The 57,671-nt window shown below is 70.6% G+C and carries 46 protein-coding genes (1 of these 46 running past the window's edge); 25 read left to right on the top strand and 21 right to left on the bottom strand.

Translation table 11 applies throughout. The features are described from left to right. The 6 genes from ACIA8K_RS38365 to ACIA8K_RS38340 all read right to left on the bottom strand — a co-directional run. On the bottom strand, positions 1–530 hold the start of the coding sequence (locus ACIA8K_RS38365; protein WP_396068407.1) for an iron-containing alcohol dehydrogenase. The gene continues 661 nt to the left of window position 1, outside the view; 530 of the gene's 1,191 nt are visible here — the first part of the coding sequence; its start codon is at positions 528–530; the stop codon falls past the left edge of the window. 103 nt (positions 531–633) lie between these two features. Beyond that, positions 634–1,398: an SDR family NAD(P)-dependent oxidoreductase gene (locus ACIA8K_RS38360; protein ID WP_396068406.1), complete on the bottom strand. Its 765-nt coding sequence runs from the start codon at positions 1,396–1,398 to the stop codon at positions 634–636. Continuing rightward, the gene (locus ACIA8K_RS38355; RefSeq protein ID WP_396068405.1) at positions 1,391–2,491 is read right to left on the bottom strand and encodes an HpcH/HpaI aldolase/citrate lyase family protein; all 1,101 of its coding nucleotides are present in this window, start codon (positions 2,489–2,491) and stop codon (positions 1,391–1,393) included. The genes ACIA8K_RS38360 and ACIA8K_RS38355 overlap by 8 nt, the downstream gene beginning before the upstream one ends. Further along, positions 2,488–3,474, bottom strand: coding sequence for a hypothetical protein (locus ACIA8K_RS38350; protein ID WP_396068404.1), 987 nt, complete (start codon positions 3,472–3,474; stop codon positions 2,488–2,490). Before ACIA8K_RS38350 ends, ACIA8K_RS38355 begins: the two co-directional genes overlap by 4 nt. Before the next feature lie 9 nt (positions 3,475–3,483). Continuing rightward, positions 3,484–4,401: a 3-keto-5-aminohexanoate cleavage protein gene (locus tag ACIA8K_RS38345; protein ID WP_396068403.1), complete on the bottom strand. Its 918-nt coding sequence runs from the start codon at positions 4,399–4,401 to the stop codon at positions 3,484–3,486. Then, entirely contained in the window at positions 4,398–5,291 is an 894-nt protein-coding gene (locus tag ACIA8K_RS38340; RefSeq protein WP_396068402.1) for a DUF6282 family protein, read from the bottom strand. The genes ACIA8K_RS38345 and ACIA8K_RS38340 overlap by 4 nt, the downstream gene beginning before the upstream one ends. A 200-nt stretch (positions 5,292–5,491) precedes the next feature. On the opposite strand from ACIA8K_RS38340, the gene ACIA8K_RS38335 reads away from it, so the two are divergent. The 8 genes from ACIA8K_RS38335 (at position 5,492) to ACIA8K_RS38300 (ending at position 15,010) form a co-directional block, all read left to right on the top strand. After that, on the top strand, positions 5,492–6,358 hold the full coding sequence (locus tag ACIA8K_RS38335; RefSeq protein ID WP_396068401.1) for an ABC transporter permease: 867 nt from the start codon (positions 5,492–5,494) through the stop codon (positions 6,356–6,358). Next, positions 6,355–7,185 carry an ABC transporter permease gene (locus ACIA8K_RS38330; protein ID WP_396068400.1) on the top strand — a complete coding sequence of 277 codons (831 nt, stop codon included), beginning with the start codon at positions 6,355–6,357 and terminating at the stop codon, positions 7,183–7,185. Before ACIA8K_RS38335 ends, ACIA8K_RS38330 begins: the two co-directional genes overlap by 4 nt. A 9-nt stretch (positions 7,186–7,194) precedes the next feature. Beyond that, complete coding sequence (locus ACIA8K_RS38325; protein WP_396068399.1) at positions 7,195–8,262, top strand: ABC transporter ATP-binding protein; 1,068 nt, start codon at positions 7,195–7,197, stop codon at positions 8,260–8,262. Positions 8,263–8,274: 12 nt separating this feature from the next. Next, positions 8,275–9,336 (top strand): extracellular solute-binding protein, encoded by a 1,062-nt coding sequence (locus ACIA8K_RS38320; protein ID WP_396068398.1) that lies wholly within the window; start codon positions 8,275–8,277, stop codon positions 9,334–9,336. Positions 9,337–9,367: 31 nt separating this feature from the next. Continuing rightward, positions 9,368–10,123, top strand: coding sequence for an IclR family transcriptional regulator (locus ACIA8K_RS38315; RefSeq protein WP_396068397.1), 756 nt, complete (start codon positions 9,368–9,370; stop codon positions 10,121–10,123). A 68-nt stretch (positions 10,124–10,191) separates the two neighbouring features. Then, complete coding sequence (locus ACIA8K_RS38310) at positions 10,192–11,175, top strand: ArsR/SmtB family transcription factor (protein WP_396068396.1); 984 nt, start codon at positions 10,192–10,194, stop codon at positions 11,173–11,175. Positions 11,176–11,281: 106 nt separating this feature from the next. Next, on the top strand, positions 11,282–11,800 hold the full coding sequence (locus tag ACIA8K_RS38305) for a hypothetical protein (protein WP_396068395.1): 519 nt from the start codon (positions 11,282–11,284) through the stop codon (positions 11,798–11,800). A gap of 111 nt (positions 11,801–11,911) precedes the next feature. Then, positions 11,912–15,010, top strand: coding sequence for an ATP-binding protein (locus tag ACIA8K_RS38300; RefSeq protein WP_396068394.1), 3,099 nt, complete (start codon positions 11,912–11,914; stop codon positions 15,008–15,010). Here ACIA8K_RS38300 and ACIA8K_RS38295 read toward each other — a convergent pair. Both ACIA8K_RS38295 and ACIA8K_RS38290 read right to left on the bottom strand, forming a co-directional pair. Continuing rightward, positions 15,000–15,716 carry an alpha/beta fold hydrolase gene (locus tag ACIA8K_RS38295; RefSeq protein WP_396068393.1) on the bottom strand — a complete coding sequence of 239 codons (717 nt, stop codon included), beginning with the start codon at positions 15,714–15,716 and terminating at the stop codon, positions 15,000–15,002. The two genes, ACIA8K_RS38300 and ACIA8K_RS38295, sit on opposite strands and share 11 nt — an antisense overlap. A gap of 100 nt (positions 15,717–15,816) precedes the next feature. Beyond that, positions 15,817–16,428 (bottom strand): TetR/AcrR family transcriptional regulator, encoded by a 612-nt coding sequence (locus ACIA8K_RS38290; protein ID WP_396068392.1) that lies wholly within the window; start codon positions 16,426–16,428, stop codon positions 15,817–15,819. Positions 16,429–16,554: 126 nt separating this feature from the next. On the opposite strand from ACIA8K_RS38290, the gene ACIA8K_RS38285 reads away from it, so the two are divergent. Further along, on the top strand, positions 16,555–18,057 hold the full coding sequence (locus tag ACIA8K_RS38285; protein WP_396068391.1) for an MFS transporter: 1,503 nt from the start codon (positions 16,555–16,557) through the stop codon (positions 18,055–18,057). Between the two features lie 254 nt (positions 18,058–18,311). Here ACIA8K_RS38285 and ACIA8K_RS38280 read toward each other — a convergent pair whose 3' ends face one another. Genes ACIA8K_RS38280 through ACIA8K_RS38270 form a run of 3 tightly spaced genes read right to left on the bottom strand, consistent with a single transcriptional unit; the run spans position 18,312 to position 22,809 of the window. Beyond that, on the bottom strand, positions 18,312–20,372 hold the full coding sequence (locus ACIA8K_RS38280; RefSeq protein WP_396068390.1) for a glycosyl hydrolase: 2,061 nt from the start codon (positions 20,370–20,372) through the stop codon (positions 18,312–18,314). Further along, on the bottom strand, positions 20,369–21,139 hold the full coding sequence (locus tag ACIA8K_RS38275; protein ID WP_396068389.1) for an HlyD family efflux transporter periplasmic adaptor subunit: 771 nt from the start codon (positions 21,137–21,139) through the stop codon (positions 20,369–20,371). The genes ACIA8K_RS38280 and ACIA8K_RS38275 overlap by 4 nt, the downstream gene beginning before the upstream one ends. 59 nt (positions 21,140–21,198) lie before the next feature. After that, a complete protein-coding gene (locus tag ACIA8K_RS38270) occupies positions 21,199–22,809 on the bottom strand; it encodes a glycosyltransferase (protein WP_396068388.1) in 1,611 nt (536 codons plus the stop codon). 460 nt (positions 22,810–23,269) lie between these two features. Between ACIA8K_RS38270 and ACIA8K_RS38265 the strand changes: the two genes are divergently transcribed. Continuing rightward, positions 23,270–26,623 (top strand): family 16 glycoside hydrolase, encoded by a 3,354-nt coding sequence (locus ACIA8K_RS38265; RefSeq protein ID WP_396068387.1) that lies wholly within the window; start codon positions 23,270–23,272, stop codon positions 26,621–26,623. Positions 26,624–26,678: 55 nt separating this feature from the next. Here ACIA8K_RS38265 and ACIA8K_RS38260 read toward each other — a convergent pair whose 3' ends face one another. Then, on the bottom strand, positions 26,679–27,548 hold the full coding sequence (locus tag ACIA8K_RS38260) for a ketopantoate reductase family protein (protein ID WP_396068386.1): 870 nt from the start codon (positions 27,546–27,548) through the stop codon (positions 26,679–26,681). Further along, positions 27,545–29,914 (bottom strand): MMPL family transporter, encoded by a 2,370-nt coding sequence (locus ACIA8K_RS38255; RefSeq protein ID WP_396068385.1) that lies wholly within the window; start codon positions 29,912–29,914, stop codon positions 27,545–27,547. Before ACIA8K_RS38255 ends, ACIA8K_RS38260 begins: the two co-directional genes overlap by 4 nt. Positions 29,915–30,236: 322 nt before the next feature. On the opposite strand from ACIA8K_RS38255, the gene ACIA8K_RS38250 reads away from it, so the two are divergent. Beyond that, complete coding sequence (locus tag ACIA8K_RS38250; RefSeq protein WP_396068384.1) at positions 30,237–30,812, top strand: TetR/AcrR family transcriptional regulator; 576 nt, start codon at positions 30,237–30,239, stop codon at positions 30,810–30,812. A 344-nt stretch (positions 30,813–31,156) separates the two neighbouring features. On the opposite strand, the gene ACIA8K_RS38245 is transcribed toward ACIA8K_RS38250, so the two are convergent. Further along, positions 31,157–33,100 (bottom strand): DUF4832 domain-containing protein, encoded by a 1,944-nt coding sequence (locus tag ACIA8K_RS38245; protein ID WP_396068383.1) that lies wholly within the window; start codon positions 33,098–33,100, stop codon positions 31,157–31,159. 119 nt (positions 33,101–33,219) lie between these two features. On the opposite strand from ACIA8K_RS38245, the gene ACIA8K_RS38240 reads away from it, so the two are divergent. From ACIA8K_RS38240 to ACIA8K_RS38220, 5 genes are all read left to right on the top strand, one after another. Further along, positions 33,220–34,101 (top strand): carbohydrate ABC transporter permease, encoded by an 882-nt coding sequence (locus ACIA8K_RS38240; RefSeq protein ID WP_396068382.1) that lies wholly within the window; start codon positions 33,220–33,222, stop codon positions 34,099–34,101. Beyond that, positions 34,098–34,961 carry a carbohydrate ABC transporter permease gene (locus ACIA8K_RS38235; RefSeq protein ID WP_396068381.1) on the top strand — a complete coding sequence of 288 codons (864 nt, stop codon included), beginning with the start codon at positions 34,098–34,100 and terminating at the stop codon, positions 34,959–34,961. The genes ACIA8K_RS38240 and ACIA8K_RS38235 overlap by 4 nt, the downstream gene beginning before the upstream one ends. Before the next feature lie 14 nt (positions 34,962–34,975). Beyond that, positions 34,976–36,310 (top strand): ABC transporter substrate-binding protein, encoded by a 1,335-nt coding sequence (locus ACIA8K_RS38230; protein WP_396068380.1) that lies wholly within the window; start codon positions 34,976–34,978, stop codon positions 36,308–36,310. A gap of 21 nt (positions 36,311–36,331) precedes the next feature. Beyond that, positions 36,332–37,834, top strand: coding sequence for a glycoside hydrolase family 36 protein (locus ACIA8K_RS38225; RefSeq protein WP_396068379.1), 1,503 nt, complete (start codon positions 36,332–36,334; stop codon positions 37,832–37,834). 1,393 nt (positions 37,835–39,227) lie between these two features. After that, on the top strand, positions 39,228–40,397 hold the full coding sequence (locus tag ACIA8K_RS38220; protein ID WP_396068378.1) for an ROK family protein: 1,170 nt from the start codon (positions 39,228–39,230) through the stop codon (positions 40,395–40,397). A 23-nt stretch (positions 40,398–40,420) separates the two neighbouring features. On the opposite strand, the gene ACIA8K_RS38215 is transcribed toward ACIA8K_RS38220, so the two are convergent. After that, positions 40,421–41,227, bottom strand: a complete 807-nt coding sequence (locus tag ACIA8K_RS38215; RefSeq protein ID WP_396068377.1) for a hypothetical protein — start codon at positions 41,225–41,227, stop codon at positions 40,421–40,423. Between the two features lie 149 nt (positions 41,228–41,376). On the opposite strand from ACIA8K_RS38215, the gene ACIA8K_RS38210 reads away from it, so the two are divergent. Next, positions 41,377–42,582, top strand: a complete 1,206-nt coding sequence (locus tag ACIA8K_RS38210) for a helix-turn-helix domain-containing protein (RefSeq protein ID WP_396068376.1) — start codon at positions 41,377–41,379, stop codon at positions 42,580–42,582. Positions 42,583–42,628: 46 nt separating this feature from the next. On the opposite strand, the gene ACIA8K_RS38205 is transcribed toward ACIA8K_RS38210, so the two are convergent. From ACIA8K_RS38205 to ACIA8K_RS38185, 5 genes are all read right to left on the bottom strand, one after another. Then, the gene (locus tag ACIA8K_RS38205) at positions 42,629–44,290 is read right to left on the bottom strand and encodes a ThuA domain-containing protein (RefSeq protein ID WP_396068375.1); all 1,662 of its coding nucleotides are present in this window, start codon (positions 44,288–44,290) and stop codon (positions 42,629–42,631) included. A gap of 186 nt (positions 44,291–44,476) precedes the next feature. Continuing rightward, on the bottom strand, positions 44,477–45,112 hold the full coding sequence (locus tag ACIA8K_RS38200) for a GNAT family N-acetyltransferase (protein WP_396068374.1): 636 nt from the start codon (positions 45,110–45,112) through the stop codon (positions 44,477–44,479). Between the two features lie 75 nt (positions 45,113–45,187). After that, positions 45,188–46,000 (bottom strand): carbohydrate ABC transporter permease, encoded by an 813-nt coding sequence (locus ACIA8K_RS38195; protein WP_396068373.1) that lies wholly within the window; start codon positions 45,998–46,000, stop codon positions 45,188–45,190. After that, positions 45,997–46,872, bottom strand: coding sequence for a carbohydrate ABC transporter permease (locus ACIA8K_RS38190; RefSeq protein ID WP_396068372.1), 876 nt, complete (start codon positions 46,870–46,872; stop codon positions 45,997–45,999). Before ACIA8K_RS38190 ends, ACIA8K_RS38195 begins: the two co-directional genes overlap by 4 nt. Further along, the gene (locus ACIA8K_RS38185) at positions 46,869–48,125 is read right to left on the bottom strand and encodes an ABC transporter substrate-binding protein (protein WP_396068371.1); all 1,257 of its coding nucleotides are present in this window, start codon (positions 48,123–48,125) and stop codon (positions 46,869–46,871) included. The genes ACIA8K_RS38190 and ACIA8K_RS38185 overlap by 4 nt, the downstream gene beginning before the upstream one ends. 354 nt (positions 48,126–48,479) lie before the next feature. On the opposite strand from ACIA8K_RS38185, the gene ACIA8K_RS38180 reads away from it, so the two are divergent. After that, the gene (locus ACIA8K_RS38180) at positions 48,480–49,820 is read left to right on the top strand and encodes an amidohydrolase family protein (protein ID WP_396068370.1); all 1,341 of its coding nucleotides are present in this window, start codon (positions 48,480–48,482) and stop codon (positions 49,818–49,820) included. A 10-nt stretch (positions 49,821–49,830) separates the two neighbouring features. Then, positions 49,831–51,207: an FAD-binding oxidoreductase gene (locus ACIA8K_RS38175; protein WP_396068369.1), complete on the top strand. Its 1,377-nt coding sequence runs from the start codon at positions 49,831–49,833 to the stop codon at positions 51,205–51,207. Positions 51,208–51,309: 102 nt separating this feature from the next. Here the strand turns inward: ACIA8K_RS38175 and ACIA8K_RS38170 are convergent, their stop codons facing one another. Continuing rightward, complete coding sequence (locus tag ACIA8K_RS38170) at positions 51,310–52,269, bottom strand: LysR family transcriptional regulator (protein WP_396068368.1); 960 nt, start codon at positions 52,267–52,269, stop codon at positions 51,310–51,312. Between the two features lie 142 nt (positions 52,270–52,411). Between ACIA8K_RS38170 and ACIA8K_RS38165 the strand changes: the two genes are divergently transcribed. The 6 genes from ACIA8K_RS38165 to ACIA8K_RS38140 all read left to right on the top strand — a co-directional run bounded on the left by ACIA8K_RS38165 (position 52,412) and on the right by ACIA8K_RS38140 (position 57,519). After that, positions 52,412–53,671, top strand: coding sequence for a nucleotide disphospho-sugar-binding domain-containing protein (locus tag ACIA8K_RS38165; protein WP_396068367.1), 1,260 nt, complete (start codon positions 52,412–52,414; stop codon positions 53,669–53,671). A 63-nt stretch (positions 53,672–53,734) separates the two neighbouring features. Beyond that, positions 53,735–54,574, top strand: coding sequence for a helix-turn-helix domain-containing protein (locus ACIA8K_RS38160; RefSeq protein WP_396068366.1), 840 nt, complete (start codon positions 53,735–53,737; stop codon positions 54,572–54,574). 65 nt (positions 54,575–54,639) lie between these two features. Beyond that, positions 54,640–55,221 (top strand): dihydrofolate reductase family protein, encoded by a 582-nt coding sequence (locus ACIA8K_RS38155; RefSeq protein ID WP_396068365.1) that lies wholly within the window; start codon positions 54,640–54,642, stop codon positions 55,219–55,221. Between the two features lie 108 nt (positions 55,222–55,329). Beyond that, positions 55,330–55,659, top strand: coding sequence for a YciI family protein (locus tag ACIA8K_RS38150; RefSeq protein ID WP_396068364.1), 330 nt, complete (start codon positions 55,330–55,332; stop codon positions 55,657–55,659). Further along, complete coding sequence (locus ACIA8K_RS38145; protein ID WP_396068363.1) at positions 55,656–56,879, top strand: RNA polymerase sigma factor; 1,224 nt, start codon at positions 55,656–55,658, stop codon at positions 56,877–56,879. Before ACIA8K_RS38150 ends, ACIA8K_RS38145 begins: the two co-directional genes overlap by 4 nt. 43 nt (positions 56,880–56,922) lie before the next feature. Further along, complete coding sequence (locus tag ACIA8K_RS38140; protein ID WP_396068362.1) at positions 56,923–57,519, top strand: FAD-dependent monooxygenase; 597 nt, start codon at positions 56,923–56,925, stop codon at positions 57,517–57,519. Positions 57,520–57,671: the final 152 nt, after the last annotated feature.

The raw sequence follows: 57,671 nt of genomic DNA, 5'->3' as shown, positions 1-57,671 counted from the left end.
TCGACGATCGCGGCCGCCGGTACCAGGAACGGACTTGAGATGCCGACCTTCAGCTCCCGCCCCGGATCGGAGACGACAGCGACAGGCGTCACCTCGGACCCGGTCCCGGCCGTCGTCGGCAGCGCCACGATCGGCACCACCGGGCCCGGCACCAGGTTCTCGCCGTAGTACGCCGACAGCGGCCCCCCGTGCGCCGCAAGCAGCGCGATCAGCTTCGCCGCGTCGAGCGCGCTCCCGCCCCCGATCGCGACGATCACGTCCGGCCCGAAGTCGCGGGCGATCTCCCCCGCTGCGTCGAGCGTGCCGACCGGCAGCTCCGGCGTGACGTCCGAGTGGACCTTCACCTCGAGGCCCGCCGCGGTCATCCCCCCGACAAGATCATCAAAGAAGGGGGTACGCGTGAGAAACGGGTCGACGACCGCGAGCACCCTCCGCCCGTGCACGGCCGCGACCGCCGGGAGCTGCGCCCGGGTGCCGTAGCCGACGTGGATACGCGCGGGCAGCCGCAACGTGCCGATCCCCGGCATCATGCCGGTTTCCCGCGCACGGGCTGCTCCCCGATCCGGCCCGGGACCGGCGTGCGGCGCAGCACCGAGGGCCGGGGGCGGGGCCGGTGGGACGTTGATCGGCTGATCAGGCAAGGAAACCACCGTCCACCGGGAGGATGACGCCGCTGAGGTGGCCGGCCCGGTCGCTGAGCAGGAACGAGACTGTGGCGCCGACCTCGGCACCGGTGCCGGCCTTGCGCAGCGGCGTGGCCGCGATGCGCTTCTCGACGCCGCCTGGGACGTTGCGCCGGGTCTCGTCGAGCATCGGGGTCTCGGTCGGGCCGGGGGCGATCACGTTGACCCGCACGCCGAGCGGGCCGAAGTCGTGCGCGGCGGTGCGGGTCAGGCCGATGACCGCGTGTTTGCTTGCCTGGTAGGCGCCCATGCCGGAACTACCGCGCAGGCCACCGATGCTGCTGACGTTGACGATCGCGCCGGAGCCCTGCGCAAGCATCACGCGGGCCTGCTCTCGCAGGCAGAGCCAGGTGCCCTTCACGTTGACCGCCATGATCCGGTCGAAGTCCTCCTCCGGCACCTGGTCGAGGCGGCCGCCCTGGGTCATCGCCGCGTTGTTGAACGCGCCGTCCAGCCGGCCGTAGCGCGCCACGGTCTCGTCGACGAACCGGGCCACGTCGTCCGCGCGGGAGATGTCACCGCTGGTGAACGCGACCTGATGGCCGGCGTCCGACAACTCAGCGGTGATCGTGGCGAGCGGCTCCTCGCCGCGCGCGACTAGCATCAGCGACGCCCCGTCCGCGGCAAGCACCCTTGCGGTATCCGCACCGATTCCGGCGCTCGCACCGACGATCAGAATGACCTTGCCCGCCAGTGGCAGTGATTGTTCAGGCATGTGTTCCTCTTCCGATACGGTCCGCCTCTACGACGGTGGGGTACGACTCGCCGACTGCACCAGACGACTCGCCGCCGGCAACTGCCGCACCAGTCGAGTCGCCGCCCTCAGCGGTCGCACGAGCCGACCCGCCTCCGGCGGCGGTTGACCTCTCGGCCGCGGGAGCCGGGGCGTCAGTCTGATCGTCAATCGCATGCGCCGGGCCGCCGGTGGCGCCTGCGTCACCGCCCATTCCGGGTGATGGTTCGTCTGTAGCGCTGGCCCGGCCGCCAGCTCCGTAAGTGGCGTCACCGGTTCCCCGGGCCGTGGTACCGGCCCCCTGAGCGGAACCGCTGATGGTCACGGCCGCGCGGGCCGCCTCGACAGCGGTGCGGGCGGCGGCGCCGAGCAGGCTGGCGTCGTTGCTCAGCATCGTGAAGGTGAAACCGGCCTCGGCGGAAGCGCGGGCGGCCTCCGCGGTGGCGCCGCCCGCGTTGCCGATGGGTACACCTGCGGCGTGCGCCTGCCGGACCGTCTGCGCGATCAGCTCGCGGACGCGCGGGTCGCTCTCCGGCAGGCCGAGGCTGACCGAGAGGTCCGCGGTGCCGACAAGCAGGGCGTCGACTCCGTCCAGGGCGGCGATCGCGGCTGCGTTGCGTACCCCCTCGGCGCTCTCGATCTGGGTTATCAGCACCGGCGACTGGCTGAGGTAGACGTCGCGTGGGAGGGCGCCCCAGGCACCGGCGCGGCTTGTGGAGCCGACGCCGCGGGTGCCGAGGGGCGGGAAACGGACGGCGGAGGCGGCGGCGCGGGCCTCGGCGACCGTGTCGACGTGCGGGATCATCAGGCCCTCGGCGCCGGCGTCGAGCAGGCGCTGGGCGAGGCCGGGATCGAGGCCGGGGAGGCGGACGACCGGGGCCACGCCAGTGTGGAGTGCGGTGCCGATCAGGCGGTACGCGGTTTCGATGCCGATCGGCGCGTGTTCGAGGTCGATGACGGCGAAGTCGAAGCCGGCCAGCGCGATCAGCTCCATCACCTCCATCGCCGGGATCTTGACCCAGGTGCCGAGCGCGGGCGTACCGCGGGCCAGCGCGAGGCGGAGCAGGCCGTTCATGCGGCCGGGTAGTCGTCGGCGTTGAGGACCCAGCCGCTTGCGGAGAAGTCGGCCCGCGGCGGGGAGAAGATGTCGATGAGCTGCTGGTGGTCGCCGACGCCCTGGGTGGTGTGCACTGTCGGCGGCGGGATGACGCAGATCGACGGCGTGGCGATCTCCCGGTGCTCGTCGTCCTGCCAGCGGGCGGAGTCGGGGCCCCACGGGTAGCGGATGTGGTGGACGAACCGGCCCTTGACCGCGAGCGAGATCTGCTCGAAGTCGTCGTGGTGGTGCGGGGAGAGTTTGTGCGGGTCGCGCGGCTGCGGCTCCTCGGCCAGGAAGTTGACCATGAGGTTGGTGGTGCGGAAGATCCGGCCGAAACGGTCCGGGGCGATCGGCGTTTCGGCCAGGCGGTAGACGCGCAGCCGGAAGCCGCCGACCGGGTCCGGCCACGGGACCAGCGGGGCGGCGCGCGGGTCGGGTGCGGCGTAGACCGACGCGTTGAGCGCGGACGCGCACAGGTCCGGGGCGGTGGAGGAGAAGACGCGGATGAGGATGCCGTCGCCGTCCACGCGGATCTCGCTGTCGCCGGGCGGCACGACGACGAACGCCTCCTCAGCGATCGACTCCCGGAACCCGGCCACCCCGGACGCACCAGAGCCCGTCGCCTCGCCAGAGACCGCAGGCTCACCAGGGACCGCAGGCCCACCAGGGACGGGCCCGGAGACGACGGTGATCGGCGCGCTGCCGGAGTACATGAGGACCGCGTACTCGTCGGGCTGCCCGATGCGGGGGAACGTGTCCCCCTCCTTCGCGTCCGTGTACGCGATGACCAGGTTGGCCGCGCGGGCGATCCAGGTGCGGCTGCCGCCCGGCGCGGTCTCGGCCGCCGGATGCGACAGGAACTCGATCCACTGCGACGGCCGGATCGGTGTGCTGAGATCGGTCTGGCGCGCCGGGGCCGCGAGCCGGGAACGGATGTCGTCGGCGGCGTAGGTGCTCATCGTGTGCTCCTATTCTCGGCCGCGCAGCGCGAGCATCACGCGCGCGTCGGCCGGGGTGGCGATCTGCTTGCCGAGGTCGTCGAGGACCGCCCGGATCTTGGTGACCTGCTGCGCGTTTGACTCCGCGAGCCGCCCCTTGCCGATCCAGAGGCTGTCCTCGAGCCCGACCCGGACGTGCCCGCCGAGCCAGGCGCTGTGCGTGCCGAACTGCATCTGGTCGCGCCCGGCCGCGAACGCGGAGAACGCGTAGTCGTCGCCGAACAGCTTGTCCGCGATGCGCACCATGTGGGTGAGGTTCTCGTGGTCCGCGCCGATCCCGCCGAGGATCCCGAACACGCCCTGGATCAGGAGCGGCGCTTCGACAAGGCCCCGGTCCATGAAGTGCGCGAGCGTGTAGAGGTGCCCGATGTCGTAGCACTCGTACTCGAAGCGGGTGCCGTTCGCGCCGAGCGTGCGGAGCGTGTGCTCGATCCGGTCGAACGTGTTGATGAACGGCTGGCTGTACGTGTTGAGGACGTACGGCTTCTCCCAGTCATGCCGCCAATCGGTCACGCGAGAGGCGATCCCGGAGTAGACGAAGTTCATCGAGCCCATGTTGAGCGAGGCCAGCTCCGGCCGGAATTGCGTCGCCGCCGCGAGCCGCTGGTCCATGGTCATCGCGGACGAGCCGCCTGTGGAGATGTTGATGACCGCGTCGGTGCGCTCCTCGATCGCCGGGACGATCTCCGCGAACACCTCCGGCTCCCAGGCCGGCCGCCCGTCCGGGTGGCGCGCGTGCAGGTGGACGATCGCGGACCCGGCCTCGACCGCCTCGACCGCGGCCTCGACCACCTGCGCGGTGGTCAACGGCAGATAAGGGCTTTGCGAGGGTACGTTGACCGACCCGGTGACGGCCGTCGTGATGATCACTTTCGCGGCGTGCCTCATCGGTTGCTCTCCTCCAGCCCGAGCAGGTACGCCGTGTTCTTGCAGATCATCTGGCGCACGTCGGCCGCGGAGATCCCGCTGTCGAGCAGCTGCTGGATGATCAGGAGATAGGCGTCGACAGGCAGCGGGTTGCCCTGCTGCCCAAGGTCGGAGTCGAGCACGGTGCGCTCCGGCCCGACCTTCCGGATCCAGTCGACCAGGCGGGAGATCGGCCACTGCGGCGCGGAGACGCCCGGGTGGTACATGGCCAGCTCGTGCTCGATGAACGCGCCGTGGCCGAGCAGCTGGTCAAGCGCGGCCTCGGACACATTCACGATGAAGTCCGGATGGTGAACAAGAAGCCGTGTGACGCCGTTGGCACGGGCGGTCTTGAACAGCTCAGCCTGGATCTCGCCGGCCAGGTGCCCGCCGGTGAGCATGATCCCGGCGTCCGCGATCAGCCGCGTGACCAGGTCGGTGCTTGCGGAGACCGCCCCCGACGCGTCGAAGATCGAGACCTCTTCCTCGTACAGGTTGCCGGTGTTGTTCGGGAAGCCGTCGTCGTGGCTGTGCGCGTCGAGGTGCCGGCCTGCCGAGACGGTCGGGGCCCAGACGCACCTTCCGCCCATGGTGATCGCGACCGCGACCGCGGACGGGTTGATGCCGCCGACCTCGGAGTTGAGCGCGACGCCGCCGTACATCGCGGTCGGCGCGTCCTTGAGCTGCGTTTTCATGGCGAGCAGGTCCATCACGGTGTTGTGATGGTGGGACTTGACCAGGATCGCGCGCATGCCGATCCGGGCCCCGTCGTAGGAGGCCTCCACGTGGTCGAAGCGCCGCGGGAACGGGCTCGGGCCGCTGTGGCAGTGGAGGTCGACGGTGCCTTCGAGGACCTTGAGCAGCGTCTCCATGCGTGCCTCCTGATGTTCGGATGCCGTAATGGATGTTCACGATAGGTATGAACAACCCTGCCGTCTAGCCCTCGCCCCGTAGTCAGGGCACTATCGCGTCAATGTTGCGTTCGCGATACGGACTGGCTCATTGCATTATGAACATTCGCCTGCTCTACTGGGACCCCGGTCACACCCGGACCGTTCACGGAGGCGTGCCAATGGCTGACCCACCGAGGCGCCGGATCCCCAGCCCGCAATGGCTGCTGGTCCTGCCGGCGCTCGCTCTACTGGCCGTGATCCTGCTGGCACCGCTCGGCCGGAGCCTCACCTACAGCGTCGACGCGCCCGCCTTGACGCTCGACCACTACACGGCACTGTTCACCGACGGCGTCACGCTGAGGGTGCTGGCCCGCACCGCGCTGACCGCCACGATCGTCACGCTGATCGCGGTGCTGCTCGGTTACCCGTACGCATACCTGATGACCAGGGCCGGCCCCCGCCTGCGCGGGCTGCTCATGGTGATCGTCCTGGTCCCGTTCTGGACCTCGGTGATGGCCCGCAACTTCGCGTGGATCATCATCCTGCAGCGCGGCGGCCCGGTGAACTCGTTCTTCAGACTCTTCGGCTGGGACCTGGTGCTCTACGAGTCGGTGGCCGGCGTGACGATCGCGATGAGCCAGGTGCTGCTGCCGTTCATGGTGCTGCCGTTGTTCAGCGCGCTCAGCGGCATCGACCGCCGGCTGCTGCTCGCGGCCCGCGGTCTCGGCTCCCACCCGATCGCCGCGTTCTGGAAGATCTACTGGCCGCTGTCCCGGGGCGGCGTGGTGGCCGGGCTGGTCCTGGTCTTCACGCTCAGCCTCGGCTTCTACGTCACGCCAGCGCTGGTCGGCTCGCCGCAGAACTCACTCGTCGCCCAGCTGCTCGGCCAGCGCACCACCCAGCTGCTCGACTTCCCGGGCGCCAGCGCGCTCGGCATCCTCGTCCTGGTCGTCTCACTGGCGCTTGTCACCTGGGCGAACCGCTTCGGCGGCACGATCTCCGCGATCGGCGTCGCCGCCTCCGCACCCACGAAGGACCGGCCATGACTACTCAGATCTCCACCCCGCGCGCGCAACGGCGCGTGCGCGGGGTGGACCCGGTCCCCTGGTGGCTGAAGCTGATCGCGTTCGTCGTCGGGCTGTACTTCGTGCTGCCGACGCTCTTCGTCATCCCGATGAGCTTCAGCTCGGCGACCACGTTCCAGTTCCCGCCGCAGGGCTTCTCGCTCACGCTCTACCGGAACTTCTTCACCGACCCGGTGTGGCTGGACGCATTGCGCAACTCCGTCGTCGTGGCCACGCTCGCGGCGCTGCTCGCCACTGTGGCCGGCACGGCCGCCGCTGTCGGGCTGCACAACCTGCGCGGGCGGCTGGCACGGTTCGCCCGTACCGTGCTGATGATCTCGATGGTCACGCCCGCGATCGTCATCGCGGTCGCGATCTACATCTCGTTCCTGCAATGGCAGCTGGTCGGCACGCTCGCCGGATATGTCCTGGCGCACGCCGCGATCGGCGTCCCGTTCGTGCTGGTCTCGGTCAGCAGCGCGCTCGGCGGCTTCGACGCGAAGCTGCTGCGGGCCGCGTCCTCGCTCGGCGCCACCCCGCTGCGCACCTTCATCACAGTGACGATGCCGCTGATCAGCCGCGGCATCATCACCGGCGCGGTGTTCGCGTTCGTCACCTCGTTCGACGAGGTGGTCATCGCGCTGTTCCTGCGCTCGCCGGCGCTGCAGACGCTGCCCGTGCAGATGTACAACAGCGTCACCGTCGAGATCGACCCCACGATCGCCGCGTCCTCAAGCGTCGTCGTCACCGCGGTCACAGGTATCTGCCTCGTCCTGCAGTTCGTCGGCGGCCGCCGCAAGTCCTCCTAGGAGCCTCCCATGTCCACCCGGATCCGCCTCACACATGTCACGAAGGATTACGGGCTCGCCGTGCCCGCTGTCGACGACGTCTCGCTCACCATCGAGCCCGGCGAGTTCATGACGCTGCTCGGCCCGAGCGGCTCCGGCAAGACCACCACGCTCAACCTGATCGCCGGCTTCGAGACGCTCACCTCGGGCACCATCGCGTTCGACGACGCGGACGTCAGCACGCTCCCGCCGCACAAGCGCAACCTCGGCATGCTGTTCCAGAACTACGCGCTGTTCCCGCACATGACCGTCGCGCAGAACGTGGCGTACCCGCTGAAGGAACGGAAGGTCTCCAAGCCGGACATCGCCCGCCGCGTCGCCGACGTCCTGGACCTGGTGCAGCTGACCGGGCGGGACGGGCACTACCCGTCCCAGCTCTCCGGCGGCCAGCAGCAACGGGTGGCACTGGCCCGCGCGATCGTCTTCGGGCCGGCCGCGCTGCTGCTCGACGAGCCGCTCGGCGCACTCGACCGGAACCTGCGCGCGGTGCTCCAGGCCGAGATCCACCGCATTCACCAGGAGGTCGGCACGACGTTCGTCTTCGTCACGCACGACCAGGAGGAGGCGATGAACCTCTCCGACCGCATCGCGCTCTTCAACAACGGAAAGATCGAGCAGGTGGGTACGCCCGAGGCGCTCTACAGGCGGCCGGAGACGCTCTTCACCGCCCGGTTCCTGGGCGACTCGAACGTCTTCCCGCTCTCCCCGTCCGAGGGCAAGGCGGTGTGGGAGGACTCGGTCTGGGCGATCGACGCCGCCCCCACGGGCTCCCCCACCGCGCTCGTCGTGCGCCCCGAGGACCTGCGGCTCGCCGGCGAGGCGGCCCCCGGCAGCAACTCGGTCTCCGCGACAGTCACCGCGGTCGAGTACATGGGCTCCTACCGCACGGTCCTGCTCGCGTTCGGCCGCTCCGGACTCGCCGGGCGTGCGCGGCTCGGCCCCGAAGAGACCTCGATCGCCGCCGGTCAGACCGTGATCGCGTCCTGGCCCGTCGCCCGGCAGCGACTCGTCACCACCGCAATCCCCTCCTCTGTATAGGAAGTGACACAGATGTCCGCACCCCGCCGTGCGCTGACAGTCCTCAGCGCCACCCTGATGTCCGCAGTCCTCGCCGCATGCGGAGGGCAGGCCGCCACCGTCAACCCGGACGGCGACGTCACGCTGACCTTCACCGCGTACGGCGGCGCCGGCCAGGAAGCGATGATCAACGCTTACCAGAAGCCGTACACCGCCGCGCACCCGAACGTGACGTTCACAAACACCTCCCCGCCCGATCTCGCACAGGTCAAGGCGCAGGTGATGAGCAAGAACGTGAGCTGGGACGTGGTGGCGCTGGCCCCGGCCGCCGCGGAGCAGAACTGCGGCACGCTCTTCGAGGAGCTGGACTTCTCCGGCGTCGACAAGTCCACACTCGTCGACGGCGCGATCGGGAAGTGCTACATCGCCAACTGGATCAACGCGAATCCAATCGCGTACCGGACCTCCGCGTACCCCGCCGCAGCGGCCCCGAAGACGCCCGCGGACTTCTTCGACCTGCAGAAGTTCCCGGGCAAGCGCGGCCTGCTCACCAACGTGCAGAACGGCATCCTGGAGTACGCGCTGCTCGCGGACGGCGTCGCACCGGACGCGCTCTACCCGCTCGACGTGGACCGGGCGCTGAAGAAGCTGGACACCATCCGGTCCGCCACCACGTTCGCGCCGAACGTGGGCGCGCTGCAGCAGGCGGTCGGCGCGAACCAGGTCGACGTGTTCGTGCTCCCCGACTCCCGCCTGGTCCCGCTGCTGGACGCCGGCACCGACCTCACGATCTGCTGGGACACCACAGTCACCGCGCTCAACGGGTTCGGCGTGCCGAAGGGCTCCCCGAAGGCCGAGGCCGCGCGCCGGTTCCTCGAGACGCTCGTCAGCACGGCCGACGTGGAGGCGATCTCCGCGGCGCTCGGCACCGCGCCGGTCAACAAGGCGGCCAAGCCCGCGCTGTCCGCCAACGCGAAGAAGGTCGAGGTCTACGGGCCGGTCAACACCGGCAGGACCGTGCAGCAGGATGTCGGCTGGTACGCAGCCAACTTCGACGCGGTCACGACGAAGCTCAACAACTGGTTGGTCGGCTAACCGTCCGTACCCCCTATTTTAGGATTCTTCAATGGCGAACCTTGACCCGAGCGATGCCTCGACCTCCGACATCCGGGCGGTCGCCCGCGTCGGCCAGATCTGCGCGCTCTTCGGTCCCCGGGTGCCCGAGCTGTCCGCGGCCGACGTCGCGGAGCGCACCGGCCTCAACCGCACCACCGCCTACCGCTACTGCGCGTCGATGGTGGCGGCCGGCATCCTGGCACGGGGTTCGCGTCGCGGCACGTTCGCGCTCGGCCCGCTGATGCTCGAACTCGGCGCACTCGCGCTCGGGCGTCAGCGGGTCGTCGAGATCGCCCGCCCCCACCTGCAGAAGCTCTGCACCGCGGTACGGATGACAGCTGTGCTGAGCGTCCGCGGCACGCAGGGCCCGGTCGTCGCGCTCGTCGAGGAAGACACTAGCCGGATGGTGGTGGTCACCGTCCACGCCGGCACCAAGCTCACAGTGGACGCGGCGCAGACCCGGGTGTTCCTCGCCCACTCGGAACCGTCCCTGATGGAGCAGCTCGCGGCCGGAATATCGCCGGCCGAGCGGGCCCGCCTGGAGTCCGACGTGCAGACGGCCGGCGAGCGCGGGTTCAGCTTCGTGCGGCAGAGCGGCGGCTCGTTCGTGGTCGCGGCACCGGTCTTCGACGAGATAGGCCTGTGCGCCACGGTGGCCGTCCTGGGAGCGGGCGACCTGCCGGACCTGACGCCGGCGCTGGAGTCGCTCCTCACGTGCGCGAAGGCACTCAGCGAGGAGTTGGGCGCGCCGGCCCGCCCCCGGTAACAAGCTGGCGGTGCGACGGCCCCTCGTGGACACTCGGATGTCGAGATCGTTCGATGTCAGGGGGAGACATGGCGGGACGACTGCGCATCCACTTCGGCGTGGCGGATGTGGCCCGGCTGCGGGTGGCGTCCGGGCCGGACGTGTTGTGGGAGACCGCGAACAGCATGCACATGCTGCAGACGCGGCGCGGGGCGGTGCTGTTCGACGGGTGGCGGCAGGAGAGCCGGCGGCGGCTCGGCGCACCGGCCCGGATGCTGATCACGCTCAATCCGGCAATCGGGTCGTTTCCCGACTTCCTAACGCCGACCACCGGGCTGAGCGACTTCGAGGCCGGGCTCGACCTGATGCTGTCCACCCCGCGCGCACGACTGCGGATCGAGCTGGGCGAGCTGACCGTCCCCGCGCGGATGCGCCAGTGGGTGCGCGCGGTGGCCGACACCGAGCCCGGCGCGATCCGGGAGCTGGGGCGGCTGTACCGGGCGTACCACCGGACTGCAGTGCTGCCGGCCTGGAGCACTGTCGTCGCGGAGGTCTCGGCGGAGCGGCAACGGCTGGCGCAGGCATATCTGCGTGGCGGCTCCGAGGCGGTGCTGACCCAGCTGGCCGGGCCGGGCGGGTGGCGGCCACCGGTGCTTGAGCTGCCGTACCCCTGGGATCGGGATCTGTTCCTGGACGGCCGCGGGCTTGTCGTCCTGCCGTCGTATTTCTGCTGGAAGCACCCGTGCACGCTGCTCGACCCGGAGCTGCCGCCGGTGCTCGTCTACCCGCTGCGCCTGCGCCACCCGGTGCCGTTCGGCGCGGGCCGGGCGCACGGGGACGAGCCGCTCGGCGCGATGATCGGGCCCACCCGGGCCGCGGTGCTGCGCGCGCTCGAGGTGCCGTACTCGACGTCGGACCTCGCGCGGCGGGCCGGCACCTCGGTCCCGTCGGCCAGCCAGCACGCCACGGTGCTGCGCCGCGCCGGGCTGATCACCACCGAGCGGAAGCAGGGTACGGCCGTGCACAGCCTCACCCCGCTCGGCGCCGCCATGCTCGCCTCACAGACGCCCTGAGCTGCGGGTTTAACGTGAGACGCAAAGCCGTTGATGGATGTCCCGACCTGCGCTGAGGATGTCTCCAGGCGCACCGCAACGGTCGCCGAACACGGGAGGACATCACATGCTCAGGAAGCTAGCCACAGTGCTTGTCGCGGCGACCGCGCTGCTCGCCGCGTCGGCCGGGATCGCCAACGCCGCACCCGCGACGCCCGACTTCGGCGCGCAGGCGCAGCGGGCCGGGCTCTCCGCCGCCGAGGCGCAGGCCCTGCAGGATCGCGTCGACGCCGTGCGCGTCTCAGTCCCCGGCGGCAGGCAGGTCTCAGCGAACGAGGTCCGCTGGGACGGCCTCACCGCCACCGTCGACGCCGGACCGCACGCCGGCTCCGCGTTGACCACCGCGGCCATCAGCTGCAGCTACCTTTCCTTCTGCATCAACGTGGGCGGCACCGCGTTCAAGTTCACCGCGTGCCGGTACTGGGACCTCACCAACTGGGAGGGCGTCTCGCCGTACAACAACAACCAGTCCTCCGGCACGGTGTTCCGCGCCTACGACAACAACTACAACCAGGTGTGGAGCTCGACCGCGCCGGCCAGCGGCTCGGTCAACGTCACGCCGTGGTGGCACCTCAAGCCCTGCTGATCACACGGGGTACGACCCGGGCCGTCCCGCGCACCTGCGGGGCGGCCCGGCCGTCGTTGCCCCGCTACCCTGGGCGGGCACGGCCTGACCGATTCTGAGGGGTGACACCGCATGCCCCCTCCGCTGCGACTGCAGATCCTCGGGCCGCTTCGCGTCTGGCACGGCGAGCGCGAGTCGGGCGCACTGCCGGGGCAGCAGGCCTGCCTGCTCGCGGTGCTGCTGGCGCGGGCGGGGCAGCCGGTCAGCGCGCACGAGTTGATCGACCTGATCTGGGGCGACGCGGCGCCGTCAAGTGCGCTGAACATCCTGCACAAGTACGTCGGCACGCTGCGCCGCCTGCTGGAGCCGGCACTGCCGCCCCGGGAGACCGGCGCGTACCTGCTGCGCCGCGGCGCCGGCTACCTGATCGCGGCCGGGCCGGGCGCGCTTGACCTGGCGGCCTTCCGGGCGCACGTCGACGCCGCGCACACGGCCGGTCGTGGGGAGGCGGCGCTCGGCGCCTACCTGCACGCGCTGGAGCTGTGGCACGGCCCGGTGGCGGATGGGCTGGACTGCGGGCCCGGCGCTGCCTCGATCTTCGCGTCGCTGCACGGCGACTTCTTCGACGCGTGCGTGGCCGCGGCCGAGCTGGCGCTGCGGCTGGGCCGGGCCGGGCAGGTGCTCCGCCCGCTGCGCCTGGCCGCGTCGATGGCGCCGCTGCACGAGCCGGTGCAGGCGTCCCTGGTGCTCGCGCTGGCCGCGGCCGGGCAGCAGGCGGAGGCGCTCTCCGTGTTCGCCGCTGTCCGGACCCGGCTGGCCGAGGAGTTGGGCATCGATCCCGGCGCGGCGCTGCAGGCCGCGCACCGGCGGGTGCTGACCGAGGTTCCGGCGCCACCTGCCCCGGCCACCGCGGACAGCGGACTGGTGGGGAGGACCGAAGAGCTGGCCACGGTACGGCAGGCCGTCGCCGCCGCGCTCGGTGGCGGCACCGGGCTGGTCATCGTCGAGGGCGAGCCGGGCAGCGGGAAGACCCGGCTGCTTGAGGCGGCCGCCGCCGAGGCCGGGCAGCGTGGCGTGCTCGCCGCCTGGGGCCGCTGCCTGCAGGACGACGGCATGCCGTCGATGTGGCCGTGGATGCGGGTGATCGACACCGTGCTCGGCGCGCTGCCCGGTGCCGCGCGGGCCGGGTGGCTCGCCGGGGAGCTCGGCCGGATCGCGACCCCGGCCGCCGGCGCCGCGACCACCGTGACGCAGCCGGACGAGGGCACCCAGTTCCGGCTGTTCGAGCAGGTCATTGCGGTCATCGCCGAGGTCGCGTCGACGAGCCCGGTGCTGATCGTGGTCGACGATCTCCAGTGGGCCGACGTCGCCTCACTGCGCCTGTTCGGGCACCTGGCGACGCACCTGCCGGCCGGCGCCGTGGTCGTCGGCGTGCTGCGGGACCGTGCGCCGGCGCTCAGCCCGAGCCTGACCCGGGTGCTCGCGGCGGCCGGCCGGGTGCGGGGTCAGCGGCGGATCCGGCTCGGCCCACTGCGCGCGGACGACGTGGCCGAGCTGGTCCGGCGGGAGACGGGCCGGGATGCCGGCCCGTCCGCAGTCCGCAGCATCCACGCGCGTACCGCCGGAAATCTGTTCTTCGTCCTTGAACTGTCCCGGCTTCTCGCGGACGGCGGCGGGCTCACCGACGAGGCGGCGGCGCGGCCGGGCGTGCCGTCGACAGTGCGCGACATCGTGCGCGACCGGATGGCCGGTCTCGACGAGGACGCCGGGTGGCTGTTGCGGATCGCCGCGCTGCTGGGCCGGGACGTCGATCTGGGGCTGCTGGCCGGCGCGGCCGGGCTGGACGCCGCGACCTGCCTGGAACGGATCGAGCTGCTGGAAACGCCAGGGCTGCTGGTGCCCGGGGACCCGTTCTCCGTCCGGTTCGCGCACGACCTGGTCCGCGAGTCGGTGGTGGAGACCACGCCGCCGCTGCTGGCGACCCGGCTGCACCTGCGGATCGCGGACGCGCTGGACCGGGCCGCGGTCGATGATGCCGAGCGGCTCGCGCACCACCTGTGGGCCGCCGGGCCGCTCGCCGACCCGGCGCGCACCGCGGAGGCGCTTGTCCGCGCGGGACGGCACGCGGCGGCCAAGTCCGCGCTCGAGTCCGCCGAGCGGCACCTGCAGGCGGCCGCGCGGACGGCCCGGGCCGCGGGTCTGGCCGAGTGGGAACTTGCCGCGCTCTCCCAGCTGACCACCGTGGCCGGGATGCGGTCCGGCTACAACGCGGCCGCGCCGGGCCTGCTCAAACGCGCGGAGCAGCTGGCGCGCGGGCTGGGCCGGGAGCGGCAGGCCACCGAGTTCCTGTTCTCCCGCCGGGCCGCGCACTCGCAGGCCGCGCAGCTTCAGGACAGCGGCCGGCTGGCGGCGCGGCTGCTCCGGCAGGGCGAGCGTTCCGGCGACCCGGTGGTGCGCGCCTACGGCCTGCACGCCTGGGGCATCCACCAGTGGGACGTCGGCAACGTCGGCGAGGCGTTCCGCTATCTCAGCCAGTCGAACCAGACGATGACCGACGACCTGGCCGGGCGCGCGGACCGGCCGCTCCGGCACGACCTGCGGCTGATGTCGGCCGGGATGCTCGCGGAGACGACCGCGCTGCACGGCGACGTGGCCGGCGCGCGGCGGCTGCTTGACACGCTTGAGGCCTCCGGCGGCGACCATCCCTACGCGGTCACGGTCTGGGCCGCGTTCTCCGCCCGGATCGCCGCGCTGGCCGGTGATCCGGAGTGGGCGCTGCGCGCGGCCGAGCGGGGCATCGCCGAGGATCCCGGCTTCTCCTACACGTTCTTCGGCGCGTACCTGCGGCTGGCCCGGTTCTGGGCGCGTGCGCTGACACGTGACGACCCGGCCGGCGCCGCGGCCGGCGCGGAGGAACTGATCACGGACGTGCTCCTGGACCCGCCGCGCTCGAACGTGGCCACCTGGTACGGCCTGCTCGCCGAGGCGTGGCTGGCCGCCGGCCGGCCGGACGACGCGGCGAAGGCGCTCGACCTGGCGGACGAATTCCTCGAAGCCCACGGCCAGCGGTACGCCGAGGGCCTGCTCCTGCTGCTGCGTGCCCGGCTGATGCGGGCGTGCGGCGAGCCCGCCGACGCGGTCCGGACCGCGGCCGAGCGTGCCCGGTCGCGGTCCCTCGCGCGCGAGGCGCACCTGTTCGTGCACCGCGCCGACGGATTTCTCAGAGGCTAGCGGCCGCGGCCAGGATCGTGTCGATCGTGGTCTGCGGCTGCGACACCATCGAGAGGTGCGACGCGGCCACCTCGGTGATCGTCGAGCCCGCCCGTTTCGCCATCGACCGCTGGGTGGCCGCCGGGATCACCAGGTCGTCGGTGCCCACCACAGCCCAGCTCGGCAGCGTCTTCCAGGCCGCGGCCCCGGACGGCGACGCGTTGGCGCTGAGCGTGATCGGCCGCTGCCCGATCACTGTCAGCCACCGGCTCGCCTCGGGCAGGTCCTGGCCGAAGTAGCGGTGCACCGTGTCCGGCTTCAGGAACGCCTCCGCGTCACCCTCGGGCGCGCCCGGGTAGCCGGCGATGTCGAAGACGGTGGTCGGGTCCGGAATGTCGAACGCGGAGCCGGAGCCGCCCAGGATCTGGAACACGGTCTCCCCCTCCTCGGGGATGAACGCGTTGACGTAGACCAGGGCGCGCGCGTCCTCGGCCGGCACGTTGCTGATCACGACGCCGCCGTAGGAGTGCCCGACGAGCACCGCCGGGCCGCTGACCCGCTGCGCGACGAACGACGCGAGGTAGGCGGCATCGCTCGCCACGCCGCGCAACGGGTTCGGTGGCGCCAGCACCGCGAAGCCCTGGTCCTGCAGCGCCGGGGCGACCGCGTTCCAGCTGGAGGCGTCTGCCCAGGCCCCGTGCACCAGGACGATCGACGGTTTCGCCATCTGCCTCTCCCTCTGTAGTGGAGAGGCAAGCCTGGCCGCGCCCGGTGGACAACAAGTGAACCGGCCGATTCACTGATCCTCCACAGTCGTGTGCCGGGTGCTACTGCGGTGGTGTCAGCACGGCGCTCATCATCGCGCGCAGCGGCCCGGCGAGATCGTCCTGCCCGGCGGAGGCGAGCGGCTCGAGCGGCGCGGCGGTGCGCAGCATGGCGAGGCCGAGCGTGGCCGCGAACGCGATCTGCGCGCGGAGCAGCAGCGTCGCCTCGTCCGGGTGGCCGGGATACCAGCCGGCCGCGGCGGCCAGGCGTTCCGCGAGAAAGCGCAGCTTGGTCTGCCGGATCACGTCGGCGTGCTCGTCGCCGGAGCCGCGGAGCAGCATCAGGATCTGGTGGGCGTGCCAGTCGGCGGACGGGCCGGCCAGGTGCCGGGCGATCGAGTCCGCAAGCGCGTCGATCGAGACGTCGTCGTGCACCACCCGGTCCAGCTCGTCGGCCGCGCCGTGCAGGCACGCCTCGAACAGCCCTTCCTTGGACGCGAAGTACCTGCTGATCAGGGCGACGTTGACGCCGGCCTGGTCGGCGATCTCCCGCACGGTGGTGGCGGCGTATCCGTTGCGGGCGAAGCGCAGGCGCGCCGCGTCGAGCAGGAGCTGCCGGGTCGCGGCGGCATCCCGGCGGCGGGCGGTGGCGGGCGGTTCCTCGTCGGCCTTCATCTAATCCCTTCGGTCGGCTCACAAGCGTAGCCGTCACCCGGTGTGACGTAAACACGTGTTGACTTGCTTCTCGCGATGCTTGTACTCTGCACGTAATCAATCGTTTACATCAAGGTTCGAGGATCGATGTCACAGACAATCAACAGCCCTGCCAGGGGTACGGCCCGGCACGGCAACCTGCTGGTGCTCTACCTGTCGCTGGGCGGCCTGGCGTTCGCGGTCCTCCAGTCGCTCGTCGCGCCCGCCATGGCGACCATCGCGCGGGACCTGAACGCCACCACGGGTGACATCAGCTGGATCCTCACCGCGTACCTGCTGTCCGCGTCCGTACTGACGCCGATCCTGGGCCGGCTCGGCGACATGGTCGGCAAGCGCCGCGTCCTGATCGCCGTGCTCGCCATCCTCGCGATCGGCACGCTGCTCGCCGCGCTCGCCCCGAACCTGGCCGTCCTGATCGTCGCCCGCGTGCTGCAGGGCGCGGCCGGCGCGGTGATGCCGCTCTCCATCGGCATCGTCCGCGACGAGCTGCCCCGCGAGCGGGTCGGCGTCACCATCGGCCTGCTCTCCGCAATCTTCGGCATCGGCGCCGGCATCGGCATCGTGGCCGCCGGCCCGATCGTCGAGAACCTCTCCTGGCACTGGCTGTTCTGGCTGCCGCTGGCGCTTGTCGTCATCGCGCTGCTCGGTGCCGTCTTCGGTATGCCGGACTCCGCGGTCCGCACGCCCGGCCGCCTCGACGTGCTCGGCGCCGGCATCCTCTCGGTCTCGCTCGTCGCGCTGCTGCTGGCGATCAGCAAGGGCCAGAGCTGGGGCTGGGACGCGGGCAGCACCATCGGCCTGCTCGTGCTCGGTGTGATCGCGCTTGTCGTGTTCGTCCTCGTCGAGCTGCGCGTCAGTGAGCCGCTCATCGACATGCGCCTGCTGGCGATCCGCGGCGTGTGGACCGCCAACCTGGTCGCGCTGATCTTCGGTTTCGCGATGTTCGGCACGTTCGTCCTTGTCCCGACGCTGCTGCAGCTGCCGGCCGAGACCGGCTACGGCTTCGGCAAGTCGGTCTCCGAGGCCGGCCTGTACCTGCTGCCCACCACGCTCACCATGGTCATCTTCGGCCCGCTGGCCGGCATGCTCGTCCGCCGCTACGGCCCGAAGCTGCCGCTGTTCCTCGGCGCGGTCGCGGTCACCGGCGCGTTCCTGCTGCCCGCGCTCGCCCACGGCGAGCTGTGGCAGATCGTCGCCTCCGGGCTGCTCACCGGCGCCGGCATCGGCCTGGCGTTCGCCGCCATGTCGAACGCGGTCATCGAGGCCGTCCCGGCCGGCCAGACCGGCGAGGCGAGCAGCGTCAACGCGATCGCCCGGACCATCGGCAGCAGCATCGGCACCGCGGTCATCGCGGCCGTGATCTCCTCGCACAGCACGCCGCAGGGCCTGCCGACGGACGACGCGTTCAGCACCGGCTTCTGGGCCTGCACTGTCGTCGCGGCCCTGGCGATCGCGGCGGCGCTGGCAGTGCCGTCCGCGCGCCGGCGCCACGAGGAGGCGGTCGCGCACGGCGTTGACGACCTCCCGCCGGAGCCGGACGAGCCGCACCTGCCGCACCTCGGCCACCAGAAGGAAGACGTGCGGCACTGACGTTTCTGGCGCCCCCGGTCAGGTCTCCGGCCGCTCTGCCACGGCGATCACGCTGTGGCAGAGCGGCCGTCCTGTCATCAGCGGTTTGTCGCGCGGAGCGAGCTGCGGGTCTGCCACGGCCAGGACGCGCTGCGGGTCTGCCACGGCCAGGAGGCCAGGACGCCAGGACGCCAGGACGCCAGGACGCCAGGCCGCCGCGCACCTGCGGTGGTCGATTCACCGGCCTCGTCACGGGCCTGCGCGACCGCCCGCTCTCAGCCCGCCTTGATCATCGTCGGCGCCTCCGGCGGGCCGAAGGCGAGCGAGCCCACCGGCGCCACCGTGCCGGGCTGCGGAGGGCCGAGCGCCACCAGCGCCTCGATCCAGTAGCGGACCATCGCGCGGCTTGTGCTCTCCTCGCGGGTGAGGCCGGCGTCGAGGCGGCGGCGGGCGGCAGCCGGGTCGGACAGCGCCAGGTCGGCCGCGAACAGATCGCCCCAGACGACCGGCGCGTCGCCCAGCTCCCGTTGCCGGTCGAGCGACGGCCCGCGGTAGAACGCACCGGCGGTCAGCGGCAGCAGCTGGATGCCGAGGATCGACTCCGGCTTCGGGTCGAACCAGGTCGCGTAGTCGATCTTCGCGTCCCAGACGATGCCCGCGACCGAGTGCGCGTAACCGGGCTCCCGGGTGAGGCCGGCGCCGAGCCAGTACATCCGCGCGGTCGCGGCCTCCAGCGCGTAGTGCGTGACGCCGTAGGAGATCATCGCCTCGTTGCCGCGGACGGTTCCCCAGCGCACGACCGCCTCCCAGGCCGCCACCGCCTCGCCTGACGACTCCTGGTTGTTGCCGTCCGCGAACGGGGCGAACCCGGACGCGGCCGAGCTGCCCAGATAGGCGTTGAACGCCCGGAACGGCGGCAGCCCGCTCGCCGGCCCGATCGCCAGCGAGCCGGCGTAGTCGCGGACGATCAGGTCGACCACGTCCCCGTAGTCGCGCGCGAACCCGGGGTCGGCGGCGGCCAGCACGGCGGCGGCCCGGACCAGGTAGCCGTACTGGAAGTGGTGGTCGTTGTAGTCCTGTGCGCCGAACTCGGCCGGGACCGCGATCAGGCCGCCCCAGGCGTGGTCATAGCCGAAGTACCGGCCGTCGTCCGCGCCGCCGTAGGTCAGCCAGTCCACGAGTTGCGGACGGAGCCGGTCGAGCGCGGCCGTGCGTGCGGCGTCCGCGCCGGCCGCGTCCGCCACCTCCGCGACGGTGGCCAGCCGGCCCAGTTCCTTGAGCCCGAAGTAGCTGCCGCCCGCGCCGGGCGGGTCGGCCAGGTCACGATCCAGGTCGGCAAGTACGGCCTGTTTCGCGTCCGCGGTCAGCGGCACCTTCGGCATGCTTGTGAGCAGACCTGGCATCGGCGCCGTGACCTGCACTGAGGTGGCCTTGACAAGGGACATCGTGCCCCGGGCGTCCGGATACGAGCCGATCGAGGTCCGGCCGGCCTGCTGGTGCGGCAGCAGCGCCCACGCGCCCGCGCCACCGCCCTCCCGGTCCGCGGTGAGCGTCTGGGTGACGGTCCCGGCGTCATAGGACATCGCGGCAGTGGTCCGCACGACCGGCGCGCCGCTGCTGGCCTCCTCCCAGCTCGCCCGGTCCGCCCCGGCCGGGACCAGGGCGACGGCGAGCCGCTCCCCCGTCCCGGTAAGCGTGCCGCCGGTCTGGGTGAGGCCGGTGCCGAGCACGTCCCAGCGCGCGCCAGCGATGTCCAGCCGGGCCCGGGTGGCGGTGCTGCCAACGTCGGTGAACGTGCCGGTGAGCGTGGGGGTGCCGTCGTGGAAGTGCAGCCAGACGACCGGGCTGCCCTGCACGAGCGTGACGTCGACCCGCCCGACCCGCAGCACGACGTGAAACGCGCCGTAGCCGGCCACGCTCACCTCGCCGGTGGCGCCGGCTGCGGTGAGCGCGGGCAGGAACGGGGTGACGACCGCGTTCGCTGACGCGGTGACCGGCGCGCCGCTGATCTGCACGCCGCCCGCGGCCGCCTGCACGGCAAGCGGGTGGGTCCAGATCGGCTGGGTACGCGGCCCGGTCAGCGCGGAACTCCACCACTGGTTTGTCGGCACCGCCTGGCCGGTGAGATCTCCGGCCTGGACCGGCGTCCTCGTCGGCGTGGATGCGGCGGGAAGCGAGTCGGCGATGCTGCCGAGCCCGGTCACCCGCGGGAACGTGATCCGCGACGTCGCGGCGCCCTCGGTCAGCTCCTCGCCGGGCGGCGCGACAGGTACCCGGCCGGGCGTGCAGGCGGCGAGCGCCATGATCAGGGTCAGGGCCGTCAGGTGGCGGATCACGCGCTGTTCACCGCCGGAGTGCTGCCCGCGGCAGTGGTCGTGTCGACGATGACGGCGAACTGCAGGCCTGGCACAAGCGTCCGCACTGTGGCGAGCGCGGCCGGGTCCGGCTGCAGGACCACCGTCAGCCGGTCCGGCGCACCCACCGGCGCGCCCGCGTTCACCCGCGGCTCGACCTCCCGCAGCGTGGTGGCGATTCTGCCGGGCAGGCCGGGGCCGGTCACGTAGGCGGTCATTCCGAGTCGCAGCTTGCGCAGCGTCTCAAGTGGCACGTCGACCTCGAAGACGACCTCGGCCGGGTCGTAGAGCGTGATGATCGGCTCGCCGGCGCGGGCGATCTGACCGGGCTCCACGTTGATCTCGGTGACGATGCCGGCGGCGGGCGCGTGCAGTTCCTGCACCCGGGCCGCTCCCCCGTCCGAGGTGAGCGTGATGGTGGCAAGCACCGCGCCGGCGGGCACGCTCGTCCGCTGCGCGGTGAGCACTGTGGTGACAACTGCCGCGTCGGCGGAACCCACGGTGATCGGGCGGGCGGTAAGCACGGCCGTGCCCGCGTCCACCATCGTCCGGGCGGCGAGGCGCTCCCGCACCACGTAGGTGCCGCCCGCGACGGCGGTGGTGAGCACGATCAGGACCACCATTCCGGTACGGATGACCCGCAGTGTCCTGCGTAGTCGGCGGCGGGGCGGGTTCGGTGCGGGCTCGGGGCTCGGTGGCGCGTCCTCGGCCTGATCAGGTGTGAGGCCGGTGTCGATCGCGGTGCTCATGGTCGTACCCTCCCGGTGGGGTGTTCGATGTTCTCTGCCCTGGTCAGGCAACGGCGGGGTTATGCGGGGACCGCGACGGCCGGCGGCGTGACCTGTCGGCCCGCGTCCGGCTGGCGACGATCGCCGGAGGGTGAGACCGGCGGAGTCACGGACCGGCGGATCCGGCCGCCGGTGACCGATTCGACGATCATGCGGCCCAGGATGAGCACGATCATGGCGGCCCAGCCGACGGACAGCCAGGTCGGCGCCGGGTCGGCCATCACCAGCAGGCCGACCACGATTGCTGTGGCGTTCAGCACCAGCAGCACGAAGAGCGGCATGACCGCCCACAGTGAGCGCCCGGCGCCGCCACCGGCGTTGGTGGCCTTCCACTGTGCGGGGCGGCCGAGCAGCACGCCGCCGAGCGCGCGCAGGTGCACAGGTGTGGCGCCGATGCTCGCCACGATCGCGGAGAGCTTGAATCCGCCGGACTGCAGCCAGGTGACAAGTAGGACGGCGGCCTGGAACGGCAGGTAGTGGGTGGCCCAGGCGACGCCGTCCGCGCGGATCGGGCTGAGCGCGAAGAGCAGGTACAGCGCCGGGAACAGCATGAACGTGAGCATGGCCAGGGAGAGCAGGTAGTGGGTGCCGCAGAACAGGTACTGCAGCCGCTGGTCGATGGTCAGGCCGGTGCCACGCTTGAACAGCCGGCCGCGCAGCAGCACCTCGAAACCGCCGCTCGCCCACCGCATCTGCTGTTTCAAATAGGACGGAACATCCTCCGGCGCGAGCCCGCGGGCGAGCACCTGCGGTACGTAGATTGATTTCCAGCCGCGTTTGTGAAGTTCGATCGAGGTCCAGATGTCCTCCGAATTGCTGCCGGTCCAGATGCCCCCGATCTCATCCAGCGCGGCGCGGCGGAACATCACATTCGTACCGACGCAGAATGCGGCGTTGAAATGGTTCTTCCCCGGGCAGACCAGCTCGTAGAAGATCCGCTGCGCCTCGCCGGAGCCGGTGGCGACCAGGTTGACGTTGTTCGTGTACGACTGCGGCGACTGCACGAACGCCACGTCCGGGTCCTGGAGGTGCGGCAGGATGCTGATCAGGAAGTTCGGCTCCGGCACGTGGTCCGCGTCGAAGATCACCACGAACTCACCGTCAGTACGGGCCAGCCCGGCGTTGACGTTGCCGGCCTTGGCGTGCGCGCCGCCCTCCCGCCGCAGATAGCCGATGCCGGCCTCGTCCGCGATCCGGCGCAGCTCGTCGCTGTCGCCGTCGTCGAGCAGGAACGTGCGGTGCGCCAGGTCCATCTCGCGCGCCGCGATCACGGTGCGCTTGACCAGCGCGGGGTCCTCGCCGTAGGCGGTGATGAACACGTCGATCGAGGGCGGTTCCGCGCCGGCGTACAGCCGGTTGCGCCAGACCGTGGCGTCCACCGCCTCTGGGCGGTCGTCGTGCGCCAGGATGGTCCACCAGGTACCGATCAGGTGCAGCGCGGTAAGCCCTTCGGCGACAAGCATGGTCACCCAGAGCCAGCCCGGCCCGCGGTAGGCCGGGTTGAGCAGGAACAGTTGGTAGAACACGGTGGCGGCGAGCGCGGCGATGATCGCGACGCGCGTCGAGCGCTGCAGCGGCCGCCATGCCAGGCGGGCCGCGGCCCGGGCCGGTGGCGCGGGCGATGCGGTCATGATTGTTCTCCCGATCCACGGTATTCAGTGCCGCTGATTCGGCTCCGCTCCCCAGCGAACAGAAGCGCTCGGAAATATGCGAGCGCTGAGGCATATATTTCTTCGCGGTCACGTGGTGTAAAAGACACACAAAATGTCTTCGTGATTTCCGAACCGTAACCCGGTGCCGCGGTGAGCTGCGATTTCTGATTTCCGTGCATTCAACTGTGATTGTCGATCAGTGCGCGGGGTCACAATGCACCGGCGCCATTCATCAACCCGATGGAAACGCTCGCGAAACGCCAGAGCCCGCCGCACCTCCATGATCACCAGCCGGAGGGCCCGGCCCGGCGCGCCGCCGACGTGGCACGACACCAACAGGAAACAAACTTTTCTACGATCATGCAAAAGTTATGGACGTACGAGCAAAAGCGGCCTACGGTCTCCAGACATCGATTTACGTCGAGGTCTGGACGGTCGGATGAAGAAGACACCGCTTGTGCTGCTCGCCGTCACCACTATCGCGGGCCTGCTGCCCGCCCTACCCGCCGCCGCTGCCGTGCCCCCGCAGGAGCCCGGCGTCACGCTGCGCACGTTCGACCTGCAGACCGCGCGGGACACGCTGTGCGTGCTCAAGCCCGGCCAGACACCCAACGTGGACAAGCTCCTGCCGACGATCAACTGGACCACCGCGGCCGAGTTCGGGCTTGAGGACAACTTCCAGTCCGAGGTAATCGGCAACGTCAACATCACCACCGCGGGGTCGTACGCCTTCCGGCTGACAAGCGACGACGGTTCCCGGCTCGTGATCGACAGCACCACCGTGATCAACAACGACGGCGCGCACGGGCCGACCCCGGTCGAGGGCACGATCAGCCTCACCACCGGCTACCACGCGCTGCACATCGACTACTTCGAGCGCGGCGGCGGACAGCAGCTCACGCTCGAGTGGCGGCCGCCCGGCGCGACCGCGTTCGCCGTGGTGCCGAACAGCGCTCTGAGCACCGACTCCGGCGTGGTACGGGTGACCGCGCCCGGCCGCAAGGAGTGCGAGACCGCAGGCGACAGTCCCGGCGACGGGCTGCCACTGACCGGCGTGCACCCCGGCTACACGTTGACGAACCTGCGGCCCACCGGATTCCAGCCGCAGGTGAGCGCGATGGACTGGTTCCCGGACGGGCGGCTGGCGATCGCGACCTGGGGCGGCAGCGAGCAGACCGCCGGCGAGGTCTACATCCTCAGCGGCGTCACCGGGACCACGTCGCCGAGCCAGGTGACGTACCGGCGGATCGCCACCGGGCTGCAGGAGCCGATGGGTTTGAAGATCGTCGACAACAAGATCTACGTGTCGCAGAAGCAGGAGCTGACCGAGCTCAACGACACCAACGGCGACGGCACGATCGACCAGTTCCGCCGCGTCGCCACCTGGCCGTTCGACGGGAACTTCCACGAGTTCGCGTTCGGGCTGCTCTACCAGGACGGGTTCTTCTACCTGAACCTCTCCGTCTCGATCAACCTGGGCGGCGCGACCACCGACCCGCAGGGCTCGCCGAACCGCGGCACCACGCTGAAGATCAACCGGTCGACCGGCGCGGTGCAATATGTGGCGGGCGGACTCCGTACCCCCAATGGCTTGAATTTCGGTCCTGAGGGCGACATCTTCGTGCTCGACAACCAGGGTGGCTGGCTCCCGTCGTCGAAGCTGCTGCAGATCAAGCAGGACCGGTTCTTCGGCCACTACACCAACCCGGACGGGCCGTTCGACCAGCAGCCGGTCACCCAGCCGGTGCTGTGGCTGCCGCAGAACGAGATCGCCAACTCGCCGAGCACGCCGATCATGCTTGATTCCGGACCGTACTCCGGGCAGATGCTCTTCGGTGACGTCACCTACGGCGGCATCCAGCGCGCCTACCTGGAGAAGGTCGGCGGCCAGTACCAGGGCGCGGTCTTCCGGCTCACCCAGGGCCTGGAGATGGGCGTGCTGCGGCTGAGCAAGGGCCCGGACGGCGCACTCTACGTGGGCGGGCTCGGCGCGGGCGGCAACTGGGGCCAGGAGGGCAAGCTCACCTACGGCCTGCAGAAACTCGCCCCGAACAACGCGAGCGTCTTCGACATCAAGTCGATGAAGGCGATCGCGGGCGGCTTCGAGATGGAGTACACCCAGCCGGTCTCGGACGCGACCGTGGCGCAGCTGGCCGCCCGCTACCGGGCGAAGCAGTGGCGCTACCAGCCGACACCTGACTACGGCGGCCCGAAGCTCGACGAGGAGACGCTTCCGGTCACCTCCGCCACGCTCTCCGCGGACCGGCTGAAGGTGACGCTCAAGCTCGGCAACCTGAAGCCCGGCCGGGTCGTGCACGTGCGCTCGCCGCGGCCGTTCACCTCCACCTCGGGCAGCTCGCTGTGGAGCACCGAGGCCTGGTACACGCTCAACACCCTGGCCGACGGCACCACAGTGAAGTCAGGCGTGGTCGAGGCCGAGTGGTCCGGGCTGTCCGGCAGCACCTCGTTCGCCACCGACCACCCCGGCTACACCGGCACCGGATTCGCGGCGGGACACAGCGCGGCCGGCTCCGCGACGACGTTCACAGTCACAGTGCCCTCGGCCGGGACCTACCCGCTCTCGCTGCGCTACAGCAACGGGCCGAACCCCTCACAAATGACCAAGACCCTCAGCGTGTACGTCAACGGGGCGCGGGTGAAACAGGTAAGCCTGCCCAGCACCGCGAACTGGGACACGTGGGCCACCTTCGCCGACTCAGTGACGCTGCGGGCCGGCGCCAACGCGGTCTCCTACCGCGTCGACACGGCCGACACCGGGCACGTCAACCTGGACAGCCTGACCGTCGGCTCAGGACAGGCCGCGGTCGCCGGCACCGGCACGATCACCGGCATCGGCGGCAAATGCCTGGACGTCGACAACGCCAGCATCGCCGACGGCGCGAAGGTGCAGATCTACACCTGCAACAACTCCACCGCGCAGAGCTGGACGCGAGAGGGCGACACGCTGCGGGCGCTCGGCAAGTGCCTCGACATCGCCAACTCGGGCACGGCCGACGGCACGAAGGTGCAGCTGTACACCTGCAACAACAGCGCCGCGCAGATCTGGCGGGCGCAGTCGAACGGCTCGCTGCTCAACCCGCAGTCCGGCAAGGTGCTCGACGTGGCCGGCGGCGCATCGGCCGACGGCACCGCCGTGCAGCTCTGGACGTGGGCCGACGTGGCACAGCAACGCTGGACGCACAACGGGCCGAGCCGGGTGACGCTCTTCGACGGTTCCCATCTCGGCGCGTTCCGGAACGCGGACGGCTCCGCGGTCACCTGGCCGATCTCCGGCGGGTCCACCGAGGTGCTCGGTGGCGACATCCGCACGAAGCAGACCTTCGGCGACTTCAAACTGCACGCCGAGTTCTGGCTGCCGAACCTGCCGTCCGACGTGACCGGCCAGGCCCGCGCGAACAGCGGCATCTACCTGCAGGACCGCTACGAGTTGCAGGTGCTCGACTCGTACGGCAAGGCGTCACCTGCCAACGACGACTGCGCGGCGATCTACCAGAAGGCGGTGCCGACCTCCAACGCCGCCACCGCACCGGAAACCTGGCAGACCTACGACGTGACGTTCCGGGCGGCGCGCTGGAACGGCACCACGAAGACCGAGAACGCCCGGGTCACAGTGGTCTGGAACGGCGTCACAGTCCACAACAACATCGCCATCGACGGCCCCACCGGCAACGGCGCCGCGGAGAGCGCGGCCACACTTCCCATCCGCCTCCAGGACCACAACGACGCCGGCGCCAACGTCCGCTACCGCACCATCTGGATCGAACCCGCCTGACCGGCGGCAACCGGCCCGCGTCACGGTGTGCACCGTGGCGCGGGCCGCAGATCGCCTACCGGCCCCGGGCGCGCAACTGCTCGGCCAGCCGCTCCAGCTCCGCCGCCTCCGTCGCGGGTGACGTGTTGTTGAGTCCGCTCCGGGTGGCCGTCGGGCTGCGCAGGAACCGCCTGATGACCGGCACGAGCACGCCGTCCGGAAGCGCCAGCGCCACGGCGAGACCGCGCGGGACCGGCGGCGTCGGCAGGGCTGCCAGGTCCTGCCGCATGCGGTGAATCATGCCGCGGACCGCGTCCGGGTCGCCGGCGAGCGCCACCGGGCCGCCCGCCGCGGCCGCCGCCTGCCCGAGGGGCACCGCGATCGCGGCGTGCGTCATGAGCCAGGCGTCCATCCGCGGCTCGGCCTTGGCGTGGAGACCGGCGGAGCGGAACATCCGCACGATCCGCTCCAAGCGAGGGCTGTCGTGCCCGCCGGGTTCGCCGATCGACAGCGGGACGCGGCGGGTCAGGAAGCCGGGCGCGCGGTAGCGGACCACGTCCCCGTGCATCGTGCCGCCGCCGGTGGGAAAGCCGAGCAGCACTCGCTCGTGGCCGATCACCGCGCCGAGCGGTTCGGCGCCGGCCGCCCAGGCGTGCAGGAACAACACGTCGCCGCCGAGATCGGCGACCGATTCCAGGACCGGGTCCACCTGATGGGCACGGACCAGAACGGCGATCAGGTCGTACCCGCCCGCGGGGTTCCCGACCACGGGCACCGGCACCCGCCTGACGACCGGGCTGTCCCCCTCGGCGAGCTGAACGCCGTGCCGGCGCAGGGCTTCCAGGCGCGCGCCGCGGGCGAGGAGCGAGACGTCGTGCCCTGACTCGTGCAGGCGGACCGCGAGCAGGCTGCCGAGCACGCCGGCGCCGTAGACAAGCACCCTCATGCCGGACTCCGCTCGGAGAGGCCCACGATCGGTGCGACGGACGCGTCGTCGCGCCGGTCATGTGGTTCCTCGCCGTCGTCGTTGAGCCGGTGATGGAGTTTGTCGCCGTCGCCGTCGAGCTGGAGGCGGAGTTTGTCGCCGTCGCCATCGCCATCGCCATCGCCGTCGCCGTCGATGCCGCCGTCGCCGTCGAGCCGATGGCGGAGTTTCTCGCCGTCGACGTCGAGGTCTGGTAGGAGTCGGTCAAGCCGGCCGGGCAGCCACCAGGCCGCCTTGCCGAGCAGCGTCATCACGGCCGGCACGATCGTCATCCGGACCACGAACGCGTCGACGAGCACGGCCACGGCGAGCGCGAAACCGATCGACTTGATGACCGGGTCGGGCGCGATGATGAATCCGGCGAACACGCTGACCATGATGATCGCGGCCGCGGTGACCACCCGGGCGCCGTGGCCGAAGCCGGTGATCACGGCCTCGCGGGCGGCGGCGCCTCGCACGTGGTCCTCGCGCATCCGGGTCACCAGGAACACCTGGTAGTCCATGGCCAGGCCGAACACGATGCCGATCAGGATGACGGGCAGGAAACTGATGATCGGCCCGGTCCGCTCGACGCCGAGCAGGCCGGCCGCCCAGCCCCACTGGAAGACCGCCACGACAGCGCCGAAGGTGGCGGCGACGCTGAGCAGGAACCCGAGCGTGGCCTTGATCGGCACCAGTACCGACCGGAACACCAGCATGAGCAGCACGAACGCCAGACCGACCACGACCGCCAGGTACGGGACGAGCGCCTCGCCGAGCTTGGTGGAGACGTCGATGTTGATTGCGGTCAGGCCTGTGACACCGATGCGCGTACCGGCGATGGTGCCGTCCAGGCGCCGGACGGCCTGCACCAGGTCCCGGGTGCTCGCGTCGCCTGGTGCCCCGGCCGGGACGACTGTGAGCAGCGCGGTGTCCCCGGCGGGGTTGACCGCGCTGGTGGCCGCGGCGACGACACCGGGCAGCTCGGTGATCCGCTGCGCCACCTGCGCGGCGGAGGTCTCGGCAGCGCCGGCCGGGGTGTCGACCACGACGGTCAGCGGCCCGTTGAAACCGGCGCCGAAGCCGGCCGCCAGCAGGTCGTAGGCCTTGCGCTGGGTGCTGTCCGGTGCGGCGGTACCGTCGTCCGGCATGCCCAGGCGCAGGTCAAGCGCCGGGATGGCGACGATGCCGAGCGCAGCCACGGCGACCAGGAGCACGACGACCGGCCGGCGGGCAATCCCGCGAGCCCAGCGGAGCCCGGCGGTGGTGGTCCGGTCAGCCGCGAGATCGCGAGTGGCACCACCAACCGCAACGTCCCGGCTGAGCCGGCTCCGGGCGCGTCTGCCGAAGATCCGGGGGCCGGCGAAGCCGAGGAGCGCGGGCAGCAGTGTCAGGGCGATGACCACGGCTACCGCGACGGTGAACGCCGCCGCCAGGCCCATCTGGGTCAGCAGCGGCACGCCGACGACGGAGAGTGCGGCCAGCGCGATCACGACTGTCATCCCGGCGAACACGACCGCTGAGCCGGCGGTGCCGACAGCCCGGCCGACGGCATCAAGCGGATCGCGGCCGTCGCCGAGTTCCTGGCGGTAGCGGGAGACGATGAACAGGGCATAGTCGATCGCGACGGCGAGGCCGAGCATCAGCGCGAGGACCGGCGTGGTCGAGGACAGGTCGACGAAGCCGGTGGCGGCGGTGACCGCGCCGACGCCGACGGCGATGCCGAGCAGCGCGGTCAGCAGCGGCAGGCCGGCCGCGACAAGCGACCCGAACGTGATCACCATGACGACGGCGGCCACTCCGACGCCGATCACCTCGCCGAGGCCCTGCTCGTTTGGCGGCTGCAGCGCGTCGCCGCCGACTTCGACGGTCAAGCCCGTCCGGCGGGCCCGCTCGGCGATGCCGAGGAGCGCGTCCCGGTCGCCGTCGGTCAGATCCTGCGTGGCCACGCGGTAGGTCGCCTGCGCGAAACCGACGACGCCGGCCTGGTTCACCGCTCCCGGGGCGAACGGGTCGGTCACGGAGACCACCTGGGGTGCCTGCCGTAGCTCGTCGACGGCCTGTGCGACTGCCGCTTTCGTGGGCGCGTCGGTGAGCAGTTGCCCGGCGGGAGCGGCGAACACCATCCGTGCGGTGGCGCCGCCGGCCGAGGCCTGCGGGAACCGTCCCTCAAGCAGGTCGATCGCCTCCTGCGACGGCGTTCCGGGGATGCGGAGCGCCCCGGACGTCGGGCCGGACAGCGTCGCGGCGCCGGTCAACGCGGCCGCCAGGACCGCCAGCCACAGCCCGGTGACAAGCCATCGCCGGCGGAACGTAAACCGGCCCAGCCGGTACAGGAATGAAGCCATCGTGAATCTCCTCCGGAAGATTGGTGTGCTCCGCAAGCTAGCCGATCGTGCAGTCCGAAACTACACGATCGTGAAGTTGTTCACTTTACGATCGTACAGTCGACGGCTTCACGATCGTGCAGTTGCCTCCTGAACGATCGGCCAGTTAGGCTTCGAGACACCACCGGGTTCGGCGCCTCGCGCACCAACGGGTTCGGCGCATGGCGCACCATCAGGTTCGGCGCCCGCGCCCGCCGGGTACCGCGCGTCGCGCCTACCGGTGCCGCGCGTCGCCTACCGGGTGCCGCGCGTTGTGCACCACCGGGTTCAGCAAGGAGGACGCATGTCCGTGACAGCCGTCCGGGCGCCGGACAGCCGGCACCGTTTCGTCGACGCCGCGATCCACCTGTTCGCCCGGCGCAGCTTCGCCGGCACGTCGCTGCAGATGATCGCCGACGAGGTGGGTGTCACGAAGTCGGCCGTGCACCACCATTTCCGCACCCGGGAGGAGTTGCTCACCGCGGTGGTCGAGCCGCTTGCCGCGGAGTTGCGGGCAGCCGTGGAGGTGGCCGAGACGCAACGGAGCCGGCGAGGGCGCGCGGAGCGCATGCTCACCGGCTTCATCGACGTGGTCATCCGCAACCGCGTCCTGGTCCCCGTGCTTGTCGGCGATCCCGGGGCGATCGAGATCCTGCGTTCGCACGCCGACTGGAGCGACCTGGGCGAACGGATGCTCAGGCTGCTCGCCGACGTCGATCCCGGCGTGGGCGGGTGGATCAAGGCCGATCTTGCCGTCTCCGGGATCGCCTGCGGGATGGGCATGCGGGCGATCGAGCTCGACGACGACGTGCTGCGCGAGCACCTGGTCGGCGCCGGCCGGCGCATTCTCGGGCTCCGTGCCCCGCGCTGCCTCCGCTGACCGGGTCGGCAGCCGATCCGGTGCGGGCCCGCAGCCCGTCCGTCGATACAGACTCTCACCCCGCGCCGGCCGCAGATCGGGCTCGGCAGATGAGGCGGTCTCCTTGTGTGACGGCGCGGACCGCCGATGCGAAATTACGGCAAGGGCGAGATTTTAGGATCGCCGCGCTGGAGGTGCCGCGCGGCTTCCGGCCTGGTCGCATCGGCCGGCCAGACTCCCGGGCGGCAGGAGACCGTCCCTGGCCGCACCGGCCGGCCCCGCTCTCGACTTGCTGGGAGACCCTCGTACCGGCCGAGAGTGCCGCGCCGGCCGGCCGGTTCCCCAGCCGGCCGGTGCGGCGATGGTCAGCCGACCGTGATGCGGTCGATGTCGGGCGCCCAATCGGACGCGTTGGCGATCGTGACGGTGTTGGTGCCGGCCGCCAGGCTCACCGAGACGGTGACCGAGCCGACTGACTCCCAGCCGGAGGTCGCCGGGAAGCTCACGGACTGGCCGTTGATGGTGGCGGTCCGCGCGACCGCCGAGGCGTAGTAGACGGTCACCGTCTTGGTGCCGGCGCTGCTCGCGGACACGCCGTTGAACGAGAGCGTCGCCCCGTTGCCGAGGTAGCCGACCTTCGAGGTGCCCGAGCAGCCGCTGCACGACGCCACAAGCGCGCCGCCGGTCCGGGTGTTTCCGGAGGCCTCGGCCTCGTAGCTGACCGGCGTGCCGCCGTTACCGGAGCCGACCGCGACGTCGCCGAGCCCGACCCAGCCGTCCGCCTGCTGCGTGGCGTTGGCGAACCTGAGCTTCTTGGCGTTCGAGGAAACCGACTCGAGCGGGTTCTTGACGCGCAGCACCCACTGGTAGCCGCCCTGTGCCACCCCGCTCAGGTCGACGCCGGTCTGGAAGTAATTGGCGTAACCGAAGTCGCGGTAGCCGCCGCCGGTGTTCCAGTCGGGGAAGTCGCGGATGGTGCGCGGCTGGACGGTACGCAGGTCCCACGGGGTGTCGAAGGTCTTGACGACGGTCCCGGCGCTGTTCTTCAGGCCGAGCGTCACCTGCCACGGGTAGTAGAAAGGCGCCACGCCGGTGTTGCTGATCCGCACGCCGACGTTCGTGCTGCCGCTCGCCGTATTCGTGAAGTAGGCGTTGTCGACAGTGAGGTTGTAGCCCATCAGCCGCACCGCCGCGGCCACGTTCGCGTCCGTGGACGAGTAGCCGCCGCTCCCCTCATTGATCATCCAGGTGGCGTGCGTCAGCTCGATGCAGGCCTTGAGGTTGTCGACCGCGCCTGACCCGTTCGGCCAGGACTGGAACGCGCTGGACTGGATCTCGGGCCGCAGCTCGCCGCCGATCGAACTGGTGATCCACTTGTTCTCGACGCCGGCGTCGAGCGTGCGCTGCAGCTGGCCGTAGGACGCGCCGCCCATCGACACCGGAAGCGTGACACCCTGCAGCGGCGATCCCTCGCGGAAGCAGAACGAGTCGTCGTGGTAGCCGATGTCCCGGCTGTTCGCGGCACCACCTGCCGCGCCCGGGTAGCGCAGTTCCAGCTTGGTCTTGTTGAACGTGGTGTCGAACGCGGCGATCAGCGCCGCCCCGTTGGCGTCCGAGGGCATGTAGTTCGGCAGGCCGTCCGCGGTGTCCGTGTCGTACGGCCAGGTGTGCCACTCACCCCAGAGCCCGACGAGTCCCATGTGGATGAAGCCGAGTCGCGGGTCGCCGTCGTAGCGCGCGCCGAACGCCGCGATGAAGTTCCGCAGCGCGGTGTTCAGGTACGCGTTGTCGTAGTCCGGGTGCGTGACGTTCCAGTAGGTGTCCTGCCGCATCGCCACGGTGCCGTTGAAGCAGGCCGGGATCGCGTTGGCCGGGTGCGTCGCCTGACCGCCGGGGTACGTCATGTACACCCGGATCACCGCCTGGTTCCCGTAGCTCGCCGTCTCGGCAAGCATGCTGTCGATGATCGACCAGTCGTAGCTGCCGCAGTTCGACGCGCTCTTCATGATCTCGGACAGCCCGAAGTAGCCCCAGGTCAGCGCGTGCGGATAGCCGACGTTCTGGTTCGCGCCGGGCGTGTAGAACTTCGCCCAGCCCTTGAGCGGATTGTCGAGCGGGCCGGGTGCGGCGGTCAGTGGGTGGGACTGCAGTGCCGGATCGGGGTTCGCCGGCGCGGACGGCCGGGGTGGCGGCCCGGCCGCGGCGGCCTGCGCCACCGGTGACCCGGCGAGGGTGAGCACGCCGGCCAGCGTCAGCACGCCGGCGAGCGTGGCGGCCAGGGCGAACCGGCCGCGTCTGGGTGTCTTCATGTCGCTCCCGAGGACGAGGGGATTATGAAGAGGTGTTGACAAAATTTCGAAGGACCACATCATTATTCGAGAGCGGGACGGCTGGCAAGAGCCCGCCCGGCACGAATCTGAGGCAATCGATGAGCGCGATAAGACGACGCGACGACCGTCGCGCGGCGTGGTGGTTCCTGTTACCGGTGCTTGTCGGATTCGCCGTCTTCTACGGCTACCCGGCGATCCGCGGCATCTGGTACTCGGTAACCGATTACTCCCTGATCAACACGCCCACCTATGTGGGCGCCGACAACTACGCGAAGCTGGCCGGCGACGCGGAGTTCTGGAACTCGCTGATGGTCACCGGCTGGTACGTGGTGCTCAACATCGGCTCGCAAACGCTGCTGGCGCTCGGCATCGCGACGCTCATGCACCGGCTGACCAGCTCGCTTGTACTACGAGCCACGCTGCTGCTGCCCTGGCTGGTCCCGAACGTCACTGTCGGCCTGCTCTGGGTGTGGCTGCTCGACACCAACCTCGGGTTCGTCAACCACCTGATCACCGCGATCGGCCTGAGCCCGGTCGGCTTCTTCACCGACGCGACGTGGGCGCTGCCGTCCATCGCGGCCGTCAACACCTGGGCCTACACCGGGTACACCGCGCTGCTGCTCTACGCGGGCATGCTGCAGATCCCGCAGTACCTCTACGAGGGCGCGGCGATCGACGGCGCGGGCGAGGCGCGGATGTTCCGCTCGATCACGCTTCCGCTGCTCCGGCCCGTACTCGCGATGGTTCTGGTGATCTCGTTGATCGGGTCGTTCCAGATCTTCGACACGGTCGCGGTCGCCACCCGCGGCGGCCCGGTGAGCGCCACCCGGGTCATCTACTACTACATCTACCAGCAGGCATTCAACTACTTCAACATGGGGTACGCCGCGGCGGCCGCGATCTGCCTCGCGCTGATCCTGGGCGTGCTCACCGCGGTCCAAATGCGCCTGCTGCGCGCCTCAAGTTCGGACCTGGCATGAAGAAGATCCTGGCCTGGGCCGTGATGGCCGTCGTCGTGGTGCTCACGATCTTCCCGTTCTGGTGGATGGTCCGCACCGCGCTCACCCCGGCCGCCGACCTCTACACCGACAATTTCGGCCTGCTCCCCCACGACCCCACGCTGATCAACTTCGCCCGGATCCTCGGGCTGACCACCGAGGCGGAGGCCCGTGCAGCGGGCGGCTCCGGCGCGCGGGTCGACTTCGCCCGCTACCTGGTCAACTCGATCGTCTACTGCGTGCTTATCGCGGGCTTCCAGACCCTGTTCTGCGCGATGGCCGGCTACGCGTTCGCCCGGCTGCGGTTCCCCGGGCGGAACCTGGTCTTCGGGATCCTGATCGCCGCGCTGATGGTGCCGCCGATCTTCACGCTGTTGCCGAACTTCGTGCTGGTCAAGGAGCTCGGCCTGATGAACACGATGGCCGGGATGGTCGCGCCGACCGTACTCATGACGCCGTTCGCAGTGTTCTTCCTGCGCCAGTTCTTCCTGTCGCTGCCGCGTGAGGTGGAGGAGGCCGCGATCCTCGACGGCAACGGGCCCTGGGGGATCTTCTGGCGGGTCGCGCTGCCGATGAGCCGCGGGCCGCTGATCACCATCGGGCTGACCACGATCGTGTGGGCCTGGAAGGACTACCTGTGGCCGCTGCTTGTCGGCCGCGGCGAGGAGAACCGCCTGGTCACCGTGGCACTGGGCGTGTTCCTGCAGCAGTCGCCGAACACGGCGCCGGACTGGACCGGGCTGATGGCCGCGTCCACGCTCTCGGTCCTGCCGGTCCTGATCCTGCTGCTCCTGATGGGACGACGGCTGGTCCAGTCCCTGAATTTCACCGGAAACAAATAGAGAGAGGCACAGTCATGAAGCGTGTTACCCGGGCCGGGGCGGCGCTGCTGTCCCTGGCCGTCCTGGCCGGTTGTGGCGGCGGCGCCGGAGACGACGGCGACGTCACCATCAGCTACTGGCTGTGGGACGACAACCAGAAGGCGTCCTACCAGGCCTGCGCGGACGCGTTCACTGCCGCCAACCCCGGCGTGAAGATCGAGATAACCCAGTCCGCCTGGACCACCTACTGGCAGAACCTCACCACCCAGCTCGCGGCCGGTGAGGCACCCGACGTGTGGACCAACCAGGGGTCGTACTACCCGCAGTTCGTGGCCGCCCACCAGATCCTCGACATCCAGCCCTACGTCGACGCGGACAAGGTGGACCTCACCCGGTACCAGGGCGGCCTGGCCGAGCTGTTCACCAAGGACGGCGAGCGCTACGGCCTGCCGAAGGACTGGGACACGATGGCGCTCGTCTACAACGCCGACCACTTCGGCAAGCAGGGCATCGACCCGGCCTCGCTGAAGGACCTCACCTGGAACCCGGCTGACGGCGGCACGTTCGAGCAGGTCATCGCGAAGGCCACCGTCGACGCGAACGGCCGGAACGGGCTCGACCCCGCGTTCGACAAGTCGAAGGTCGCCACCTACGGCTACCTGCCGGAGTGGGCGGACGGCTCGCAGGGCCAGAACGGCTGGGGCAACCTGGCCGCCAGCAACGGTTTCACGTACCTGGACACGAACCCGTGGGGTACCTCCTACAAGTACGACGACCCGCGCCTGGCCCAGACCATCGACTGGTTCAAGGCGCTGATCGCCAAGGGTTACAGCCCGTCGTTCGACAAGGCGTCCACGCTCAGCAACGATGCGCTTCTCAACGCGGGCAAGGGTGCGATGACCACCTCCGGCTCCTGGATGATCAACAGCTACCTGGGTGACTCCGCGAAGGTCACGTTCGCCTACGCACCGCTGCCGGCCGGGCCGCAGGGCCGCAAGACCGCGATCAACGGGCTGTCGGACGCGATCTGGGCCGGCACCCCGCACAAGGACGAGGCCTGGAAGTGGGTCAGCTTCCTCGCCTCCGCCAGGTGCCAGGACATCGTCGGCGCCAACGCGGTCGTCTTCCCCGCGATCACGTCCGGCGCGGACAAGGCGCTCGCCGCCCACCAGGCCAAGGGCCGCGACGTGCAGGTCTACGTCGACGCGGCCGCGGCGCCGAACGGCACGTTCTTCCTGCCGATCACCGAACACGGCAACGAGATCAGCACGATCGTGCAGGGCGCGATCCAGTCCGCGGTGCTCGGCCAGACCGACTCCGCGAGCGCGCTGAAGAAGGCCAACGACCAGGTCAACGCGCTCTTCAAGTAGCGCCGCCCACGAAGGAGAACCATGGCACTGCTCATCGAGCTGGCCGGCCGTACCCTCGCACTCGAATTCGACGGCCCCGGCACTCCGCAGGCAGCCGACGGGGGCCTGATCCTGCCCCCCGGTCGTGTCGCGCTGCTTCACGGACTGGGCGATGCCCTGTTCTACCGGCACGGGCAGAACTCCTGGAGCCCGTGCGGCTGGCGGCGACTCACCGACCCGCCGCTGCGGATCGCGAACCCGCAGCGGCGCGTCACCGCCGACGACGACATCTGGGACGATCCGGCCCGGCACCACTCGTCCGCGGTGGCCGCGCTCTCCTCCGACAGCGGCGACGGTGACGTGCTGCTGCTCGGCGCGCTCGGCCTCGGCGTCCCGCGGCTGCGGGCAGATCAGGACACGATCGCCGGGTGGTACGAATCCGGAGCCGCACCCTGGTTCGTCGCCTACGGCCCGGAGGAGGAGGTGTTCGCCGCCTACACCCGGCAGCTCGCGGACCGGCTCGGCAGCAGCGACAGGCGGGCCGGCAACGTCTGGTGCTCCTGGTACGCCTACTACGAGGGCATCACCGAGCAGCAGCTCGCCAAGGACGTCGACGACCTGCGCGGACTTCCGTTCGACGTGGTGCAGATCGACGACGGCTGGGAGCGGATGGTCGGCGACTGGCAGCCGAACGACACGTTCCCGTCCGGCATGCGGGCGCTTGCTGACCGGATCACCGACGCGGGCATGACGGCCGGGCTGTGGCTCGCGCCGTTCATCGCGCTGCCGGAGTCCCAGTTCGCGCGGGAGCACCCTGAGCTGCTGCTTCGTGACGCGCACGGCACCCCGGTGATCGCCGGCCACAACTGGGGCACCGGTTACCACGCGCTCGACCTGTCCCGGCCGGAGACGCTCGACCACATCGCCGCGCTGATCCGCCGCGTCGTCCACGAATGGGGATTTAAATATTTAAAGTTGGACTTCATCAACGCCGGCGCGGTACCCGGCTCCCGATTCGTCACCGTTGAGCGCGAACAGGCCTACCGCACCGCGCTCACGCTGATCCGCGAGACAGCGGGCGACGACGTCTACCTGCTCGGCAGCGGCGCGATCCTGCTGCCGTCGCTCGGCCTGCTCGACGGCCTGCGCAGCGGCCCCGACGTCGCACCCATGTGGCAGAACTACGCAAGCGACGACCCGTCCGACGCCATGGCCCGCAACGCCGTCGTCAACACGCTCCACCGCCTCTGGCATCAGCCGCTCGCCGAGGTCGACCCGGACGTCATCTACTTCCGCAGCCGCCTCAACCTCCTCACCGACGGGCAACTCGCCTGGCTCCGCGACCTCGCCGACATCACCCGCTTCCGCGCCGTCTCCGACCCGCCGAGCTGGCTCACCGCCACCGAACTCGCCACCCTCACCGACTACCTGGCCGCCCACCCCGACATCCGGCGACTCGGCCGCTACCGCTGGGAGATCGACGGCCGCGAGGTCGACTTCACCCCCGCCATCACCCCGGAGACCCAGGCGTACCCCATCACCTGACCGTCCCCACCCGCCGCGCCGCCTCACGTCCCGGGCGGCGCGGCCGGACCTCCCCAGATCCTCAACGTCAAAACCCGATCAATACCGATCTTCCCGCACCCGCGGTGGCCCAGCCCGCATGCTCCCGCGGGCGCTCAGACCCGCCGTGGGACAACCCCCGACGTGGTCGAGGGCGCGGTGCAAATCCTCACCGCGCACGCGGCGAACCCCACCCACGTCTTGCCGCACCGGTAGTAGCCCAGCCCGCACGCTGCCGCCGCTGTTGCGGTTGCATCCTGCTTGACACTGAGCGAGCCGTTGCCCATGTCAGGCGGCCCGGCTACCGCGGAATCAGCTCAAGCGTGTCCCCGGCGCCTGCCCGAAATATCGCCAAAAGTCACCCGCGGCTGACCCGGTGCAGCTGTCACCGCTGCCGCCCCTGTTGCGGGCGCATCCTGCTTGACACAGAGCGAGCCGTTGCCCACGTCAGGCGGCCCGGCTACCGCAGAATCAGCTCAAGCGTGCTCCCGGCGCCTGCCCGAAATATCGCAAAAAGTCACCCGCGGCTGACCTGGTGCAGCTGTCACCAATGACCAACACCCGATAGATCAACGGCCAGGTGAGACATGGGCACGTCATTCGCGACGAATAGCGTGCCCAAGCCTCACCTGACGCCACCCACCCCGCCACACATCCCCGCATCTAACCCATATCGCCACCGTCGGCGACGGCAACGAGTCCTGCACGCAGGATCGCCGCCTCCAGAACTCCTCCGGCCCTGACGAGCCGGAAAGGTCGGCACTCGCCCGCCTAGCTCGACGATGCTCACCGTAAATCCGGAAGATCAGTACGTCCCGCGGGATCAGGAGCGGCGTGCTCCATACCGAAGGACGAAACCCACACGAAACCGGAAATGTCATCTCATAAGCACCTGCCGGTGGAGTGGCCGGGGATGGTCAAGATCCTTGTTTTGCTCACGGTCCTTTCCCGGCGGCGCAAAGGACCGTGAGCAAAACAAGGATCTTGATTCCCGCATAGTGGAAGATCCATTTCCGGCCGGCGGGCTGGACGGTCTCGCCGGACATGGACCCTGAGCCCGAAAGCCCAGTAACGCCCACCTGCGACCCACCGAACCGGGCAGGAGAGCATCCGCACCGGCCGGAGGCCCGCGGCCCGACCGGGTCCATTTCAAGATCAAAAAATGCCGAGCGGCATTGTGACCGGTGCCCGCGGGAGCATGCGGGCCGCAACCACCGCAGAGTGGGAAAGCGCAATCTTGATCTTGCCCTTGGTGGTCGGCAGTGGGGGTGACGGGGCGCTCGCGGAGGCAGGAGGGCCGGGGCGGCGCGGGGCGTATTTTGTAAAGATCAAAGCGTATTATGGCGAGGGTGACCGCACGTGAAGAGGACCTGACGTGACCGGGCCGGCGACGAGCGGGGTGGACCTGTCGCGGCTGCGTGAGCTGAACTCGTTGAGCATCGTGCGGGCGTTGCGCAGCCATCCGCCGTCGACAGTCACCGAGTTGTCGCAGCGTACGGGCCTGTCCCGGCCCGCGGTCGACGTGATCGCGCAGGGCCTGGTGGCGGGCGGCTGGGCGGGTGTGCTGGAGCCGGGGGCGAACAGCGCGGTCGGGCGGCCGGCGCGGCGCTACCAGTTTCGGGCGGGCGCGGGGTTCGTGATCGGCGTCGACGTGGGTGTGCACAAGATCCTGGCGCTGCTTGCGGACCTGGACGGCACGATCGTGCACTCGGTCCGGCAGGCGGTCGCGGCGGACGCGGAGCCTGCCGCACGCCTCGCCGTGCTCGACACGGTCCTGGACACCTGCCTGGCCGAGGCCGGAAAGTCGGCGGCGGACATCTGGGCCGTGACCGGCGCTGTCACCGGCGCGGTCGACGCGTCCGGGCGGACCAGTTTCTCCTCGCCGCTGCCGGGCTGGAAGAGCGTCAACCTTGCCACGCATCTGGACGCCCGGTTCGACTGCCCGATCCTGATAGAGAACGACTGCAAGCTCGCCGCGCTCGCCGAACGGTGGAAGGGCGCGGCAAGCGACGCGGACGACATCGTCTACCTGCTGGCCGGCCTGCGGATCGGCGCCGGGCTGATCATCGACGGTGTGCTGCGGCGCGGCTTCGGGGGCGCGGCGGGTGAGATCGGCGCGCTCAAGCAGGTCCGCTGGCTGGACGCACCCGCACATCTGCAGAACTGCCCCGGCATCCCGTCCACTGTCGGCCCGGACGATGCCGCGGCCTGGGTGTTCACCGCGGCACGCGACGGCGACCGGGCGGCACGGGCCGCGGTGCGGCGCTACGTCAAGGACCTGGCGATCGGCGCGGCCGCGCTGGTGCTGGCGCTCGACCCCCAGGTTGTCATCTTCGGCGGCGGCTTCTCCCGGTCCGCCGATCTGGTGCTTGACCCACTCCGCCAGGAGCTCGAACGGCTCTGCCTGCGCATGCCGGAGGTGCGGGCATCGACGCTCGGCGCCGACTCGGTGGCGCTTGGCGCACTGAAGCTGTCGCTGAACGAGGTCGACGAGCGCCTGTTCAGCGCCGGCCTCTCCGCACCGGTAGCGCCACGGCGCCGCTGAGAGACGGCTGCCTTGCCCGCGGATCAGGTCGCGGCCGCGTCACGCACCGCCGCCCACAGGTATGTGACCTCAGTGAGCGCCCGTCGGATCAGCGGTAGCTGATGGAGGCCAAGCAGCCAGCCGCTCGTCTGCCCGTCCTCACGAATGGAAAGCGAGGCGAACGTGTGGGCGCTCGGGCGGCCGTCCGGCGAGAATGCGGGCTGAACGAGATAACTCCAGATCGACTGAAGGTCCGCATCAGCGGTGATGAATTTCGGTATCGAGCGGTGCGGTTCGCGCGAGCCTTCGCCACCGGCACACCACCGCGGGTGAAGGACGCCGTCATCGCGCAACTGAGGTACCGAATCGGCCGCAAGGTACTCGGTCTCCTGGACGATTGTGATGAACCGCGCGGTGAGCGTGCCGTCCAGGCGAAGCACCTTTCTGTCGCAGTCCGACTCCTCCACGCTGATCAGCAGCTGTTCCTCGTCTATATCAGGGCTCTGCACCAGCCCGATCCGGACCTCGGTGTCGTCCCCGGGCAAGGCGGCCGGGAACACCTCGGAACGGTGCTTTTCTCCGGATGTTTCCTCACGCGTGCACCAGATCGGGTGCGGGGACGCGGTCAACCCGAGCAGGGTGTTGATCGCCCCCTCTCGGATCGCCTGGACGAATTCCAGCACGGCACGCTCGGGAAGCACCAGCGCCGGGCCGGTGGACTCGGTAGAACTGCGAAGTGCGAGCCCACCGGCGGGGGCCGGCGCGATCTGCAGCCGCTCTCCGCCCTCGGCGGGGTCACCGTAGGCAGGGCCCCAGCCGTCGAGGACATCAGCGTTGGCAAGGTAGGTCATGTCAGCGGCTCCCATCAGATGTGCACGCGTGTGTGGGGTGCACCAGGCTCGTGAAAGGACAGTAGATCCGCCGCGGGTGCACCTTGGTGCAAAGACGCACCAGTGTCGTACCGTGGGTATGCCGCTCACGTCGTCGGGAGGACATCCGCATGTCGCGAAACTCCAGTCAGGACGTCGCCGTCGGGCAGCGGATTCGGGACCGGCGTGTGCTGCTGCGGTGGACCGTGCGTTATACAGCCGATCGGGCGGGGATATCGCACTCCACGCTCAGCCGGATCGAGCGGGGCCAGATCAGCGCGGACAATCGCATCACGCTGGCGCGGATCGCCGAGGCGCTGAAATGCCCGGTGACGGATCTGACCGGGCTGCCGCAGGATCCAGTGTCCAGGGATCAGGCGGAGACCGGCGGCGCGATCTATGAGACCGTGCGCTCGTTCGTGGAGGCGGATCTCGATTATCCGCCTGAGACGCCGGCCCACCCCTGGGACTTCCTCACCGCGGAGCTCGAGCTCGTCCGGGATTTGCGGGTCAGGTGTGACTATGCGGGGGCGGCGAGCCGCCTGCCGTTGATCGCGCAGGGACTTCACACGGCCACCGTCGGGGAGAACCGTGCCGACGCGCTGCGGAGCATGGTGCTCGCCGCGGACACCGCGAGCTTCATCGTCCGCTACCTGGGGCACCCGGGGAGCGCATGCCTGGTGGCCGATCGGGCGCAACAGGCCGCGGAGGCACTGGAGATCCCGTCCCTGCTGGGCCTCGCGGCCTGGGACCGGGCCCACGCGGCGACCGGCATGGGCCTCTACAACCGTGCGCTGGCGATCGCATCGCGGGCGGCTGAAATCTTGGAGCCGCACTACGGGACGGAGGACGCACCGGAGATGCTCGGCCAGCTCTTCATGATCCAGGCCTTTTCGCTGTACGCGCTGGGCCGGAAGGACGATGCGCTGGCCCGGGTCGCGGAAGCGGAGACGATCGCGGCGCGCACCGGCGACTCCCCCGCGTTGCGGCTGAAGTTCGGCCCTACCAACATCAGGTTCTGGAGGATCTCGATGGAGGCCGACGGTGACTCGCCGGGCCGCGCGGTCGAGCTTGCCCGGATCACGAATCCGGCCGCCATCGAGTCGATCGCCCGCCAGGCCGCGTTCTATGCGGACACCGCCCGGGCGTTGGCCCGCACCGGCGCCGACGAGGCCGCGATCCGCATGATGGCGACCGCGTACCGACTCGCGCCGCAGCGCACCGGGCGTAACCCCCTCGCGAAGGAGACCGTGCGCGGACTGCTGGAGCGTGCCAAACGTGGGCAGGGGTGGCCGGAACTACGCAGCCTGGCGGAGCGGATGGGGATCGGCGCCTGACTGCCGTGCGGCTCCGGGCGACGAGTGCCCGGGGCCGGACGGCGGGTCAGCCGGGCAGGCGCCAGAGTTGGTTGGGGGCGGCCAGGCAGGTCCAGATGTGGATCTGCTGGCCGTCGCGGGAGTTGTTCTCGCTCACGTCGAGGCACTTGCCGGAGTTCGGGTTGACGATGGTGCCGTCGGCGCGCGGGGTCCAGTTCTGTGCGCCCGAGTTGTTGCAGGTGTAGAGCTGGACCTTGGTGCCGTCGGTGGTGCCGGAACCGTCCACGTCCAGGCATTTGCCGAGCGCGCGGAGCGTGCTGCCGTTCCGGGTCCAGGTCTGCGCGGCCGACTGGTTGCACGTGTAGAGCTGCACCTTTGTGCGGTCGGCGGAGTTGCCGCCCGCCACGTCGAGGCACTTGCCGGCCAGGCCGACGATCGGGCCGGTGCCGGTCGGCGGGTTGGTGCCGCCCAGCTCCTTGATACGGATGTTGCGGAAGGAGACGGTGTCGCCGTCGCCGTGGTTCTGCAGGCCGATGTGGCCGGCCAGGGAGCGTACCGGGTCGGTGTTGGTGAAGTCGTTGATCTTCACGCCGTTGAGGAGGATCTGCAGGCGTTCGCCCTCGACCAGGAGTTCGTAGGTGTTCCATTCGCCCGGCGGGTTGAGGGCGGCGTCCCGGGCGGCCTGGTCGGCGGCCTTGAAGGTGTAGACGGATCCGGTGGTGCGGTCGACGGCGTCTGTCGCGTCGATCTGGATCTCGTAGCCGTTGTTGACCGCGGACCACGGGTCGTCCGAGGGTGGGAAGCCGATGAAGACGCCGCTGTTGTCGTCGTCGGCCATCTTCCAGTCGAGCTTCAGCGAGTAGTTGGTGAACTGTTTCGCCTGGTACCAGCGCAGTCCCATGCCGCCGACCGAGGTGAGGGTGCCGTCGGTCTCGGTGAACGAGCCGGGCCCGGCCTGCGCCCAGCCGCCGGTGAGCGCCGTGTAGCCGGTCTCCGGGCGGCAGTCGGCCGGCGCCTGGCCGGAGGCGTAGCGGATGCCGCCGAGCAGGTGCTGCCGGAAGACCGGGTCCGCGTACGACTCGACTGTGTGTCCGCTGCCGGTGTAGAACGACCGGCCGCCGCTGTAGGTCTTGCACCAGGCGATCGGGTGGTCCGCGCCCATCCCGCCACCGGTGTAGGTGCTCTCGTCGAGCGTGGCCAGCACATGCGCGCCGGCCCGGGGGTTGGTGCGGTAGTTGTACCACTCGTCGGTGCGGTTCCACGCCTGCGGCAGATGCGCGGTGGCCGGGTGCGCGCGGTCCTCGGTGCGGATCACTGCGGGCTGGATGGCGGGGTGCGAGGCGAAGTACGCGCCGACAAGCTCGCCGTAGAACGGCCAGTCGTATTCGGTGTCGGCCGCCGCGTGCACGCCCACGTAGCCGTGACCGGCGCGGATGTACGACTCGAACGCGGTCTGCTGCCCCGCGTCGAGCACGTCACCTGTGGTGCTCATGAACACCACCGCCTCGTACGGTGCCAGACCTGACGTGGTGAACACGCCCGCGTCCTCGGTCGCGGTGACAGTGAACCCGTTGGCCGCGCCCAGCTCCCGGATCGCCTGCACCCCGGCCGGGATGGCATCGTGCCGGAACCCGGCGGTCTTCGAGAAGACGAGGACGTCGAAGGGGTCATCGGCGAGCGGCACCGGCGCCGGTAGCAGCAGCATGGCCGCGAGCAGTCGACCGATCATGGCAACACCCACTTCTGGTTGGCGACGTCCAGACGAGCACACCGGCGTCCAGCAGCATTGATTCAAGGGTGGAGATGAATCGATTCTTTGAGTACCTGGACGCCCCTTGGGGAGGGGACGTGACGCGACCCTAGGTCACTTTACGCAGACTCACAAGAACTTCCGCACTCCAGGACAAAAGTGGGATCACGGCTCGGGAATGAAGGCCGTGGCCAGTTCGGTGTGACTGGTCCAGCCGAGCGTGCGGTAGAGCGCGCGGCCGTCGTCCGTGGCGGCCAGAATGCCCAGACGGACGCCCTGGCGGGCCGCGTGGTCGGTGAGCGCCTGGATGACGGCGGTGCCGAGGCCACGCCGCCGATGGCCGGGGGCGGTCTCCACCTGGTCGATGACGCCGACTCCACCGGCGGCGGCGAGACGGCCGGACGCCGCGGTCTCGCCGGAGCGGTCGCGGATCGTGGCGGTGACCACGCGCGACTGGTCGGCGCCGACGGTGAGGAGGTACGGCGGCGGGACGTCCACGCGCTCGGGACGCAGCGGGGCGCTCATCAGGTAGCTGGTCTCGAACATCTGCCAGTGCGGCGGCAGCGCGGCGCTCAACTCCTCCGCGGCGCAGTCGATCTTCAGCCAGGTGCCGGGCGTGCTGATGTTCCGGCCGATTTCCCGCAGATAGTCAGGGTCCCAGGTGTGCAGCACGTAGCGGCGGCGGTGACCGGGACGGCCGATGTCGAGGCGGAGGCCACCCGGGATGTTGACAAGCGCCGGAACGCCCCGCGAGCGCGCCCAGCCGCGACTCCAGGCAATGACCAGCTCGGCGCGGCTCATGCCCGCCGGGCCCGGGTGGGTGGAACCACGATGGACACCTGGAGATCATCCACCACCCCGGCCCGGCGGCCGCACTCAGCCCTTCACCGCGCCCGCGGTCAGCCCGGCCACGATGTGCCGCTGCACGAGCAGGAAGAACACCACGGCCGGCAGCGTGAACAGCACCGCTGCCGACATCACCGTGGGCAGCGGCGTGACGAACTCCCCGACGAACGACGCCAGCCCCTTCGACGCCGGCCACTTCTCCTCGTCGACCATGAACGTGTTGGCGAGCAGGAACTCGTTCCAGCTGTCGAAGAAGGCAAGCACGGCCGCGGCCGCAAGCGACGGCGCGGTGAGCGGGAGCACGATGCGGCGCAACATCGCGTACCGGGAGCAGCCGTCGAGCGCGGCCGCCTCCTCAAGCTCGCGTGGCACGCCGTCCATCGCGGTCTTGATGATCCAGACCGCGACCGGCATGGCGAACGCGGTGTTGCCGAGCACCAGCCCCCACAGGTTGTTGAGCAACCCCAGGGTCAGGAAGATCGCATACAGGGGTACGACGATCAGCGCCTCGGGCAGCATCTGCGTGGCGAACAACGCGAACCCGAACACGCCGCGGCCACGCCAGGAGAAGCGGGACAGCGCATAGGCAGCGAGGACCGCAAGCACCAGGCTGAGCACAGTGGTGCCGGCCGCCACGAACGCGCTGTTGGTGAGCCAGCGCAGCATCGGCACCCCGTCGGTGGCAGCGGTGAACGCGGTACCGAGCCGGGTCAGGTCCGGGAGCCAGTGCACCTCACCCCCGAAAAGCTCGTCCTGGGTACGGGTGGCGGTGACCACCATCCAGTAGAGCGGGAATCCCGCGACGGCCGCCAGCGCGGCGAGCACGATGACCCGTACCCTCATGCCAGGTCCTTTCCGGCGGCACGCCGTTCGGCGAGCGCGTAGGCGACTGTGGCGATCGCGGAGAGCACCAGGCCGACCGTGCCGGTGGCGGCGGACCGGCCGAGGTCGGACTCCAGGAACGCGGTGCGGTAGACGTCGATGACGAGCGTGGTGGTGCGGTCGACCGGGCCGCCCTGGGTGAGCAGCCAGATGATCTCGAAGCGCCGGAACGACCAGATGGTCATCAGCAGCGCGACCACCCGCAGCGTGGGCACCAGGAACGGCCAGGTGACCTGCCGGAACACGGTGGCCGGGCCGGCGCCGTCCACCACCGCGGCCTCGACCAGCTCCTTCGGCACGGCCTGCAGCGCGGCAAGCGCCACAAGCAGCACGAACGGGAACACCTTCCAGATCGACACCACTGTCACTGTGGCAAGCGCGTACGCGGTCAGCCAGCCGTGCCGGCCCAGGCCCGCGGCCTCTGTCGCATGGTTGAGCACGCCGTCGTCCGCGTTGAACATCCACACGAAGATCAGCGTGACCGCGACCGTCGGCGCCGCCCACGGCAGGGTGAGCAGCGCCCGCATCGCGGTGCGGCCACGGAACGCCTTGTCAAGCAGCACCGCGCCGGCCGTTCCGAGCAGCAGCGACCCGGCCACCGTCGCAAAGCTGTAGATCAGCGTGACGCCGAGCGTGCCCGCGAACCGCGAGTCGTCGAACAGCGCGGCGTAGTTGTCAGTGCCGATCCACTCGCCGCCGGCCGGGTTGAGCAGCCCGGTGTCGGTGAAGGACAGCCAGACGCCGTCGAGCAGCGGCCAGGCCGTGAAGACGAGCAGGTAGAGCGCTGCCGCCGAGGCGAAGACGTAGGGGGCCAGCCGTTCCGCGCGTCTCACCGGATCTTCTCCGCCGCCTCCTGCGCGCGGGCCAGGGCGGTGGCCGGGTCGTCGCCGTCGACCAGGACCTTCTCCACCTCGGTGAGCACCGCGTGGCGGATCAGCGGGGTGGCCGTCTCGAAGCCGTCGATCACCGCGTCCGCCGAGGTCGCGGCCTGCGCCTGGAACGTGGGGACCCAGGGGTTCGCGGTGACGAACTCGGCCGGCGGCTTCGCGTCGGTGCCGAGCACGCTGGCGCCGAGCGCGGCCGCGGCCTTCTGCTGCGCGTCCGCACCGTAGTACCACTGCAGCCACTTCTTCGCGGCCGGCTTGTTCTTGGAGAACGCGTTGATGCCGATGAAGAACCCGGCCTGGCTGCTGGCCTTCACCGGGAACGGCAGCGGGCTCGCGCCGACGCCTGTGCTCGGCACTGTCGCGTTGCCGGCGACCATCGTCGCGAGCGCGGAGCTGTTGTCGATCATCATGCCGACCTTGCCGGCCTTGAACTTGGAGCGGAACGTGGACGCGTCGTCACCGACGGCCATGGCGCCGCTGGCGTACATGTCACGGAACGCGGTGACAGCGGCGACGTTCTCCGGGCTGTCGATGGTCAGCTTCCCGTCCTTGGACCAGGCGCCGCCGAAGCCGTACGCCCAGTTGGAGAAGTCGATCCACCAGGGCGCCTCCTCGTTGATCTGGTGCCGTACCGCGAAGCCCGGATTGCCGGTCTTGGCCTTGATCTCCTTGGCCGCGGCGATCAGGCTCGGCATGTCGGTGGGCGGCTTGACACCGGCCTGGTCGAGCAGCGCGGTGTTCCAGAAGAGCGCGTAGTTGACGATCTCCCAGGCGTAGCCGACCTGCTTGCCCTCGTAGACACCGGCCTCGTTTGTGGCGTTCAGCGCCGCCTTGCCGGTGCCGTCGAGCACGTCGTCAAGCGGGGCAAGCGCGCCCGCGTCCGCCAGCTCGGGCAGGAACGTGTCCGGGATGATCAGGATGTCCGGGCCGCCGCGCGCGCCGATCTGCGTCTTGAGCGTGCTCTCGTAGTCCTTACGCGCGATCGACTGCTGCTTGAGCGTGATCAACGGATCGGTCGCGGTGTAGCCGGTGACCGCGGTCCACAGCGCCTCGCCACGGCCGGGCTCCAGCCACTGCCAGTTGGCGAAGACCAGCTCGCCGCCCGCGCTGTCCGACCCGGACTCACCGCCGCAGCCGGCCGTCAGCGCGGCGGCGAGGACCAGCGCGGTCCCGGCGGCGACGTACCTCCGGAGGTTCATGTATATAGCCCCGATCCACGAACCAGGTTCGTAAGTAGTTCATTTGCCGATGAGGCGACAGCGTGGTCATGGCCAGGCCGGGCGTCAAGACCGGCCACTCACGACCACGGTGATTTTCGATCCTGTGCGGATGTCACCCGGGGCGCTCGGCTGGATCGGCATTTACGAACCTGTACCTCGTGTGCACGCCAGTCGCGTACACCGACGAATGGGGCATGTGGCTTTTATGGGTTTTTCTAGCCATCAAGGCGTGCCATCGCGGATTCCGATGGCGCCCAGCGTCAAGCTCGTTCAGCGGGGCCGGTCCGGGACGGCATCGTAGATCTCGTTCCCACAGACGAGAGAGGATCCACAATGTCCCGCACGCTCATCCGCGGTGGCCACCTGCTGACGATGGACCCCACTGTCGGCGACCACGCCCACGGTGACGTTCTGATCGAGGACGGCGTCATCGTGTCGGCCGGGCCCGCGACCGGTGACGCCGAGGCCGCCGGCGCCGAGATCGTCGACGCGGCCGGCATGGTCGTCATGCCCGGCCTGATCGACACCCACCGGCACACCTGGCAGGGCGCGTTCGCCCAGACCGCCGCGGACTGGACGCTCAACGAGTACTTCGCCGGCATCATCGGCCGGCTGTCCCCGGAGTTCACCCCCGGCGACGTGCGTGACGGTACCCACTTCGGCGCGCTCGAGGCGCTTGACAGCGGCGTGACCACGCTCTTCGACTGGGCGCACATCATGAACACGCCGGACCACGCGGACGCGTCGGTGGAGGCGCTGCGGGCCTCCGGTCTTCGTGCGGTCTTCGGCTACAGCACACCTACCTCGGACCCGTCCTGGTACTACGCGAGCGAGCGACGGCACCCGCAGGACGTCCGCCGGATCGCTGCCCAGCACTTCACCTCCACCGACCAGCTGCTCACGCTGGCGCTGGCCATCCGCGGCCCGGAGATGTCGACGATCGACGCGACCGCGGACGACCTCGCGCTCGCCCGGGAACTCGGCGTCCGCGCGTCGATGCACGTCGGCGTCGGCCTGCTCGGCGCCCAGCGGGCGATCACCTCGCTGTACGGCCGCGGCCTGCTCGGACCGGACCTGATCTTCCTGCACGCCAACACCTGCACCGACGACGAGCTGAAGATGCTCGCCGACACCGGCGGCCACGCGTCCGTCTCGGCCCGCGTCGAGATGATGATGGGCCACGGCTTCCCCGCCACCGGCCGCCTGCTGGAGGCCGGGCTGCGGCCCGCGCTCTCCGTCGACGTGGTCGCGGGCGTGCCGAGCAACATGTTCGACGAGATGCGTGCCGTGCTCCAGGCCGAGCGCCTGCGCCGGTACGACGCGCTCCTGTCGGCCGGGGAGGCGCCGGCCACGGTGCCGCTCACCACCCGGCAGGCAATCGAGTTCGCCACCATCGGCGGCGCCCGCGCGCTCGGCCTTGACGACCGGATCGGCTCGCTCACGCCCGGCAAGCGCGCCGACGTGATCCTGGTCGATACCGCGCGCTCCCCGATGCGCCTCTCCCAGGACCCCACCGCAGCCATCACGTTCGCCGACGCCCGCGACGTCGACACCGTGCTTGTCGACGGCGAGTTCCGCAAGCGGGACGGCGTGCTCGTCGGCGTCGACGCCCGCGCCGTCCGCAACCGCGCGGAAGCCTCCCGCGACCGCCTCCTGACCCCTTCTTCCCGTTGAGGACCCCATCATGACCATGGACATCACCGCACTCGCCGCGCTCGTCGTCGGCCCGGTCCTGACCCCGGGCGACGAGGGCTACGCCGGCGAGACCGCCACCTGGAACCAGGCCCTCCCCCACCGCCCGGTCGTCGCGGTCGGCGCCACAGGCGTCGCCGACGTGCAGGCCGCGATCCGGTTCGCCCGCGCCCACGAACTGCCGGTCGCGGTCGTCGCCACCGGGCACGGCGCGTTCGTGTCCGCGGACGGCGCGGTGCTGATCAACGTGCGCCGGATGGACGGCGTCACCATCGACGCGCGGCAGCACACCGCCACGGTCGGCGCGGCCGTCGAGATGCAGACACTCGTCGACGAGGCTGCCGAGGATGGCCTCGCGCCGCTGGCCGGCTCCTCGCCAAACGTCGGCGTGGCCGGCTTCACCCTCGGCGGCGGGATCAGCCCCACGCTCGGCCGTACGCACGGCTACGCCGCCGACCACGTGCTGTCCGCCGAGATCGTCACGCCGGACGGCGAGGCGCGCACCATCGACCCGTCCACCGAACCCGACCTGTTCTGGGCGATCCGCGGCGGCAAGGGCAACTTCGGCGTCATCACGTCGCTCACCGTGGCGCTGTTCCCGGTCACCCGCCTCTACGGCGGCGGGCTGTTCTTCCCCGGCGAGCACGCGCCGGCCGTCGTCGCCGCCTACCGCGCGCTGATCGCCGACGCGCCCGAGGAGCTGACCGCGTCCATCGCGTTCCTGCGGCTCCCGCCGGCGCCGTTCGTCCCGGAGCCGCTGCGCGGCCGGTTCACAGTGCACGTGCGCATCTCCTACCTCGGATCGGCCGCCGACGGCGCCGCACTGATCGCCGGGCTGCGCGCCGCCGCACCCACACTGATCGACGCGGTGGCGGAAATGCCGTTCACCGCGGTCGCCGCCATCCACGCGGACCCGGTGGACCCGCTGCCGACCTACGAGGTGTCCGCCTCCCTCGCGGACTTCCCGCAGGAGGCGGCGGACGCACTGCTCGCCGCCGCCGGCCCGGACTCCGACCTGCCGGTACTGATGGTGGAGCTCCGCCAGCTCGGCGGCGCACTGTCCCGCGAGCCAGCCGTCCCCAACGCGGTCGCGTACCGTGGCGCCGGTTTCCAGCTCTTCGCGGCCGCGGTCGGCGCACCCGGCATGGACGAGGAGTTCCGGCCGGCGCTGGAGGGCGTCACCAAGGCACTCTCCCCCTGGGCGACGGGCCACACCCAGATCAACTTCCTCGCAGGGTACGACGTGGAGGCGGGCGGCATCGGCCGTGCCTACCCGGCGGAGGTCCTCGCGCGGCTGAGCCGGATCAAGGCCGCCTACGACCCCCGCAACACGTTCCGGATCAACCACAACATCCCGCCGGCTCTCTGACCCGGCAGTCCACGGCAGCCTCCCCGATCCCCGCGCGGAGCCAGCCAGCGGTTCGGGGTGGCGCAACCGGCAGTAGACCGCCGGAATTGCGGTCCGCCCGGGTCAGTCGCGGCCTGCCGGCTGCCCGTCCGGCTGCCGCTGAGCCGCCTGCTGACGGCTTGCTGCGCGGAGGATGCCGGCCAGGAGTGCGGCGGGGGCGGCGGCGAGGTCGCGGCCGGCGGCGGTGGCCATGGCGATCGGGAGGCTGATTCCGGCGTCGGCGATGTCGATCACGGAGATGCCCTCGTCGTCCTCGTTGCCGGCCCGGGGCGCAAGTGTGACGCCGAGGCCGTTGCGGACCAGGCCCAGTGCGGTCTCCTGGTCGGCGGCCTCGAACGGGATGTTGCGGACGATGCCGGCGGCGGCGAACGCGCGGTCCGTCATGGTGCGGTTGCCCCAGCCGGGTGGGAAGTCCACGAACGTCTCGTCGGCGAGATCGGCCAGGCTGACCGACGTCGCATCCGCAAGCCGATGCCGGCGCGGGCAGACGAAGCACCACGGGATCGCGCCGAGGTGGTGCAGCGCCACGCCGTCCGGCGGGTTGGACGTGCCGACCATCGCCAGGTCCAGCTCGTCCGCGAGGATCGCCTCGAGGTGACCTGCGGTGCCGCGCCGCGACGTGCGCAGCTGGAACGTGACAAGCGGGTGCGTGACGTGGAATCGGCCCAGTACCAGCGGCAGGTCGACGATGAGCAGCCCTCGGGACGCCGGGCGCACGCCGATCGACGTGAGCGTGCCGATCCTCACCGTGCCGCGGAGGCCGCCGCGCACCTGGTCGACCGTGTCACGGGCCCGGCGTTCCGCGCTCAGCAGGCCGCGCGCCTCCGGCAGCAGCGCGGTGCCGGCGTCGGTGAGCGTGACGCCTGCGGCCTCGCGGACGAAGAGCGGCAGGCCCAGCTCGCGTTCCAGCTTCTGGATGGTGGCCGACACGGCTGACTGGGCGACGCGCACCCGCCGGGCGCCCCGGGTGAAGCCGCCCTCTTCGGCGACCGCGACGAAGTACTCGAGCTGGCGCAGTTCCACCGGACCATGATTTCGCACTGTCTCTCGCGGCGGGAGCCGTACCCCCGTGGCGTCTTGGTCTGTACGGCTCCCGGCGTACCCACGGATGGCCCTTCGTTGTCTACATTGGATCTCAGGTGCCGGTGGGTGACGGGAGACGGGCATGTCGAAGATCATTGTGGCGGCGCCGCCGATTCCGGGCGAGACGCTGCCGATGCTGCGGCTGGCTCGGCTGCTGGCGGCGCGTGGGCACGAGGTGACAGTACTGGCCGGGAGCGGGTACCGGGACGCGGTGGAGCGGGCCGGGCTCGGGTTCGCGGCGCTGGGCGGGGCCGCGGACTATGACGTCGCGGAGATCATGGCGGAGCGGGAGCGGCGCGGGCTGGAGCCCGGGCCGGCGTCGATCTCGTATGACTGGACGCACCTGTTCGTCGAGCCGGCACCTGATGAACATCGATCGTTGCAGGCACTGCTGGAGCGGGATCCGGACCAGTATCTGATCGCGAACGTGCTGTTCCTTGGCGCGTTTCCGGCCGCGATGGGTGCGCCGGGACTGCGGCCGCTGCGGTGGGCCGGCGTGAGCGTGATGCCGCTCGTCTACGGCGAATCGCCCGGCCCGATGGGGATGGTGCCTGTCGGTCCTGGCGGGGACCAGCGGGCGGCGGACGCGGAGTTCGCGGGGGCGCTCGGGCTGGTCCGGAAACGGCTCGGTGAGCTGCTGCGGGAGCTCGGGGCCGACGGGGAGGTGGCGCCGCTGCTCGATGCGATCCTCTTCGCGCCGGACACGGTGGCGGTGCTTACCGTGCCGGGGTTCGAGTTCGCACGGGACGACCTGCCGCCGACCGTGCACCTGGTGGGGTCGTTGCCCGCGGTGGACAGTGAGGGCTGGACGCCGCCGGAGTGGTGGGGTGATCTGGACGGGTCCCGGCCGGTGGTCGCGGTGACCCAGGGGACGCTGATGAACAGCGACCTGACGCAGCTTGTGGAGCCGACCCTGCTGGGACTCGCCGATCTGGACGTCACGGTCGTGGTGGCGCTGGGTGGGAGGGACCCGGCGGCGCTGTCGATCCCGGTGCCGGCGAACGCGCGGGTCGAGCGCTACCTCCCGTTCGACAGGCTGCTGCCCGAGGTGGACCTGTTCGTCACGAACGGTGGGGCGGGCGGGGTGCATCAGGCGCTTGCCGCCGGGGTGCCGGTCGTGGTGGCGGGCACCACGGAGGACAAGCCGGCCAACGCGGCGCGGATCGCCCATCACCGGCTGGGCGCGGTCCTCGGCACGGCGACCCCGTCAGCGGAGGCGGTTGCGACAGCCGTGACCGGCGTGCTCGCGGATGACACGATCGGCGACAACGTCACACGCCTCGCCAAGATCTACGGGGAGCACGACGCGGTAGGCCTGATCGAGCGGCTGGCGCTCGGCTGACCAGCCGCGCGGCTGGGCCGTCCCGGCGCACGATGCGGGCGAGGCGTCCGCGATGCTGTGCGTATGGAGTACGTGTCCAGAGTGCCGCGGCCGCCGCTGGACGGGCTGATCGACGACCTCTACCACCTGGAGGGCGCGCCGCCGTACCCCCTGCTGACGCTTCCGCCCGCACCGTCCGCGCTGCTCATCGTCAACCTCGGGGCGCCGTTCCGGATCCGCGGCGGAAACGACGTCGAGGCGGCCGAGTACGCCGACGGCTGCGTGGTCACCATGCCCACCCGCGCGTGGGAGTTCGGCTACCCACGCCGTACCCGCTCAGTGGGCGTGCACTTCAAGCCGTGGGGGTTGGCACCGTTCCTGCCGATGCCCGCGGCCGAGTTGTGCGACAGGCCGGTGACCGTGGAGCAGGTCTGGGGCCGCCCCGCCGTCGCCGCGCTGCGAGACCGGCTGGCCACGGCGGGCGGCCCGCACGAGATGCTGACGCTTCTCGAGGAGGAGCTGCTGCGCCGGCTGCACGAGACAGCCGGCCTGGGGCTGGTCCGTCACGCGAGCGGTGTCATCGCGGCTGCCGGCGGGGGCGTGGCGATCGGCGACCTGAGCGCGGCGGCCGGCGTCAGCAGCACCCACCTGGCACAACGGTTCAAGGAGCTGATCGGCGTCACTCCGAAGCGGCTGGCCCGCACCCACCGCTTCACCGCCACCGTGTTCGCGATCGACCCCGCCGCACCGATCGACTGGGGCGGCCTCGCCCACGCCGCCGGCTACTTCGACCAGGCCCACTTCGGCCACGAGTTCCGGGCGTTCACCGGGCTCACCCCGACACGGTACGTCGAGGTCCGCCAACGGTTCCTGCGCGAACACCCAGGCCACGCGATGGACGGCTGGCCGCTGCCGACCGATTGAATTTCTACAAGAACCGCAGCTCACGGCACGCTAATTTGAGGGCACCCGAAACAGAGGAGCGCTCCGTGGGCAAGGTTGTCATGTACGGCTCGGTGTCGGTCGACGGCTTCGTCGCGGACGAGAACGATCAGCCCGGACCGCTGTTCGACTGGCTGTCCAGCGGCGACGTTCCGCTTGACGACAGCGGCGTGTTGACGGTGTCGCAGACGTCTTACGACTACGTCCGGCCGTACTGGGACGAGATCGGGGTGACCGTCGCGGGCCGGCACGTGTTCGACCTGACTGACGGCTGGGACGGGACGCCGCCGAGCGGGATCGACCACGTGGTCGTCGTGACGCACCGGCCGGCACCCGAGGGCTGGGACCCCGAGGCGCCGTTCCACTTCGTCGACGGCATCGAGGCGGCCGTGGCCATGGCCCAGAAGCTCGCCGGCGATCGGGTGGTCGAGGTCGCCGCCGGAGATGTCGGTGGGCAGGCGCTCGCGGCAGGCCTGGTCGATGAGGTGCGAATGGACGTCGTTCCGGTCGTGTTCGGGTCGGGCAAGCGCTTCTTCGGCCCGGTCGGCGCGCAGCACCTGCTGGAGGACCCGGACGTGGTCATTCAGGGCAAGCGGGTGCTTCACCTGCGCTATCGGGTACGCCGCTGACCACCCAGATCGCTCAGGCGCTCGACAGGCAGACGGGCGGTGTCGGATCGGGGGTGGGCCGTTCGTTGGGGGGATGAGAGGCAGCTGCGACGGCAGGAGATGAGTGGGATGCAGTATCTGATGTCGGTGTTTCATGACACGACGGAGTTCGCCACGCCGGAGGAGATGGCGGCGATCGACGTCTTCAACGACGGGATGCGGGCGGACGGCTACTGGGTGTTCGCCGGCGGGTTGAACTGGCCGAGCACGGCCACGGCCGTCGACGCCCGCGGCGCGGAGCCGCTGCTCTCCGACGGGCCCTACCTGGAGACCAAGGAGTACCTCGCCGGGTTCTGGATCATCGAGGCGCCCGATCTGGACGTGGCCCTGACGCTCGCCACCGGTGCATCGAAGGCCTGCAACCGCGTGGTCGAGGTCCGGCCGTTCTTCGGCGAATGAGCGTGCCCGATGCGATCACCCAGGCCCACCGTGCGGAGTGGGCCCGGGTGGTGGCGGCGCTGACCAGGCGGTTCGGTGATCTCGATGTGGCGGAGGAGGCGGCGGCCGAGGCGTTCGCGGCGGCGGTCGAGCACTGGCCGGGCGGCGGGGTGCCGCCGAACCCGGGGGCCTGGCTGACCATGACCGCGACCCGCAAGGCCATCGACCGGGTCAGGCGGGAGGGCAAGCGGGGAGACAAGCAGAGAGAGGCCCTGATGGTGTACGACGACGCGCCGCCCGCACCGGGGGGCGTGATCGACGACGAGCGGCTTCGGCTGGTCTTCACCTGCTGCCATCCGGCGCTGGCGATGGAGACGCGGGTGGCGTTGACGCTGCGGATGGTCGGCGGGCTGACCGTGGCGGAGATCGCCAGGGCGTTTCTGGTGCGGGAGACGGCGATGGGGCAGCGGATCACCCGCGCCAAAGCCAAGATCAAGGCGGCCCGCATCCCCTACCGGGTGCCGTCGGCCGAGGATCTTCCGGCGCGCGTGGACGGCGTACTCACGGTGCTCTATCTGGTTTTCAACGAGGGCTATCTGTCCTCCGAGGCCGGCGCGGCGGTGCGGCAGGATCTGACGGCGGAGGCGATCCGGCTCACCCGGCTGCTCCGCGCGCTGCTGCCCGCGGACGGCGAGGTGGCCGGATTGCTGGCGTTGATGCTGCTCACCGACGCGCGGCGGGCGGCCCGGGTATCCGCGGGCGGCGAACTGGTCACGCTTGACGAGCAGGATCGCGGGGCGTGGGACCCGGCGCTGATCGCGGAGGGTCATCACCTGGTGCGGGAGCGGCTGGCCAGCGGGGTGCCGCCGGGCCGCTACCAGGTCCTGGCGGCGATCAACGCGGTGCACACGTCCGCCCGCGACGTGCGGGACACCGACTGGTCGCAGGTGGTGGCGCTCTACGACCTGCTCACCCGCTTGGACCGGTCACCGATCGTGGTGCTGAATCGGGCGGTCGCGATCGCGGAGCTGGACGGGCCGGAGGTCGGGCTGGCCGAGGTGGACCGTCTCGGAGGGCGGCTGGACGGCTATCACTCGTTCCACGCGACCCGCGCCCATCTCCTGCGGCGGCTGGGGCGCAGTGGGGACGCGCGCGCGGCGTACGAGAAGGCGATCGCGCTTGCGGGCAACACCGCGGAGATCGCCTACCTGACCCGCCGCCGCGACCAACTGGGCCGATGACAGGCAGCCCTGCACGTTAACCCAAGCCACGATCGGCCGGGCCGTGCACCGGCGTGCGCGCTACTCCGGTTACACCGCCTGGCGCGATGTGGTCGACGACCTGCCGACGGACACGTTCGCCGAGGTCTGGGGGCGGGGCGTCAAGTTCGGCGTCACACCGCAGGAGGGCGGCAGGACGAACTGGTTCGCGTCCGCGGCCGCACCGGAGAGGCAGTTCCACCCCGGGCGGGAGGCCGCGGAGCTGCGGCGCATGTTCGCGGGCTGGGCGCCCCCGGTCCGTACCGTGCTGGCCGCTCTTGAGGAATCGGCGATCCTCCGCCACGACGTCTACATCACGCCGCCACTGCCGTCCTTCGTGCACGGCCGCACCGCGCTGATCGGGGACGCCGCGCACGCGATGACGCCGGACCTCGGCCGCGGCGCCTGTGAGGCGATGATCGACGCGGTCACGCTCGCCCGCTGCCTCCGCGACACCCCGACGATCACAGAAGCGCTGCCACGGTACGACGGTGAGCGCCGGCCGAGCACCAGGCGTCTGGCCCGGGCGGCCGGCCTGGCCGCGCGGCTGACCCGGGTCCGGCACGCGATCCCGGTGCGTGACCAGCTGCTGCGCGCGAGCCTCCTGGCACCGTTGGGTTAGGCGCTGGAAATCGGGTGGCCCCGGCGATCCGGGCCGTGTGATCATCAACGCCTGGGTCGCTAGTGTTCTGTCTCAGTTTTGAGTAGTCGTTTGTTGGAGGGCGACGCGTCCACGTCGGACTTTTGCGAGGATCGATTCGGTGGTGGCGGTCC

The organism is Catenuloplanes sp. NPDC051500 (assembly GCF_044454585.1).
Taxonomy (GTDB): domain Bacteria; phylum Actinomycetota; class Actinomycetes; order Mycobacteriales; family Micromonosporaceae; genus Catenuloplanes.
This window is presented reverse-complemented; position numbering and strand designations above follow the sequence as displayed.

Bases quoted from the DNA above. Each gene is read 5' to 3' on its own strand.
- ACIA8K_RS38210 (WP_396068376.1), top strand. From the start codon at position 41,377: ATGTCGCGAAACTCCAGTCAGGACGTCGCCGTCGGGCAGCGGATTCGG.
- ACIA8K_RS38260 (WP_396068386.1), bottom strand. From the start codon at position 27,548: ATGAGGGTGCTTGTCTACGGCGCCGGCGTGCTCGGCAGCCTGCTCGCG.
- ACIA8K_RS38235 (WP_396068381.1), top strand. From the start codon at position 34,098: ATGAAGAAGATCCTGGCCTGGGCCGTGATGGCCGTCGTCGTGGTGCTC.
- ACIA8K_RS38325 (WP_396068399.1), top strand. From the start codon at position 7,195: ATGTCCACCCGGATCCGCCTCACACATGTCACGAAGGATTACGGGCTC.
- ACIA8K_RS38345 (WP_396068403.1), bottom strand. From the start codon at position 4,401: ATGAGGCACGCCGCGAAAGTGATCATCACGACGGCCGTCACCGGGTCG.
- ACIA8K_RS38205 (WP_396068375.1), bottom strand. From the start codon at position 44,290: ATGATCGGTCGACTGCTCGCGGCCATGCTGCTGCTACCGGCGCCGGTG.
- ACIA8K_RS38350 (WP_396068404.1), bottom strand. From the start codon at position 3,474: ATGAGCACCTACGCCGCCGACGACATCCGTTCCCGGCTCGCGGCCCCG.
- ACIA8K_RS38255 (WP_396068385.1), bottom strand. From the start codon at position 29,914: ATGGCTTCATTCCTGTACCGGCTGGGCCGGTTTACGTTCCGCCGGCGA.
- ACIA8K_RS38355 (WP_396068405.1), bottom strand. From the start codon at position 2,491: ATGAACGGCCTGCTCCGCCTCGCGCTGGCCCGCGGTACGCCCGCGCTC.
- ACIA8K_RS38225 (WP_396068379.1), top strand. From the start codon at position 36,332: ATGGCACTGCTCATCGAGCTGGCCGGCCGTACCCTCGCACTCGAATTC.
- ACIA8K_RS38175 (WP_396068369.1), top strand. From the start codon at position 49,831: ATGACCATGGACATCACCGCACTCGCCGCGCTCGTCGTCGGCCCGGTC.
- ACIA8K_RS38270 (WP_396068388.1), bottom strand. From the start codon at position 22,809: ATGACCGCATCGCCCGCGCCACCGGCCCGGGCCGCGGCCCGCCTGGCA.
- ACIA8K_RS38360 (WP_396068406.1), bottom strand. From the start codon at position 1,398: ATGCCTGAACAATCACTGCCACTGGCGGGCAAGGTCATTCTGATCGTC.
- ACIA8K_RS38250 (WP_396068384.1), top strand. From the start codon at position 30,237: ATGTCCGTGACAGCCGTCCGGGCGCCGGACAGCCGGCACCGTTTCGTC.
- ACIA8K_RS38295 (WP_396068393.1), bottom strand. From the start codon at position 15,716: ATGGCGAAACCGTCGATCGTCCTGGTGCACGGGGCCTGGGCAGACGCC.
- ACIA8K_RS38215 (WP_396068377.1), bottom strand. From the start codon at position 41,227: ATGACCTACCTTGCCAACGCTGATGTCCTCGACGGCTGGGGCCCTGCC.
- ACIA8K_RS38145 (WP_396068363.1), top strand. From the start codon at position 55,656: ATGAGCGTGCCCGATGCGATCACCCAGGCCCACCGTGCGGAGTGGGCC.
- ACIA8K_RS38230 (WP_396068380.1), top strand. From the start codon at position 34,976: ATGAAGCGTGTTACCCGGGCCGGGGCGGCGCTGCTGTCCCTGGCCGTC.
- ACIA8K_RS38165 (WP_396068367.1), top strand. From the start codon at position 52,412: ATGTCGAAGATCATTGTGGCGGCGCCGCCGATTCCGGGCGAGACGCTG.
- ACIA8K_RS38200 (WP_396068374.1), bottom strand. From the start codon at position 45,112: ATGAGCCGCGCCGAGCTGGTCATTGCCTGGAGTCGCGGCTGGGCGCGC.
- ACIA8K_RS38330 (WP_396068400.1), top strand. From the start codon at position 6,355: ATGACTACTCAGATCTCCACCCCGCGCGCGCAACGGCGCGTGCGCGGG.
- ACIA8K_RS38275 (WP_396068389.1), bottom strand. From the start codon at position 21,139: ATGAGCACCGCGATCGACACCGGCCTCACACCTGATCAGGCCGAGGAC.
- ACIA8K_RS38180 (WP_396068370.1), top strand. From the start codon at position 48,480: ATGTCCCGCACGCTCATCCGCGGTGGCCACCTGCTGACGATGGACCCC.
- ACIA8K_RS38160 (WP_396068366.1), top strand. From the start codon at position 53,735: ATGGAGTACGTGTCCAGAGTGCCGCGGCCGCCGCTGGACGGGCTGATC.
- ACIA8K_RS38265 (WP_396068387.1), top strand. From the start codon at position 23,270: ATGAAGAAGACACCGCTTGTGCTGCTCGCCGTCACCACTATCGCGGGC.
- ACIA8K_RS38195 (WP_396068373.1), bottom strand. From the start codon at position 46,000: ATGAGGGTACGGGTCATCGTGCTCGCCGCGCTGGCGGCCGTCGCGGGA.
- ACIA8K_RS38300 (WP_396068394.1), top strand. From the start codon at position 11,912: ATGCCCCCTCCGCTGCGACTGCAGATCCTCGGGCCGCTTCGCGTCTGG.
- ACIA8K_RS38320 (WP_396068398.1), top strand. From the start codon at position 8,275: ATGTCCGCACCCCGCCGTGCGCTGACAGTCCTCAGCGCCACCCTGATG.
- ACIA8K_RS38305 (WP_396068395.1), top strand. From the start codon at position 11,282: ATGCTCAGGAAGCTAGCCACAGTGCTTGTCGCGGCGACCGCGCTGCTC.
- ACIA8K_RS38185 (WP_396068371.1), bottom strand. From the start codon at position 48,125: ATGAACCTCCGGAGGTACGTCGCCGCCGGGACCGCGCTGGTCCTCGCC.
- ACIA8K_RS38150 (WP_396068364.1), top strand. From the start codon at position 55,330: ATGCAGTATCTGATGTCGGTGTTTCATGACACGACGGAGTTCGCCACG.
- ACIA8K_RS38290 (WP_396068392.1), bottom strand. From the start codon at position 16,428: ATGAAGGCCGACGAGGAACCGCCCGCCACCGCCCGCCGCCGGGATGCC.
- ACIA8K_RS38335 (WP_396068401.1), top strand. From the start codon at position 5,492: ATGGCTGACCCACCGAGGCGCCGGATCCCCAGCCCGCAATGGCTGCTG.
- ACIA8K_RS38315 (WP_396068397.1), top strand. From the start codon at position 9,368: ATGGCGAACCTTGACCCGAGCGATGCCTCGACCTCCGACATCCGGGCG.
- ACIA8K_RS38340 (WP_396068402.1), bottom strand. From the start codon at position 5,291: ATGGAGACGCTGCTCAAGGTCCTCGAAGGCACCGTCGACCTCCACTGC.
- ACIA8K_RS38285 (WP_396068391.1), top strand. From the start codon at position 16,555: ATGTCACAGACAATCAACAGCCCTGCCAGGGGTACGGCCCGGCACGGC.
- ACIA8K_RS38245 (WP_396068383.1), bottom strand. From the start codon at position 33,100: ATGAAGACACCCAGACGCGGCCGGTTCGCCCTGGCCGCCACGCTCGCC.
- ACIA8K_RS38240 (WP_396068382.1), top strand. From the start codon at position 33,220: ATGAGCGCGATAAGACGACGCGACGACCGTCGCGCGGCGTGGTGGTTC.
- ACIA8K_RS38310 (WP_396068396.1), top strand. From the start codon at position 10,192: ATGGCGGGACGACTGCGCATCCACTTCGGCGTGGCGGATGTGGCCCGG.